At 66.2% G+C, this 55,470-nt stretch carries 57 protein-coding genes, 3 tRNA genes and 1 pseudogene (2 of these 61 only partly in view); 33 read left to right on the plus strand and 28 right to left on the minus strand.

Annotated features, from left to right (window positions below; translation table 11 throughout):
• The 7 genes from D107_RS0105730 to asnB form a co-directional block, all read left to right on the plus strand.
• A protein-coding gene (locus D107_RS0105730) for a hypothetical protein (RefSeq protein ID WP_018880961.1) crosses the window boundary here: on the plus strand, positions 1-96 show its 3' end. Its footprint begins 306 nt before the window's first position; the window shows 96 of its 402 coding nt (coding positions 307-402); its start codon lies off the left edge, out of view; its stop codon occupies positions 94-96.
• A 78-nt stretch (positions 97-174) separates the two neighbouring features.
• Entirely contained in the window at positions 175-1,416 is a 1,242-nt protein-coding gene (locus D107_RS0105735; protein WP_018867657.1) for a Zn-dependent hydrolase, read from the plus strand.
• A 25-nt stretch (positions 1,417-1,441) separates the two neighbouring features.
• On the plus strand, positions 1,442-2,185 hold the full coding sequence (locus D107_RS0105740; protein WP_018867658.1) for a cysteine hydrolase family protein: 744 nt from the start codon (positions 1,442-1,444) through the stop codon (positions 2,183-2,185).
• Positions 2,182-3,648 (plus strand): sodium:solute symporter family protein, encoded by a 1,467-nt coding sequence (locus D107_RS0105745; protein WP_018880962.1) that lies wholly within the window; start codon positions 2,182-2,184, stop codon positions 3,646-3,648. Before D107_RS0105740 ends, D107_RS0105745 begins: the two co-directional genes overlap by 4 nt.
• Positions 3,645-3,767, plus strand: coding sequence for a hypothetical protein (locus D107_RS14235; protein ID WP_018876760.1), 123 nt, complete (start codon positions 3,645-3,647; stop codon positions 3,765-3,767). The genes D107_RS0105745 and D107_RS14235 overlap by 4 nt, the downstream gene beginning before the upstream one ends.
• The gene (locus D107_RS0105755; protein WP_018867661.1) at positions 3,764-4,837 is read left to right on the plus strand and encodes an aspartate carbamoyltransferase; all 1,074 of its coding nucleotides are present in this window, start codon (positions 3,764-3,766) and stop codon (positions 4,835-4,837) included. The genes D107_RS14235 and D107_RS0105755 overlap by 4 nt, the downstream gene beginning before the upstream one ends.
• Before the next feature lie 95 nt (positions 4,838-4,932).
• On the plus strand, positions 4,933-6,951 hold the full coding sequence (gene asnB / locus D107_RS0105760; protein WP_018880963.1) for an asparagine synthase (glutamine-hydrolyzing): 2,019 nt from the start codon (positions 4,933-4,935) through the stop codon (positions 6,949-6,951).
• Between the two features lie 250 nt (positions 6,952-7,201).
• On the opposite strand, the gene glnA is transcribed toward asnB, so the two are convergent.
• Both glnA and D107_RS0105770 read right to left on the minus strand, forming a co-directional pair.
• Complete coding sequence (glnA, locus tag D107_RS0105765; RefSeq protein WP_018867663.1) at positions 7,202-8,611, minus strand: glutamate--ammonia ligase; 1,410 nt, start codon at positions 8,609-8,611, stop codon at positions 7,202-7,204.
• 218 nt (positions 8,612-8,829) lie between these two features.
• The gene (locus tag D107_RS0105770) at positions 8,830-9,996 is read right to left on the minus strand and encodes a cation diffusion facilitator family transporter (RefSeq protein ID WP_018880964.1); all 1,167 of its coding nucleotides are present in this window, start codon (positions 9,994-9,996) and stop codon (positions 8,830-8,832) included.
• 219 nt (positions 9,997-10,215) lie between these two features.
• On the opposite strand from D107_RS0105770, the gene glyQ reads away from it, so the two are divergent.
• The 4 genes from glyQ (at position 10,216) to D107_RS0105790 (ending at position 14,699) form a co-directional block, all read left to right on the plus strand.
• On the plus strand, positions 10,216-11,160 hold the full coding sequence (gene glyQ, locus D107_RS0105775; protein ID WP_018880965.1) for a glycine--tRNA ligase subunit alpha: 945 nt from the start codon (positions 10,216-10,218) through the stop codon (positions 11,158-11,160).
• Positions 11,161-11,221: 61 nt separating this feature from the next.
• A complete protein-coding gene (gene glyS / locus D107_RS0105780; protein ID WP_018880966.1) occupies positions 11,222-13,303 on the plus strand; it encodes a glycine--tRNA ligase subunit beta in 2,082 nt (693 codons plus the stop codon).
• A gap of 9 nt (positions 13,304-13,312) precedes the next feature.
• Complete coding sequence (locus tag D107_RS0105785; protein ID WP_018876755.1) at positions 13,313-14,068, plus strand: 1-acyl-sn-glycerol-3-phosphate acyltransferase; 756 nt, start codon at positions 13,313-13,315, stop codon at positions 14,066-14,068.
• Positions 14,058-14,699 (plus strand): hypothetical protein, encoded by a 642-nt coding sequence (locus D107_RS0105790; protein ID WP_018880967.1) that lies wholly within the window; start codon positions 14,058-14,060, stop codon positions 14,697-14,699. The genes D107_RS0105785 and D107_RS0105790 overlap by 11 nt, the downstream gene beginning before the upstream one ends.
• A gap of 154 nt (positions 14,700-14,853) precedes the next feature.
• On the opposite strand, the gene D107_RS0105795 is transcribed toward D107_RS0105790, so the two are convergent.
• The 7 genes from D107_RS0105795 to D107_RS0105825 all read right to left on the minus strand — a co-directional run bounded on the left by D107_RS0105795 (position 14,854) and on the right by D107_RS0105825 (position 21,937).
• Positions 14,854-15,594, minus strand: a complete 741-nt coding sequence (locus D107_RS0105795; protein ID WP_018880968.1) for a ThiF family adenylyltransferase — start codon at positions 15,592-15,594, stop codon at positions 14,854-14,856.
• Positions 15,591-16,373, minus strand: a complete 783-nt coding sequence (locus D107_RS0105800) for a TatD family hydrolase (protein WP_018876752.1) — start codon at positions 16,371-16,373, stop codon at positions 15,591-15,593. The genes D107_RS0105795 and D107_RS0105800 overlap by 4 nt, the downstream gene beginning before the upstream one ends.
• A 14-nt stretch (positions 16,374-16,387) precedes the next feature.
• Entirely contained in the window at positions 16,388-17,422 is a 1,035-nt protein-coding gene (locus D107_RS0105805; protein ID WP_018867671.1) for an NADP(H)-dependent aldo-keto reductase, read from the minus strand.
• A gap of 17 nt (positions 17,423-17,439) precedes the next feature.
• Complete coding sequence (locus D107_RS0105810; protein ID WP_018880969.1) at positions 17,440-18,570, minus strand: FIST C-terminal domain-containing protein; 1,131 nt, start codon at positions 18,568-18,570, stop codon at positions 17,440-17,442.
• Positions 18,567-19,025: a hypothetical protein gene (locus D107_RS0105815; RefSeq protein ID WP_018880970.1), complete on the minus strand. Its 459-nt coding sequence runs from the start codon at positions 19,023-19,025 to the stop codon at positions 18,567-18,569. The genes D107_RS0105810 and D107_RS0105815 overlap by 4 nt, the downstream gene beginning before the upstream one ends.
• A gap of 134 nt (positions 19,026-19,159) precedes the next feature.
• Positions 19,160-20,050, minus strand: coding sequence for a phosphoribulokinase (locus D107_RS0105820; RefSeq protein WP_018880971.1), 891 nt, complete (start codon positions 20,048-20,050; stop codon positions 19,160-19,162).
• Positions 20,051-20,098: 48 nt separating this feature from the next.
• Positions 20,099-21,937 (minus strand): SLC13 family permease, encoded by a 1,839-nt coding sequence (locus tag D107_RS0105825; RefSeq protein ID WP_018878800.1) that lies wholly within the window; start codon positions 21,935-21,937, stop codon positions 20,099-20,101.
• Between the two features lie 254 nt (positions 21,938-22,191).
• On the opposite strand from D107_RS0105825, the gene D107_RS0105830 reads away from it, so the two are divergent.
• On the plus strand, positions 22,192-23,052 hold the full coding sequence (locus tag D107_RS0105830) for a universal stress protein (protein ID WP_018867676.1): 861 nt from the start codon (positions 22,192-22,194) through the stop codon (positions 23,050-23,052).
• A gap of 21 nt (positions 23,053-23,073) precedes the next feature.
• On the opposite strand, the gene trmB is transcribed toward D107_RS0105830, so the two are convergent.
• From trmB to thiS, 3 genes are read right to left on the minus strand one after another with little or no spacing between them, the layout of a single operon-like run.
• Positions 23,074-23,802: a tRNA (guanosine(46)-N7)-methyltransferase TrmB gene (gene trmB / locus D107_RS0105835; protein WP_018867677.1), complete on the minus strand. Its 729-nt coding sequence runs from the start codon at positions 23,800-23,802 to the stop codon at positions 23,074-23,076.
• 2 nt (positions 23,803-23,804) lie between these two features.
• Complete coding sequence (locus tag D107_RS0105840) at positions 23,805-24,611, minus strand: thiazole synthase (protein ID WP_018867678.1); 807 nt, start codon at positions 24,609-24,611, stop codon at positions 23,805-23,807.
• Positions 24,612-24,654: 43 nt separating this feature from the next.
• Positions 24,655-24,861, minus strand: a complete 207-nt coding sequence (gene thiS, locus D107_RS0105845; RefSeq protein WP_018867679.1) for a sulfur carrier protein ThiS — start codon at positions 24,859-24,861, stop codon at positions 24,655-24,657.
• Between the two features lie 66 nt (positions 24,862-24,927).
• Between thiS and D107_RS0105850 the strand changes: the two genes are divergently transcribed.
• From D107_RS0105850 to D107_RS0105860, 3 genes are all read left to right on the plus strand, one after another.
• Positions 24,928-25,001 (plus strand) — tRNA-Gly (locus tag D107_RS0105850).
• A 103-nt stretch (positions 25,002-25,104) separates the two neighbouring features.
• Positions 25,105-25,542, plus strand: coding sequence for a Fur family transcriptional regulator (locus tag D107_RS0105855; RefSeq protein ID WP_018876747.1), 438 nt, complete (start codon positions 25,105-25,107; stop codon positions 25,540-25,542).
• Positions 25,543-25,605: 63 nt separating this feature from the next.
• Positions 25,606-25,681, plus strand: a tRNA-Thr gene (locus D107_RS0105860).
• A 32-nt stretch (positions 25,682-25,713) separates the two neighbouring features.
• On the opposite strand, the gene D107_RS0105865 is transcribed toward D107_RS0105860, so the two are convergent.
• Entirely contained in the window at positions 25,714-27,000 is a 1,287-nt protein-coding gene (locus D107_RS0105865; protein ID WP_018880972.1) for a DEAD/DEAH box helicase, read from the minus strand.
• 114 nt (positions 27,001-27,114) lie between these two features.
• Between D107_RS0105865 and trxA the strand changes: the two genes are divergently transcribed.
• Both trxA and rho read left to right on the plus strand, forming a co-directional pair.
• Positions 27,115-27,441 carry a thioredoxin TrxA gene (gene trxA / locus D107_RS0105870; RefSeq protein WP_018867682.1) on the plus strand — a complete coding sequence of 109 codons (327 nt, stop codon included), beginning with the start codon at positions 27,115-27,117 and terminating at the stop codon, positions 27,439-27,441.
• 189 nt (positions 27,442-27,630) lie between these two features.
• On the plus strand, positions 27,631-28,890 hold the full coding sequence (rho, locus tag D107_RS0105875) for a transcription termination factor Rho (RefSeq protein ID WP_018880973.1): 1,260 nt from the start codon (positions 27,631-27,633) through the stop codon (positions 28,888-28,890).
• Between the two features lie 478 nt (positions 28,891-29,368).
• On the opposite strand, the gene D107_RS0105880 is transcribed toward rho, so the two are convergent.
• The 5 genes from D107_RS0105880 to rph all read right to left on the minus strand — a co-directional run bounded on the left by D107_RS0105880 (position 29,369) and on the right by rph (position 32,695).
• On the minus strand, positions 29,369-29,617 hold the full coding sequence (locus D107_RS0105880) for a transcriptional antiterminator, Rof (protein ID WP_018867684.1): 249 nt from the start codon (positions 29,615-29,617) through the stop codon (positions 29,369-29,371).
• On the minus strand, positions 29,614-29,808 hold the full coding sequence (locus tag D107_RS0105885; RefSeq protein WP_026280493.1) for a CPXCG motif-containing cysteine-rich protein: 195 nt from the start codon (positions 29,806-29,808) through the stop codon (positions 29,614-29,616). Before D107_RS0105885 ends, D107_RS0105880 begins: the two co-directional genes overlap by 4 nt.
• Positions 29,808-31,076, minus strand: coding sequence for a radical SAM family heme chaperone HemW (hemW, locus tag D107_RS0105890; RefSeq protein ID WP_018880974.1), 1,269 nt, complete (start codon positions 31,074-31,076; stop codon positions 29,808-29,810). Before hemW ends, D107_RS0105885 begins: the two co-directional genes overlap by 1 nt.
• Positions 31,077-31,352: 276 nt before the next feature.
• Complete coding sequence (gene rdgB, locus D107_RS0105895; protein ID WP_018880975.1) at positions 31,353-31,973, minus strand: RdgB/HAM1 family non-canonical purine NTP pyrophosphatase; 621 nt, start codon at positions 31,971-31,973, stop codon at positions 31,353-31,355.
• Between the two features lie 2 nt (positions 31,974-31,975).
• A complete protein-coding gene (gene rph / locus D107_RS0105900) occupies positions 31,976-32,695 on the minus strand; it encodes a ribonuclease PH (RefSeq protein ID WP_026280346.1) in 720 nt (239 codons plus the stop codon).
• An 84-nt stretch (positions 32,696-32,779) separates the two neighbouring features.
• Between rph and D107_RS0105905 the strand changes: the two genes are divergently transcribed.
• From D107_RS0105905 to D107_RS0105925, 5 genes are all read left to right on the plus strand, one after another.
• Entirely contained in the window at positions 32,780-33,643 is an 864-nt protein-coding gene (locus tag D107_RS0105905; protein WP_018880976.1) for a YicC/YloC family endoribonuclease, read from the plus strand.
• 3 nt (positions 33,644-33,646) lie between these two features.
• Complete coding sequence (locus tag D107_RS0105910) at positions 33,647-33,868, plus strand: DUF2835 family protein (protein ID WP_018867690.1); 222 nt, start codon at positions 33,647-33,649, stop codon at positions 33,866-33,868.
• An 88-nt stretch (positions 33,869-33,956) separates the two neighbouring features.
• Positions 33,957-34,388 carry an Hsp20/alpha crystallin family protein gene (locus tag D107_RS0105915; RefSeq protein WP_018880977.1) on the plus strand — a complete coding sequence of 144 codons (432 nt, stop codon included), beginning with the start codon at positions 33,957-33,959 and terminating at the stop codon, positions 34,386-34,388.
• Positions 34,389-34,599: 211 nt separating this feature from the next.
• On the plus strand, positions 34,600-35,520 hold the full coding sequence (locus D107_RS0105920; protein ID WP_018876741.1) for a DnaJ C-terminal domain-containing protein: 921 nt from the start codon (positions 34,600-34,602) through the stop codon (positions 35,518-35,520).
• 28 nt (positions 35,521-35,548) lie between these two features.
• Entirely contained in the window at positions 35,549-36,898 is a 1,350-nt protein-coding gene (locus D107_RS0105925) for a DegQ family serine endoprotease (protein WP_018880978.1), read from the plus strand.
• 392 nt (positions 36,899-37,290) lie between these two features.
• On the opposite strand, the gene D107_RS0105935 is transcribed toward D107_RS0105925, so the two are convergent.
• Together D107_RS0105935 and moaD are read right to left on the minus strand one after the other, a co-directional pair.
• The gene (locus D107_RS0105935) at positions 37,291-37,728 is read right to left on the minus strand and encodes a molybdenum cofactor biosynthesis protein MoaE (RefSeq protein ID WP_018866571.1); all 438 of its coding nucleotides are present in this window, start codon (positions 37,726-37,728) and stop codon (positions 37,291-37,293) included.
• A gap of 1 nt (position 37,729) precedes the next feature.
• Positions 37,730-37,963, minus strand: a complete 234-nt coding sequence (moaD, locus tag D107_RS0105940; protein ID WP_018876739.1) for a molybdopterin converting factor subunit 1 — start codon at positions 37,961-37,963, stop codon at positions 37,730-37,732.
• 45 nt (positions 37,964-38,008) lie between these two features.
• Between moaD and moaC the strand changes: the two genes are divergently transcribed.
• From moaC to D107_RS0105965, 5 genes are all read left to right on the plus strand, one after another.
• Entirely contained in the window at positions 38,009-38,497 is a 489-nt protein-coding gene (moaC, locus tag D107_RS0105945; RefSeq protein ID WP_017940559.1) for a cyclic pyranopterin monophosphate synthase MoaC, read from the plus strand.
• Positions 38,494-40,674, plus strand: coding sequence for an AsmA family protein (locus D107_RS0105950; RefSeq protein WP_018880980.1), 2,181 nt, complete (start codon positions 38,494-38,496; stop codon positions 40,672-40,674). Before moaC ends, D107_RS0105950 begins: the two co-directional genes overlap by 4 nt.
• A gap of 51 nt (positions 40,675-40,725) precedes the next feature.
• A complete protein-coding gene (mutY, locus tag D107_RS0105955; RefSeq protein WP_018880981.1) occupies positions 40,726-41,784 on the plus strand; it encodes an A/G-specific adenine glycosylase in 1,059 nt (352 codons plus the stop codon).
• Positions 41,768-42,043, plus strand: coding sequence for an oxidative damage protection protein (locus tag D107_RS0105960; protein ID WP_018866575.1), 276 nt, complete (start codon positions 41,768-41,770; stop codon positions 42,041-42,043). The genes mutY and D107_RS0105960 overlap by 17 nt, the downstream gene beginning before the upstream one ends.
• A gap of 101 nt (positions 42,044-42,144) precedes the next feature.
• Positions 42,145-42,220: transfer RNA gene (locus D107_RS0105965), tRNA-Phe, on the plus strand.
• A 130-nt stretch (positions 42,221-42,350) separates the two neighbouring features.
• Here the strand turns inward: D107_RS0105965 and D107_RS0105970 are convergent.
• Entirely contained in the window at positions 42,351-42,611 is a 261-nt protein-coding gene (locus D107_RS0105970) for a helix-turn-helix domain-containing protein (RefSeq protein WP_018863440.1), read from the minus strand.
• A 1-nt stretch (position 42,612) separates the two neighbouring features.
• Positions 42,613-42,894, minus strand: a complete 282-nt coding sequence (locus tag D107_RS0105975; protein ID WP_026280343.1) for a type II toxin-antitoxin system mRNA interferase toxin, RelE/StbE family — start codon at positions 42,892-42,894, stop codon at positions 42,613-42,615.
• A gap of 365 nt (positions 42,895-43,259) precedes the next feature.
• Between D107_RS0105975 and D107_RS0105980 the strand changes: the two genes are divergently transcribed.
• From D107_RS0105980 to def, 3 genes are all read left to right on the plus strand, one after another.
• Positions 43,260-43,859 carry a type IV toxin-antitoxin system AbiEi family antitoxin domain-containing protein gene (locus D107_RS0105980; RefSeq protein ID WP_018876727.1) on the plus strand — a complete coding sequence of 200 codons (600 nt, stop codon included), beginning with the start codon at positions 43,260-43,262 and terminating at the stop codon, positions 43,857-43,859.
• A gap of 376 nt (positions 43,860-44,235) precedes the next feature.
• A complete protein-coding gene (locus tag D107_RS0105985; protein WP_255349389.1) occupies positions 44,236-45,036 on the plus strand; it encodes a nucleotidyl transferase AbiEii/AbiGii toxin family protein in 801 nt (266 codons plus the stop codon).
• Positions 45,037-45,101: 65 nt separating this feature from the next.
• Positions 45,102-45,653: a peptide deformylase gene (def, locus tag D107_RS0105990; protein WP_026280750.1), complete on the plus strand. Its 552-nt coding sequence runs from the start codon at positions 45,102-45,104 to the stop codon at positions 45,651-45,653.
• Positions 45,654-45,754: 101 nt separating this feature from the next.
• On the opposite strand, the gene D107_RS0105995 is transcribed toward def, so the two are convergent.
• Both D107_RS0105995 and D107_RS0106000 read right to left on the minus strand, forming a co-directional pair.
• Positions 45,755-46,018, minus strand: a complete 264-nt coding sequence (locus D107_RS0105995) for a Txe/YoeB family addiction module toxin (RefSeq protein WP_018866579.1) — start codon at positions 46,016-46,018, stop codon at positions 45,755-45,757.
• Positions 46,011-46,271 carry a type II toxin-antitoxin system Phd/YefM family antitoxin gene (locus D107_RS0106000; protein ID WP_018866580.1) on the minus strand — a complete coding sequence of 87 codons (261 nt, stop codon included), beginning with the start codon at positions 46,269-46,271 and terminating at the stop codon, positions 46,011-46,013. The genes D107_RS0105995 and D107_RS0106000 overlap by 8 nt, the downstream gene beginning before the upstream one ends.
• Positions 46,272-46,447: 176 nt before the next feature.
• On the opposite strand from D107_RS0106000, the pseudogene D107_RS13665 reads away from it, so the two are divergent.
• A pseudogene (locus D107_RS13665) lies at positions 46,448-46,540 on the plus strand (peptide deformylase); the annotation flags it as partial.
• A gap of 3 nt (positions 46,541-46,543) precedes the next feature.
• Here D107_RS13665 and D107_RS0106005 read toward each other — a convergent pair.
• The 4 genes from D107_RS0106005 to D107_RS0106020 all read right to left on the minus strand — a co-directional run bounded on the left by D107_RS0106005 (position 46,544) and on the right by D107_RS0106020 (position 52,087).
• Positions 46,544-46,963 carry an SRPBCC family protein gene (locus tag D107_RS0106005; RefSeq protein ID WP_018876723.1) on the minus strand — a complete coding sequence of 140 codons (420 nt, stop codon included), beginning with the start codon at positions 46,961-46,963 and terminating at the stop codon, positions 46,544-46,546.
• 57 nt (positions 46,964-47,020) lie between these two features.
• A complete protein-coding gene (locus D107_RS0106010; protein WP_018880985.1) occupies positions 47,021-47,341 on the minus strand; it encodes a hypothetical protein in 321 nt (106 codons plus the stop codon).
• Positions 47,342-47,718: 377 nt separating this feature from the next.
• A complete protein-coding gene (locus tag D107_RS14095) occupies positions 47,719-48,207 on the minus strand; it encodes a J domain-containing protein (protein WP_081619361.1) in 489 nt (162 codons plus the stop codon).
• A gap of 94 nt (positions 48,208-48,301) precedes the next feature.
• On the minus strand, positions 48,302-52,087 hold the full coding sequence (locus D107_RS0106020; RefSeq protein WP_018880987.1) for a restriction endonuclease subunit S: 3,786 nt from the start codon (positions 52,085-52,087) through the stop codon (positions 48,302-48,304).
• 520 nt (positions 52,088-52,607) lie between these two features.
• On the opposite strand from D107_RS0106020, the gene D107_RS0106025 reads away from it, so the two are divergent.
• Together D107_RS0106025 and D107_RS0106030 are read left to right on the plus strand one after the other, a co-directional pair.
• A complete protein-coding gene (locus tag D107_RS0106025; RefSeq protein WP_081619362.1) occupies positions 52,608-53,024 on the plus strand; it encodes a (deoxy)nucleoside triphosphate pyrophosphohydrolase in 417 nt (138 codons plus the stop codon).
• A protein-coding gene (locus tag D107_RS0106030; protein ID WP_018880989.1) for a DUF3427 domain-containing protein crosses the window boundary here: on the plus strand, positions 53,021-55,470 show its 5' portion. The gene runs 751 nt beyond the window's last position; the window shows 2,450 of its 3,201 coding nt (coding positions 1-2,450); it begins with the start codon at positions 53,021-53,023; its stop codon lies off the right edge, out of view. The genes D107_RS0106025 and D107_RS0106030 overlap by 4 nt, the downstream gene beginning before the upstream one ends.

A 55,470-nucleotide genomic window follows, 5' to 3' on the forward strand; every position in this document is an offset into this window, starting at 1 on the left:
CACAGCCTGGCCCGCGCCTTCGGCTTCTTCGCGGTGGGCGCGATCGTCTTCCTGGTCCTGATCGGGGCCATCCTGCGCGGGCGTCCGCGCGACTGATTCACCCGGTCCGTCCTGCCGATACGCTCGAGGCCCCGCCCTCGCGTAGCAGGGACGGACCCGTTTCCGGAGGGTTCCATGACGGATCTCAAGATCAACATGCAGCGCCTGCAACAGGACATCAACGACCTGGGCCAGATCGGCCGCGATGCCGACCGCGGCCTGCATCGCCGCGCCTTCAGCGAGGGCGACCGCGCCGGGCGCGAGTGGTTTCGCGGTCGCCTGGAGGCCGCCGGCCTGGACGTCTGGCAGGACGGTGCCGCCAACCTGCATGGTCGGCTGGACTATGACGGCAAGCGCCCGGTGGTCGCCATGGGCTCGCACCTGGACACGGTGCCCGGGGGCGGCCCGCTGGACGGGGCGCTGGGCGTGCTGATCGGGCTGGAGGTGCTGCGCACGGCCAAGGAGAACGCGGTCGATCTGCAGTACCCGCTGGAGGTGATCGACTTCACCGACGAAGAGGGTCGTTTCGGTGGCATGTTCGGCTCCCAGGCGATGGCCGGCAAGCTGACCCCGGAGAGTATCAGCCATGCCCGGGATCTCGAGGGCGTGACCCTGGTCGAGGCCATGGCCAACTGGGGCCTGAATGCCGACGACGCCCTGAGCGCACGGCGCGACCCGCACACCCTGCATGCCTTCATCGAGACGCATATCGAGCAGGGGCCGGTACTCGACCGGCGCGGCCTGAGCGTGGGCGTGGTCGAGGCGATTACCGGGTTGTTCAAGTGGGAGGTGCGCCTGAAGGGGCAGCCGAACCATGCCGGCACCACGCCGATGGACATGCGCATCGATGCCTTCCAGGGCCTGGCCGAGTTCGGCGGCGAGATCGATCGCCTGCTGGAGGAGCACGGCAGCCCGAATTCGCGTGCCACCATCGGGCGCGTAGAGCTCTCGCCCGGGGCGCCGAACACGGTGCCCGGGGTGGCGACCTTCTCCTTCGAGGTGCGCGATACCGACGAAAAGGTGCTGACCGCGCTGGCGCATGCGGCCCGTCGCACCCTGTCGAGCCTGGCCCGTCGGCGTGATCTGATGTTCGAGTTCGACGTGCTCTCCGAGATCGACCCGGTGCGCTGCGATCCCGGCATTGTGCAGACCATCGAGGCGCAGGCCGAGCGCATGGGTCTGGAGTACATCACCATGCCCAGTGGCGCGGCCCACGACACCCAGAGCATGAGCCGGATCACCCGTACCGGCATGATCTTCGTGCCGAGCCTCCAGGGGCGTAGCCATTCCGCCGCGGAATGGACAAACTGGGAGGACATCGAGATCGGCGCCAACGTGGCCCTGCAAAGTGCCCTGGCGCTGGCGGCCCGGCAATAAACCCCGACGAAAGGAAACGCCCGGAATGGCCGACAACAACAACGTCTCCCGCCTGACCGACTACGACTCCCTGGACCCGCTTCGCGAGCAGTACCAGGAGAGCCTGATCACCACGCCGGTCCTGCGTCAGGAGCTGCGGGAGCACCACGTCGCGCTGCTGTGTATCGACCTCCAGTACCTGGATGCCGCGCGGGGCCACGGCGTGTTCGCGGATTCCGCCGAATCCGGTGTGCCGCTGGAGGCGCAGGAGTACTACTTCAACCGCCTCGAGCAGACCGTGCTGCCCAATGTGCGCCGCCTGCAGGACGCCTTTCGCGAAGAGGGGCTGGAGGTGATCCACACCCGCATCCGCTCGCTGACCCGCGACGGCCGCGACCGCAGCCCGGGCCACAAGCGCCTGAACCTGCACGCGGCTCCCGGCTCCAAGGACGCCGAGTTCGTCGAGCAGGTGGCCCCGGTGGGGGACGAGATCGTGCTGGACAAGACCGCCAGCGGGGTCTTCAACTCCACCAACCTGCACTACATCCTGCGCAACCTGAACATCTCCGCCTTGTTCATCGTGGGCGTGTACTCCAACGAGTGCGTCTCCACCGCCGTGCGGGATGCCTGTGACCTGGGCTTTTATGTCACCCTGATGGACGACGCCACGGCCACGGTGACGCCGGAGATGCAGAAGGCCACGATCACCACCATCAAGGACCGCTACGCCCGGGTGATGACCACTGACGAGGCGATCCGCGAGATCAAGAAGGTGCAGGAGGCCTCGTGACCGGTCTCGACGACCCCATCCTCCCGACCTCCATTGCCTGGGGGCTGCTGGCGGCGTTCAGCGTCCTCTGGGTGGTGCTGGGCTGGTGGCTGGGTCGTCGCAACAAGACCGCCGAGGACCACATGCTGGCGGGCCGCAATGTCGGCCTGGCGCTCGCCACCGCGACCGCGATGGCCACCTGGGTCACCGCCAATACCACGATGACTGCCCCGCAACTGGCGCTGCAGCTTGGTGTCTGGGGCATGCTCGGGTATTCGCTGGGTGCGCTGGGCCTGATCCTGTTCGCGCCGCTGGCGCGACGCATCCGCGAGCTGATGCCGCGCGGCTTCACCTCCGGGGACTTCATCCGCCTGCGCTTCGGCACCTTCACCTGGCGCGTGTTCCTGGTGGTCTCGCTGATCTACGCCTTTGGCTGGCTGGTCTCGATGGCGATGGCCGGCGGGGTGCTGATCAATGCCCTGGCCGGGATCGACTATCGCGTGGGCATGACCGTGATCCTGACCGTCTGCGTGATCTACACCCTGCTGGGCGGTCTGCGCGCGGTCATCGGGACCGACTTCATCCAGACGGTCATCATTGTCGCGGGCGCGGCGTTCATCGCCTGGCTGACCATCGACAAGGTCGGCTTCGAGGCGATCCACTTCAACCTGATGGAAGAGCGCCCGGAACTGCTGAGCCTGCTGTTCCCGGCCGCGATCATGTTCCTGTTCAACAACCTGCTGTTCGGCGTGGGCGAGATCTTCCACTCCAACGTCTGGTGGTCGCGCGCCTTCGCCTTCGGCCGCAACGTGGGCTTCCGCGCCTACCTGTTCGGTGGCCTGCTGTGGCTGCCGGTCCCGATCGTCGCCGGCTTCATCGCGCTGGCCACGCCGGCACTGGGGATCAACGTCCCCGCGGCGGACATGGTCGGGCCGCTGGTGGCCGCCGAGGTGCTGGGTCTCACCGGGGCGATCGTGGTGTTCATCGTGGTCTTCGCCGCGCTGGCCTCCAGTCTCGATTCGCTGCTGGCGGCCACGTCCGACCTGGTGACCCGCGACATCTATCGCGGCCACATCCGTCCGCGAGCCAGCGAGCAGCACCAGTTCCGCGCGACCAAGGTAATCGTGGTGCTGCTGGGTCTGCTGACCTGGCTGGCGGCCAGCTATCGCGGCGAGGTCCCGATCGTCGGCTCCCTGGCGGAGCTGCTGTACTTCACCGGGGCCTTCGTGGCCTCCGCGATCTGGCCGATCGTCGCCGGCCTGTACTGGAAGCAGGCGAACCCGCAGGGCGCCGCCTGGTCGATGATACTGGGGTCCGGTATCGGACTGGCCAGCTATTTCCTGATCGGGTTCTACGTCGCGGCCCTGGTAGGCGCGGCGGTCTCCCTGGCGGTGATGGTGCTGGCCACCTGGTTGGCCCCGCGCCCGTTCGACTGGGACCGCCTGGCCCGTGAAGACACTCATGCGATGGGGAGTCCCGCATGACGATCTCGACCACCGCCCTCTCCATCATCGTCGTGATCGCCACGCTGGTGGCGACCCTGACCCCGATCCTGTTGATCGCCCTGTTTATCCGCGACTGGAAAAAAGGACGCCTCTGGTGAACTACACCGAAGATCCCCTGCACGTGCTCCACCCGAAAGACGGCGCCGCCGGTACCGACCGGCCGCGGGCGTTGCTGGATGCGGTGGAGGAAGACCCGGATCCGCTGCTGAAGCTGGCCGCCGCACACGTGGTCTCCAGCCAGCAGTTCAACCGCGAGGAACTGCTGCAGCTGTTCCGGCTGGCCGCGCAGTACGAGACCACGCCTGCCCTGATGCACCTGCCACTGGCGGGCAAGATCCTGATCAGCGCGTTCTACGAGCCGTCCACCCGCACGCGGTTGTCGTTCGAGAGCGCCTGGCACCGGCTTGGCGGCGCGGTGATGTCGATCACCGACCCCAAGAGCACCGGCATCGCCAAGGGCGAGTCGCTGGCGGACATCGCCGAGATGTTCAACAACTACGGCGACGTGCTGGTGCTGCGCTCCTCCGATGGCGAGGCCGCGCACAACATGCTGGAGAACCTGCGCATCCCGCTGGTCAACGCCGGCAACGGCATCGACGAGCACCCGACCCAGGCGCTGGCGGACGTCTACACCCTGGCCAAGTGGCGCCCGGAGCTGTTTACCGGCCCGGTCGCCCCGGAGGACCGCATCAAGGTCGGCATCATCGGGGTGCCCTCGCGCATGCGTACGGTGCGCTCGCTGCTGCGCCTGCTGAGCCTGTTCCCCGAGGCGATCGAAGAGGTCGTGATCATCTCGCGCGAGGACGAGAACTTCGATCCCGGCCAGCGCGAGGAACTGGCGGAGGCCGGCCTGAACCTGCGCGTGGTGCACGAGCTGGACCCGGTGCTGCCGGAGCTGGACGTGGTGTACATCAACGCCATCGCCTGGGTGGGCGATACCTTCGAGTCCATGGGTGAGGGCCTGAAGCTGGACCGCAACTCCCCGCTGAAAAAGGGCGCGATCATCATGCACCCGCTGGCGCGCGGTGCGGAGCTGTCGACGGACCTCGATGACACCCCGCACAACTGGTACTTCGCCCAGGCGCGCGGGGCGGTGTTCGTGCGCATGGCGCTGCTGACCAGCGTGGTCCGCCGTATCAGCGCGGTCATGGACACCCCGGAAGACTGAACCTCGTAGTGAACTGAACCGCGAGTGGCGTGGCGCGCCGGAACGGACCGGGCCGCGCCCCGCTCGCACCGAACGGATAACCAAGGAGACATGCCATGTGTGGCATCGCCGGAATCTTTCACGCCGACCCGGACCGCAAGGTCGACCCGCAGACCCTGGTCAACATGGCCGCGATCCAGTATCACCGCGGTCCTGACGGCTTTGGCTACAAGACGCAGGACGACCGTGGTGTGGGATTCTCCCACGCGCGGTTGTCGATCATCGACCTCGACGAGAACCGCGGGCGCCAGCCGTTCTGCATGACCAACGGCGAGATTATGACCGCGGTTAACGGCGAGCTGTACGACTACAAGCGCATCCGCACCGATCTCACCTCGCGCGGGGTGAAGTTCCGCACCAAGAGCGATTCCGAGATGGTGATGCACCTGTACCAGCGCGAGGGGCTGGAGGACGCGGTGAAGCACTTTCGCGGGGAGTTCGCGATCTCGCTGTATGACCGCAAGCACGACCGGCTGATCCTGATCCGCGACCGCTTCGGCATCAAGCCGCTGTACTTCACCGAGGCCAACGGCAGTTTCGTGTTCGGCTCCGAACTGAAGGTGCTGTTCGCCAACCCCGATGTGCCGCGCCAGTTCTCCGATGATGGCCTGTACCACCAGCTGATGCAGACCATGGTGCCCGGCACCACCGCCTTCGAGGGCATCCAGCAGGTCAAGCCGGGCCACATGGTCATCGTCGAGCGCGCCCACGGCAAGCTGAAGATCCGCCAGGAGAAGTACTGGGACATGGACTTCCCGCTGGCCTCCGAGCGCCCGCCCGAGAGCGAGACCGACGAGAACTACTGGATCGAGGGCGTGCGCGAGAAGCTGATGGAGGCCGTCCAGCTGCGCCTGGAGGCCGACGTGCCGGTGGCCTGCTACCTCTCCGGCGGGATCGACTCCTGCATCACCCTGGGGCTGGCCTCGGCCAGCCAGCAGTCGCCGGTCAAGGCCTTCACCATCGGCTTCGACAACGACGACTACGACGAGACCGCGATCGCCCGCGAGATGGCCGAGAGTGTCGGCGCCGATCAGGACATCATGACCCTGAACGCCGACCACCTCTACGACAACTTCGAAGAGGCGCTGTGGCACGCCGAGCGCACCATCTACAACACCCTCGGCGTGGCCAAGCTCCTGATGAGCCGCCACGTGAACAAGGCCGGCTACAAGGTGGTGGTCACCGGCGAGGGCTCGGACGAGCTGTTCGGCGGCTACCCGGCGTTCCGCCGCGACATGTTCCTGCACGGGCTGGATACCCTGCCGGAGGCCGACCGTCAGGCCTGGCAGCAGATGCTGAACGAGTCCAACGAGCTGGTCTCCGGCGCGATGCTGGCCGAGGACGAGGTGGATGACCCCGAGTTCACCCGAATGATGGGCTTCACCCCGTCCTGCCTGCAGCCGTGGCTGGCCGCGTCTGACCACGTGCCGGGCCTGCTGCATCCGAAGCGCCGCGAGCGCATGCAGGGCTACCAGCCGGGCAAGGCGATCGCCGATGCCCTGGACAACGACATGCTGGAAGGCCGGCACCCGCTGGACAAGGCCCAGTACGTCTGGATCAAGACCATGCTGGAAGGCCAGATCCTGACCTGGGGCGGCGACCGCATGGACATGGCCAACTCGATGGAGGCGCGCCCGCCGTTCCTCGATCACCACCTGGCCGAGTTCGCCGCCCACCTGCCGCCGACCATGCGCATCAAGGGCCCGACCGAGAAGTACGTGCTGCGCGAATCGATGAAGGGCCTGCTGCCGAAGGTGCTCTACGAGCGCGAGAAGTTCGCGTTCATGGCCCCGCCGGCGCATACCGATCCGGTCAAGTGGGCGGCGATGAAGGCCCTGGCCGATCGCTACCTCGCGCCGGAGAAGGTCGAGGAGGCCGGTCTGCTGGATCCGGAGGGCGTGCGCCAAGTGTTCGAGCTGCACGAGTCCGAGGACACCCCGGCCGCGACCCAGGTCCAGCTGGACGCGGTGATCAACCACATGATCGGGGTGCAGGTGCTGTACGAGAAGTTCGTGGCCACCGACATCCCGGCGCTGGCACAGCAGAAGGCCGAGGAGTTCGGCTGGCACGCCTGATTGCCGATGAACGGTCAGAGGCCCGGGAGAGTCCTTCCGGTGCCACACGAGAAGGCCCCGCGGATCGACCATCCGCGGGGCCTTTCATTTGTGCTGCCCGAAATGCCCGATCCGGCATCGCCGGCGGTGATGACGAACGGGGCTTGGCCCGCCGGTCCCCGTGGAACCCCCCAGACACAAAAAAGCCGCCGGCCCCGGAGGGCGCGGCGGCGGATGGCCTCGCGGCCCCGAGGGGCCGGAAGCGGACGCCTTACAGGCTGTAGTACATGTCGAACTCGATCGGATGGGTGGTCATGCGCATCTGCGTGACGTCTTCCATCTTCAGGTCGATGTAGGCATCGATCATGTCGTCGGTGAACACGCCACCCTGGGTCAGGAACTCGCGGTCCTGGTTCAGGGCTTCCAGCGCCTGGTCCAGCGAATGGCAGACCTGCGGGATGCCCTTTTCCTCTTCCGGCGGCAGGTCGTAGAGGTTCTTGTCCATCGCGTCGCCGGGGTGGATCTTGTTCTGGATGCCGTCCAGGCCGGCCATCAGCATCGCGGCGAAGGCCAGGTAGGGGTTGGCGGTGGAGTCCGGGAAGCGCAGCTCGATCCGGCGCGCCTTCGGGTTCATCACGAACGGGATGCGCAGCGAGGCCGAGCGGTTACGGGCGGAGTAGGCCAGCATGACCGGCGCCTCGAAGCCCGGCACCAGACGCTTGTAGCTGTTGGTGGACGGGTTGGTGAAGGCATTCAGCGCGCGGGCGTGCTTGATGATGCCGCCGATGTAGTACAGCGCGGTCTCGGACAGGCCGCCGTAGAGGTCACCGGAGAACAGGTTCTTGCCGTCCTTGGACAGCGACTGGTGCACGTGCATGCCGGAGCCGTTGTCGCCGACGATCGGTTTGGGCATGAAGGTCGCGGTCTTGCCGTGGATGTGGGCCACGTTCTGCACCACGTACTTCAGGATCTGCACCTCGTCGGCCTTCTGCGTCAGGGTCGCCGGGCCCACGCCGATCTCGCACTGGCCGGCGGTGGCCACCTCGTGGTGGTGCACCTCGGTCTCCAGACCCATCTCGGTCATCACTTCGCACATGGTGGAGCGGATGTCGTGCAGGCTGTCGACCGGCGGGACCGGGAAGTAGCCGCCCTTCACGCCCGGGCGGTGCCCGATGTTGCCGTCCTCGTAGACGCGCTCGGAGTTCCAGGACGCCTCCTGGGAGTCCACGCGGCAGTAGGAACCGGACAGGCTGGTACCCCACTTCACGTCGTCAAAGATGAAGAACTCGTTCTCCGGACCGAACAGCGCGGTGTCCGCGATGCCGGTGCTCTGCAGGTAGGCCTCGGCGCGGCGCGCCAGGGAGCGCGGGCAGCGGTCGTAGCCCTGCATGGTGGCCGGCTCGACCACGTCGCAGCGGATGTTCATGGTCATGTCTTCGAAGAACGGGTCGATCACGGCCGACTCGGCGTCCGGCATCAGGATCATGTCGGACTCGTTGATCCCCTTCCAGCCGGAGATCGAGGAGCCGTCGAACATCTTGCCTTCCTCGAAGGTCTCTTCGTCGATGTCGTGGGCCGGCATGGTCACATGCTGTTCCTTGCCCTTGGAGTCGGTAAAGCGGAAGTCGACAAAGCGCACTTCCTTTTCCTTGATCTGGTTCAGCACGTCGGCTGCGGACATGGGGATCTCCTTGGTCTTCACTTGAGTCTTCGATTTTGGCCGGCCGGCCTGTTGGCCCCTGCACGGCTTCGTGGGTCATTATGCAGGCATCATGCCATCCGGCCCGATTCGGCCCGGGCGCGCGAAAAACGGGCACCCCGGGTGCCGCGCCGCCTCCCTTCTGCACCATCATGGTGCCGTATATGCACAAAGATGGTGCTTGCCGGGGTGTGCCGCACCTAATGAGTGCACGGACGATAGAGTAGCGTGACCTCGCCCAGCATGTCGCCCACCTGCGGGTGGGCGTGCAGCCGGTCAGCCAGGGCCCGGGCCCGCGCCTCCAGGTCCGGAGCAGCGGTTGCCCCGTCAAGGCGCAAGGTCAGCGTCATGTGCACCCGGCCGCCCAGGTAGTGCAGGGACAGGTGCTCCACCGCGTCCAGCTCCGGGGTGTCGGCCCAGGCCTCGCGCAGGGCCTCTACCAGAACCGGCCGTAACGGCAGCGTCGAACTGCGTGCCTGCTCCGCGTCATTCTCCGGGTCCACGTGCACCGTGATGTCGTTGACCCGGTCATGCTCGTCGGTCACCGAATGGAACACCGCATCGGCGATCCGATGCCCCTCGGAGACCGAGATCATCGGCGCGACCTGGATGTGCACATCGGCCACCACGTCGCTGCCGTGGCGCCGGGTGCGCAGCATGTGCGCATCCTTCACCCCGGGCACGTCCAGGATGGTGCGGTGAATGCGATCCACCTTTTCCGGCTCCAGCGCGGTGTCGATCAGCTCCGCCGCGGCGCGCACGATCAGGCGCCCGGCGATATGCAGGATGAACAGCGCCACGATCAGCGCCGCCAGGGCGTCCGCCCACGGGAAGCCGGCCACTGCCGCGCCCACGCCGGCCAGTACGAACAGCGACGAGATCGCATCCGTGCGGTGGTGCCAGGCATTGGCATCCAGCATCCGCGAGCGCAGGCGCTTCGCCACTCGATGGGTGTACTGGTACAGGCCCTCCTTCGCGACCAGGGTCAGCGCGGCAAAGAAGATGGCCATATTGGCGGGACCGGTCATGGCCTCGGGGTCGACCAGCCGGCTGCCGGCTGCCCAGGCGATCCCCAGCCCCGCGGCTGCCAGAAAGACCCCGACGATCACCGTTGCGAGGGTCTCGATGCGGGCATGGCCGTACGGGTGGTCCTGGTCGGGGGACGCCGCAGCCTTGCGCGCCGCGAACAGCACGACACCGTCGGTGATGAGGTCCGACAGCGTATGCACGCCGTCCGCGACCAGCGCCTGCGAGTTCAGAAGCCAGCCGCTGAGTAGCTGCGCGACGGCCAGAAAGCTGTTCACGGTCGCGCCCACCAGCGTCACTCGGCGGGTGTCGCGGTAGCGCTGACCGTTCTCCGCGGTCACCGTCGGCTCCGAATTGGCGTGCGGCTCGCTCAGGGCGGTTCTCCGAACCGGATCAAGCCTCCAGTATGGGCGCCTTCCCGGCTGGCGCAAAACCGACTGCCGCCACAGGGAAAGCGCCGACTCGCGCGGGCGTCTCCGCGTTTCGCGCTGACGCTGACGGTGGCCGAGGCTGGAGCCCGGCCGATATACTGTCCGCTTTGCCCTGACCCGGGATCCCGCATGGCGCACGAACGCACCCCGTCCAGCAGCAGCCCCACCTTCCAGGACCTGATCCGTCGCTTGCAGGACTACTGGAACGATCACGGCTGCGTGGTCCTGCAGCCCTACGACATGGAGATGGGCGCCGGTACCTTTCACCCGGCGACCTTCCTGCGCTCCATCGGTCCCGAGCCGTGGCGCGCCGCCTATGTGCAGCCCAGCCGGCGCCCGACCGATGGTCGCTATGGCGACAACCCCAACCGCCTGCAGCACTACTACCAGTTCCAGGTGCTGCTGAAGCCGTCGCCGCCGGACATCCAGGACCTCTATCTCGGTTCGCTGGAGGCGCTGGGTTTCGATCCGCTGACCCACGACATCCGCTTCGTCGAGGACAACTGGGAATCCCCGACCCTCGGCGCCTGGGGGCTGGGCTGGGAGGTCTGGCTGAACGGCATGGAGGTCACCCAGTTCACCTATTTCCAGCAGGTGGGCGGGCTCGACTGCCACCCGGTCTCCGGCGAGATCACCTACGGGCTGGAGCGTCTGGCGATGTACCTGCAGGGGGTGGAGAGCGTCTACGACCTGGTGTGGACCATCGGCCCGGACGGGCGCGCGGTCACCTACGGCGACGTCTATCACCAGAACGAGGTGGAGCAGTCCACCTACAACTTCGAGCACGCTGACCGCGACGCCCTGTTTGCCGCCTTTGATCAGCATGCGAACGAGAGCGACCGCATGATCGAGCTGGGCCTGCCGCTGCCGGCCTACGAACAGATGCTGCGTGCCTCGCACAGCTTCAACCTGCTGGATGCCCGCGGCGCGATCTCGGTCACCGAGCGCCAGCGCTACATCCTGCGTGTGCGCGAACTGTCGCGAAACGTCGCGCAGAAGTACTACGAGTCGCGCGAGGCCCTGGGCTTCCCGCTGTGCGCCGACGACGATACGAACAAGCCCGACGCCGCCTGAACCTATTTTCCGGACCGCGTGCCCTTGCGCGCGGTCGTGATGGACCCGAACTGGACTCGACATGGCTGAAGCCCGTGAACTGCTGATCGAACTGGGCACCGAGGAGCTGCCCCCCGCCGCCCTGCCGCGCCTGCGTGATGCCCTGGCCGATGGTCTGGCCAACCGGCTGAGCGAGGCCGGGCTGGCGCCGGGCGCGCCCGAGGTCTTCGCCACCCCGCGCCGGCTGGCGGTGCTGTTCCCGGACGTCCCGGGGCAGCAGCCGGACCAGCTCCAGGAGCGTCGCGGACCGGCCGTGGCCGCCGCCTTCGATGATGCCGGCGAGCCGACGAAAGCGGTGCTGGGCTTTGCCCGCTCCTGCGGCGTGGAGGTCGAGCGTCTGGAGCGCGAGACCACCGACAAGGGCGAGTACCTGGTCTTCCGCCAGATGCAGCCGGGCCGCGCCCTCGGCGAGCTGCTGCCGGAGATGCTGGAGGCCGCGCTCGAAGCCCTGCCCACGCCCAAGCGCATGCGCTGGGGCAGCAGCCGCACCGAGTTCGTGCGCCCCGCGCACTGGCTGGTGGTCCTGCACGGGACCGAGGTGCTGGAGATGACGGTGCTGGAACAGACCGCCGGGCGGGCCACGCATGGTCACCGCTTCCACCAGCCCGGCGCGCTGGAGCTGAAGCGCGGCAACGACTACGCCGAGCGGCTGCGCAGCCCCGGCTTTGTCGAGCCGTCGTTCGAGGCGCGGCGCGAAAACATCCTGGCCCAGGTGCACGAACAGGCCAAGGCCCTGGGCGGGCGCGCACTGGTGGATGCCGACCTGCTGGACGAGGTGACCGCACTGGTAGAGTGGCCGGTGGCCCTGACCGGCGGCTTCGACCCGCGTTTCCTGGATGTCCCGCAGGAGGCGTTGATCTCCACCATGCAGGACAACCAGAAATACTTCCCGGTGGTCGACGAGGCCGGGCGCATGCAGCCGCACTTCATCGTGATCAGCAATATCGAGTCGCGCGACCCGCACGCGGTGCGCGACGGTAACGAGCGCGTGCTGCGCCCGCGCTTCGCCGATGCCGAGTTCTTCTGGCAGCAGGACCGCAAGAAGCGTCTGGAGGAACGGCTGGATGCGCTGGACTCCGTGGTGTTCGAGAAGCGCCTGGGCACGCTGCGCGACAAGTCCGTGCGGCTGGAGGCCCTGATGCAGCGCCTGGCCGGCCTGATGGGGCTGGATGCCGGGCTGGCCGCGCGCGCCGCGCGCCTGGCCAAGTGCGATCTGGTGACCCAGATGGTCTTCGAGTTCACCGAACTGCAGGGCACGATGGGCCGCTACTACGCCCTGCACGACCGCGAGGACGAATCCGTCGCGGCTGCAATCGAACAGCACTACTGGCCGCGCCAGTCCGGTTCGGAACTGCCGGATGTCCCGCTGGCCCAGGCCCTGGCGCTGGCGGACCGGCTGGATACGCTGGTCGGGATCTTCGCGATCGGCAAGCAGCCCACCGGCACCAAGGACCCGTTCGCCCTGCGCCGCGCCGCGCTGGGGCTGGTGCGCATCCTGGTCGAGCGCGAACTGCCGCTGGCCCTGACCCCGCTGCTGCAGGCCGCGGCCGAGCCGATCCGCGAACGGGTGCCGGAGGCCGACCAGGCGGTGGAACCGGTCCGCGAATACATCCTGGAGCGCCTGCGCGGCTACCTGCTGGAGCAGGGTCAGGCACACGAGACCATCGAGGCGGTGGCCGCGGTCGCGCCCGATACCCCGCTGGACTTCGTCCGCCGCGTGCGCGCGGTCAGCCTGTTCCGCGAGCGCCCGGAGGCCGAGGCCCTGGCTGCGGCGAACAAGCGCATCCACAACCTGCTGCGCAAGGCCGGGGAGGAGGCCGAGGCCGACCTCGACCCCGAGGCCCTCGCGCTGGACGAGGAGCGCCAGCTCTACCAGGGCCTGCAGGCGGTGCGTCCCGGCGTCGAGCAGGCGGTGGCCGATGGTGACTACCTGCACGCCCTGGGCGAGCTGGCGGGCCTGCGCGATCGCGTCGATACCTTTTTCGACCAGGTGATGGTGATGGCCGAAGATGCCGCCGAGCGGCGCAACCGTCTGGCTCTGCTGCGTGAACTGCGCCGCGCGTTCGAGACCGTGGCCGACATCGGCCGCCTGGCCACGGGATAGCGCCGCCGCATGCTGCCCCTGATCCGCGGTCTGCTGTTCCAGCTCGGGTTCATCGGCTCGATGCTGGTCTTCGGCGTGCTGGTGCCACCGCTGATCTGGCCGTTCTCGCGCCGCATCCGCTACCGGGTGCTGACGCAGTGGGGGCGCTTCAATGTCTGGTGGCTGCGGGTGACCTGTGGCGTGGACTACCGGGTGCGCGGCGCCGAACACATCGATGCGTCGCGCCCGCATGTGGTGCTGTCCAAGCATCAGTCGGCCTGGGAGACCGTCGCCTTCGTCGCGATCTTCCCGATGCAGACCTGGGTGCTCAAGCGCGAGCTGATGCGCATCCCGGTCTTTGGCTGGACGCTGGCGATGATCGATCCGGTGCCAATCGACCGCGAAGGCGGGCGCCAGGCGCTGGAGAATCTGGTCACCGAGGGCCGGCAGCGCCTCGACGCGGGCCGCTGGGTGATCGTGTTCCCCGAGGGCACGCGCGTGGCCCCGGGCGAACACGGGCGCTACCGCCAGGGCGGCGCGATGCTGGCCGCGCGCACCGGTTACCCGGTGCTGCCGGTGGCGCTCAACAGTGGCAGCTTCTGGCCGAAGAAAGGCATCCGCCGCTACCCCGGCACCATCGAGGTGGTGATCGGCCCGCCGATCGAGACCGCCGGGCGCAAGCCGGTGGAGGTGCTGGCCGAGGCCGAAGAATGGATCGAGACCACCATGGCCGGGATCGAGCCGCGTCCCGCCCGTCCGTCATCGGAGCCCGCACATGGCGAATGAACCCGTGATCAGCGCGCCGCTGGTCGAACTGCGTGACCGGACCATTTACCGCATCGGGGATGGTTCGCCGGCGGTCTGGCTGATCGACGACCTCGAGCTGGGCGGGATCCTGGTCAACGCGCCGGCGTATTCGGAACCCCTGTTGGCGGCGATCCGGGCCATCACCAGGCCCGCCTACCTGTTCCTGCCCAGCCGCCATGGGGCACAGGACCTGGAGGCCTGGCGGGCGGCTGGCCTCGAGACCCTGGCGTTCGAGGCGGAGGCCCCGGCGATCCGCGCGGCCGGCGGCGAGATCGATATCGCCTTCAACCGCAAGCAGCGCCTTTCGCGCACCATCGATTTCCTGCCGATGGCCGGGGTGACCGAGGGCACCTGTGCCCTGCGCCTGAAGAACCTGCCGGGAGTCGTGTTCTTTGGCCCGGCGCTGGCACCCGGGGCGGATGGCTGGCCCACGCTGACCCAGAATCCGGAGGACCATTCCTTCGAGGCGCGCCTGTTCGGCGCCCTGGGCGTGAAGGACCTGAAGTTTGCCTACGCCTTCTGTGATCGCTTCGACCCGGCGAGCACGCAGTATGGCCCGGACGCCGACCAGCACATCCAGGCCCGCATCGAGGCGGTATTCGACGAATAGCATCTTCGTAGGGGTTGGGTTGTCTTGGCCTGTAGGAGGCCAGCCCTCTGGCCGATGAGGTCGGGCCGCGCCGTATCGCTCAGGGGGCTGAGCTCCCACAGGGCAGGACGGAACCTGTGGCTGCAGGGGTCACGGAGCGAGCCGTGTATGGCGGTCAGGCGCGGGCGATCAGGCTCTGGATTACGTGGCCGGCGGCGGTCAGGCCGAAGATCGCGGGCAGGTAGGAGATCGTGCCGTTGACCGAACGCGGCCGGCCGCCGTCCCCCACCGGGCGGTGTTCGGTGCCCTTGCGCGGCTGTTCGATGGAGAACACCACGGGGTAGTCGAGATGCGCGCCCAGGCGCCGCAGGCGCTTGCGCATCTGGCGCGCGAGCGGGCACACGCGCGTCCCCGCCAGCGGCCCCACGCGCACGGCGGTGGGGTCGATGCGCCCGCCGGCCCCCATGCTCGAGATCACGCCCTGCCCGCGCGCCTGGGCCGTCGCGACCAGCGCGGCCTTGCAGACGATGGAGTCGATCGCGTCGAGCACGAAGTCGGCATCCTCCGGGACCAGGTCGCCGACGGTATCGGGCTGGAGGAAGTCGTGGCGGATCGTGAGCTCGATGTCGGGATCGATGTCGTGGATGCGGTTCGCCATGATCTCGGTCTTGGGTCGGTCCACGGTGGAGCGCAGCGCGACCAGCTGGCGATTCAGGTTGGAGGCGCCCACCACGTCGTGATCCGCCAGGGTCATGCGACCGACGCCGGCGCGGGCGATGGCCTCGGCGGCGTAGCTGCCGACCCCGCCGAGACCGGCGATGAACACATGCCGGTCCCGCAGGCCGGCCGCAACCTCGTGCCCCAGCAGCAGGTCGGTCCGTTCGGTGTAGGGATTGTGGGGGGCGGCGGGACTCATGCGTCGGGACCGGTCGGAAGCCGGAGGACCCGGCGTGCGTTTTGTGACGTAATTATAGCCATCTCTTCGGGATCCATGTCCCGCAGGGCCGCGAGCCGGCGATTGACCTCGGCCGTCATCGCCGGTTCGTTGCGCTCACCCTGATGTCCGGCCAGGGGCTGATCGGGTGCATCGGTCTCCACCACCAGGGTCTCCAGCGCCGCGTCGCGCACCACGCGGTGCAGCTTCTTCGCCCGCTCGAAGGTCACCGGGCCGCCGATGCCCAGGCAGAAGCCCAGGTCGGCCGCCTGGCGGGCCTGCTGCGGGCTTCCGATGAACGCATGCAGGATGCCGGTCAGGCCTGGTTGCTGGCGCAGGCCCTTCAGCACCGCGTCCAGCGCGCGCCGGCTGTGGATAATCACCGGCAGGTCGCGTTCGCGCGCGATGGCCAGCTGCCGCGTGTAGAACCGCCACTGGCGGTCCCAGTCGAGACCCTCCTGATAGCCGTCCAGCCCGATCTCGCCGACCGCAATGGTCTCGGGGTGCGTGTCCAGCCAGGCCTCCAGCGCGTCGAGGTCCGCGTCCGCATGGTCCTGCAGGAAGATCGGGTGCAGGCCGTAGGCGACATGCAGGCCCGCGTGCTGGCGGTACAGGGCCTCCAGGTCCGGCCAGCGTGCCCGCGTAACGCCGGGCAGGACCAGCTCCTGAACCCCGGCGGCGCGGGCGCGGTCCAGCACGGCCGGGCGATCCGGATCGAACGCGTCCAGGTCCAGGTGGACATGCGTATCGATCAGGTTCATGGGGGGTGGCTGGCCTACGGACAGGGGTAGGTATAGCGGTCGTGGATGGCCTCGATGGCCTCCAGCACGGCGTCGGACAGGGTGATGTCCACGGTCGCGATGTTCTCGCGCAGCTGCTCCATGGTGGTCGCCCCGATCAGGTTGCTGGTCACGAAGGGCTGCTGGTTGACGAAGGCCAGCGCCAGCTGGGACGGGGTCAGGCCATGTTCGTGCGCCAGACGTGCGTACTCCGCGGTGGCGGCCAGGCCGGATTCGTTGCTGTAGCGCTGGAAGCGCTCGAACAGCGTCAGGCGTGCCCCCGCAGGCTTTGCCCCGTCCAGGTACTTGCCGGAGAGCATGCCGAAGGCCAGCGGCGAGTAGGCCAGCAGGCCGGCATCCTCGCGGATGGCCATCTCGGCCAGCCCGGCCTCGAAGCTGCGGTTGAGGAGGTTGTAGGGGTTCTGGATGGAGACGATGCGCTCGGACAGGCCACGGTCATGGGCGCGGATCCACTCCATGAAGCCCCACGGGGTCTCATTCGAGATGCCGATGGTGCGCACGCGGCCGCTCTCGACCACCGCCTTCAGTGCCGCCGCGGTCTCCTCGATCGGGGTCGCGGCATCATCCGGCTTGTGGGCGTAGCCGAGCTGGCCGAAGAAGTTGGTGGCGCGCGCCGGCCAGTGGACCTGGTACAGATCCAGGTAGTCGGTCTGCAGGCGCCGGAGGCTGTCGTTCAGGGCCTGCTCGATGTGTTCGCGATTCAGCTGCGGACCGCCGCGCAGGTAGTCGATCATGCCGGGGCCGGCGACCTTGCTGGCCAACACCACCTGATCGCGGTTGCCGCGCTTGGCCAGCCAGTTGCCGATGTAGCTCTCGGTCAGGCCCTGGGTCTCCGCGCGCGGCGGGACCGGGTACATCTCGGCGGCATCGATCAGGTTTACGCCCTGGTCGAGGGCGTAGTCCAGCTGCTCGTGGGCCTCGGCCTCGGTGTTCTGCTCGCCCCAGGTCATGGTGCCCAGGCCAATCAGGCTGACCTCGATCTCGGTGCGTCCCAGTTTGCGGTATTGCATGCGGTCCCCTTGGCGGTTCAGGTGAACAGGGTCAGGACCCCGGTATAGCCGTACAGGCGGTTGGCGAAGATCTCGCCGTTGGCGAAGAAGCCGACCAGGGGCACGTCGCCCAGGTGTTTCTGCACGATGCCCAGTTCCGTGCCTTCCTGGGCGAACTGGTGGCGCCCGCGCCCCACGCAGGAGACATAGATCGCGCCGCGAATCCCGTTGGGCGCCTGGGCGCGGATCTGCTCCAGCATGCGCTCGAGGTCCTCGATGGCCGCCTGGCCGTCGCGGCGCACGAACAGGATCTGCGAGCCCGGCTCGAGCATCTCGCCGACGGCCAGCACCTGCTGGTCCAGGTCGATCCCGATGATGTTGCGCACGCGGTAGTCGCCGGTGTCCGACCCCGGGATCGGAAAGCCCACCAGGATGTAGCCCAGCGCCCGCTCCAGGTCGCGCGACAGCACATCGCCGATGATGCCCTTGAACGCCGGCAGGGCCTGCTGGCCGTCCAGGCGCACGATAATATTGCGCCAGGTCTCGGTCAGCTCGTGCTGGCCCGGGAGTGGCGTGCAGCCCTGGCTGTGGCGTGCGGCGATCGCGACATCGTCGCGCAGCGCCAGCCCGGTGATGCCGGAGGCGGCGACGCCGTCGGCGATCTGCACCACGCCGTCGTCCCCGGAGTTGACGCCGCCGGTCGCGAACCAGGCGGTGCGCTCGCCGATCTCGGTCAGGATGCCCTCCAGCCCTTCCATGCGCGGGTCGGCGTTGAGGATCAGCCGGCCCGGGGTCTGCGGGTCGAGGAACCCGTCGAGTTCCTTCACGAGCTCGTCGAAGCCGCGCACCGGGTGATAGATCACGCGGACGCTGGAGGCCGGAAACTCGCCGATCATCAGGGTCGCGCCGGTCTGTTCGTAGAGCTCGTCGTGCGGGCCGATCACGGCCATGGCCATGCCGCCGACAAAGTGATCCACCCCCAGCCCCTCGCGCAGGTGTTTCAGCAGGGTGCGGGCGTGGCGGCTGAGCGCGTCGGACAGGTAGATGAAACCGACCCGCACCTGATCCCCGGTGCGCGGCGGCTGTTCGCCCAGCTCGGCGATCAGGGCGTCGGCCAGGGCCCGGGGTTCCTCGCCGCGGGCGGTGGCACTGCGAAAGGCATTGGTCATAAACCGAGTTGCTCCAGCATGCTGAGGGCCTCGTTGTCGTCGACCGGCAGGCCGGGGTGCGCGTCCAGGCCGCCGTCTTCGGTGAAGACCAGACGGGCGTGGTGGCGGGTGTCCAGTTCTTCCAGGAACCAGGCGATCTCCGAGGGATGCACCGCGTGTTCCCCGCGCTGCAGGTGGCGCACGAGGATGGCGTCCTCGCGCACATCGAGAAACAGGGGCTGCGGCAGCTCCAGTGGCAGGATATGGGTCTGCACCAGCCACTCCACGGGGCTCGGCCGCCGCCGTGGCAGCGGGCGGCTGTCGATGCGGAAGTGCCCGCCGCCGCCCGGCTGCTTCAGGAGCTCCTCCAGCCAGTCGCCGGTGAAGCCCTGGTGAACGATCAGCGAGCGACCGGTGTAGCGGCCGCGAAAGCGCTCCATCTGCTGGGCCGGCCGCGGCCCGAAGAGTCCGAACACGCCTACTCCGTCCTGTCCGTTAAAGCCTGAATCCTAGCGGAATGGCGGGCCCGAAACGAAAAAAGCCCCGCCGGAGCGGGGCTGGGGAACTTCCCGGGAGCCGGGGAGACGCCGGGCGGGCGCCTCCCGGCAAATCAGCCGCGACGCGACAGCATGTCGTGGATGATCGGGCCGAGGATGACCTCCATCGCGAAGCTCATCTTGCCGCCCGGGACCACCAGGGTCTTGGGGTTGGACATGAAGGAGTCCGGGATCATGTTCAGCAGGTAGGGGAAGTCGATGCCGAACTTCGCCGGGTCCTTGAAGCTGATCACCACCATGGACTCGTCCGGGGTCGGGACCGCGCGGGCGATGAACGGGTTGGAGGTGTCCACGGTCGGCACGCGCTGGAAGTTGATGTCGGTGTAGCCGAACTGCGGGGTGATGTAGTTCACGTAGTCCGGCATGCGGCGCAGGATCGTGTCCACGATGGCCTCGGCGGAATAGCCGCGCTCGGCGTTGTCGCGGAAGATCTTCTGGATCCACTCGAGGTTCACGATCGGCACCACGCCGATGCCCAGGTCCACGTGCTGCGCGGCGTTCACGTCACCGTCGACCACCAGGCCGTGCAGGCCTTCGTAGAACATCAGGTCGGTGCCCGGCTGGATCTCTTCCCAGGGGGTGAACTCGCCCGGGCCCAGGTGGGTGCCGAGGCGCTCGTTGTGCTGCGCGGCTTCCTCGTCGGAGTGCAGGTAGTAGCGCTTCTCGCCCTGACCGGTCTCGCCGTAGGTCTTGAACAGGCCCTCGATGCGGTCGAACAGGTTGGCCTCCGGGCCGAAGTGCGAGAAGTGGTGGTTGCCGTCGTCCGCGGCCTTCTGCATGGCCTCCTTCATCGCCTTGCGGTCATAGCGATGGAAGCTGTCGCCCTCGATCACGACCGGGTTGATCTGCTCGCGACGGAAGATCGACTCGAAGGAGCGCTTGACGGTGGAGGTGCCGGCACCCGAGGAACCGGTCACCGCAATCACGGGATGCTTCTGGGACATGGGATTTCTCCTTGCAAACGGGTTGCACAAAGGTCGTTGAAAGAAAGCCTAGAAAATCAGATTGAGCATGAACATGGCGACCACGGCGAACAGGATGGTCATGATGCCGCCCGCTTTCATGTAGTCCTTCACCCGGTAACCGCCGGGGCCCATGATCAGGGCGTTCACCTGGTGGGTCGGGATCAGGAAGGAATTCGAGGTCGCGATGGCGACGGTCAGCGCGAATACGCGCGGGTCGGCGTCCATGCCCGCGGCCTGCGCCGCGATCGCGAAGTTGATGGCCAGCGGCACCAGCAGCACGGTCGCGCCCACATTGGACATGACCAGGGTGAAGAACGTGGCCAGGGCAAAGATCGTCGCCTGCAGCACCCAGGGCGGTACGGTCCCCAGCATCTCCAGCGTGTTCTGTGCGATCCATGCCGCGGTACCGGTGTTCTCCACCGCCATCCCCAGCGGGATCAGCGAGGCGAGCAGGAAGACCGTCTTCCAGCTGACCGCGCGATAGGCGCTGTCGAGACTGATCACGCCGGTCAGGATCATGCCCAGCGCGCCGGTCAGCAGGGCCACCGACAGCATCAGGTCGGTGAACACGATCAGGCCCACGGTCAGCGCCAGGAAGAACAGGGCATGCGGCACCTTGGACGGGCGCAGTTCTTCGTGCGGGTAGTCCGAGGTGATCACCACGAAGTCGCGATCCTGCTCCAGGCGGGCCAGGGATTCCCAGGTGCAGTGCACCACCAGGATGTCGCCCGGCTCCAGCGGGATGTCGCGCAGGCCCTCGCCATAGGTCTCGTTACCGCGCTGGATGCGCATCACCGACAGCCCGTAGGTCTGGCGCATGGCCAGCTCGGTCACGGTCTTGCCGGCGAGGTTCGAGCCCGGCGCGATCGCCACCTCGGCGACCCCGGAGCGCCCACTGTCCAGGGCGTTGGCGAACACGTCCAGATTGGTCGAGGGGCGCTTGCGCGTGCCCTCGCACAGCTTCTCCATGCGCGCGGGGCTGGCCAGCACCGCCAGATGCGAGTTGGCCTGGATCTCGTAGCCGGTCCACGGCGCCATGCGCAGCTCGTCGCGGACGTAGGTCCCGACGATCGCGATGCCGGTCTCGCGTTCGATCTCGGCCACCGTGCGCCCGACCATCGGGTCGTTTTCCGGGACGAACAGCTCGTGGATCTCGTAGGACAGGCCGTACACGCGCTGGAAGTAGTCCTGCGCGTTCTCGCGCTGCGCCGACTTGGTCTTGACCGAGGGCAGGACGAAACGCCCCAGCAGTACGAAGTAGACGATCGCCGTGGCCAGCAGGGCCAGGCCGATCGGGGTCACGTCGAACAGCTGGAACGGCTCCATGTCGGAGGGCAGCAGGTCGTTCAGCAGGATCAGCGGGCTGGAGCCGACCAGGGTGATGGTGCCGCCCACGATCGCCGCGAAGCCCATCGGCATCAGCAGGCGCGACAGCGGGATGTTCAGGCGGTTGGAGATGCGGCTCATCACCGGCATGAACAGCGCGGCGGCGCCGATGTTCTGCATGAAGCTGGAGATCACGCCGACCGTGCCGGAGACCGTCGGGATGATGCTCTTCTCCGTGGTGCCGCCCACCCGCATGATGAACGCCGCGACCTTGTGCATCACGCCGGTCTTGTCCAGGCCGGCACCGATGATCATCACCGCAATGATCGAGATCACCGCGTTGGAGGCAAAGCCGCTGAACAGTTCCTCCTGACCGACCAGCATCCCGAGGCCCGGCACCAGCGTCAGCAGGCCCAGCAGCACCATCACCGAGATGGCCGCGAGGTCCACCCGGATGATTTCGGAAACAAACAGGAAGATCGTGAACGCGAGCAGCGCGAGCACCACGATCATCTCGGTGGTCAGCGTAAGGTTTTCCATGTTCCAGTCGTGTCCTGAAGACCCGCGCCGGACGGCGCGTGGCCGGAAGCCGAAGGGGACGCGCGCCGGGCGCGGGCGCCGAGGCGGGTCGGAGGAAACGGGTTCCGCCTTTCCCTTGAAAGCGCGGGATTATTTCATCCCGCGGGCACGGACGCAAAAAACGCGCCGTGGATGGCTGCGCCATGGCACTCGCCGTGCTGGCGTTTGCCGGCATGTCGGTTATGCTGAGCAAAAAGTCCAGGTGGAGACCCCGTATGTCCGAATCCGATGCCCCGCTGTGCCGTTTCGAGACCATTGTCCTGGCGACGGATGGTTCCGAATTCAGCGTAGCCGCCGAGAATGTGGCGCTGGACCTGGCGCAGCGCTGCGGCGCGCGCCTGGTGGTCGCCCGCATCATTCCCACGGACACCCAGCACGACGCCCTGTCGCCGCCGCGCAGCCACGAGGCGAGCGTGGCCGGCCAGGCCGATCTGGATGCGCTGGAGAAGCGCGCCCGCGAGGCGGGCATCGACGCCTCGATGATCCTGCGCCACGGGGTCGACCGGCATCAGGAGATCGTCGCCATTGCCGAGGAGTACAAGGCCGGCCTGATCGTGATCGGCCGGCGTGACCGGGGCGATCTGTCACGCCTGATGGTGGGCGACGCCACGCGCAAGGTAATCGGTCTGGCGCCCTGCAACGTGATGGTCGTCCCGCGCGGTGCCGAGGCCCCGCACCGCGGGCTGCTGGTCGGGACCGACGGCTCCGACCTGGGCGACCAGGCGGTACGGGCCGCGATCGAGCTGGCGGGTTACTGCGACCTGCCCCTGACGATCGCCACGGTGGCGGTACCGGGCCAGAGCGACGAGCGCCGCCAGGAGGGCGTGGAGGCGGTTCAGCGCCTGCAGGGCGAGGCGCGCGAGCAGGGCCGGAAGGCGGATGCCACCACCGAGGAAGGCCGGCCGGAGCTCGCGCTGGTGGAGATCGCCCGGCGCGACCAGCGCGACCTGATCGTGCTCGGCAGCCATGGCCGCACCGGCCTCAAGCGCCTGCTGATGGGTAGTGTCTCCGAGCGCGTGATCGGCGGGGCCGAGTGCCCGGTGCTGGTGGTCAAGAACGCCTCAGGGAAACCCTGAAATCAGTGTTTCCCTGAGGCCTCAGGCGGGTTCGTTCGTCCGCCGGTAGAGCAGATCGGCGACCTGATGGCCGCGGCCGACCCCGCGGCGCTCGAACTTCGTCACCGGGCGTTCCGGTGGCCGACCCGGGGCCGGAACCGGGCCGTCTGGCGCGAACCACGGCGCGCATTCCTGCATCACCGCGATCATGTGCTCGGCGTACTCGGCCCAGTCGGTGGCCAGGTGCAGCCGCCCGCCCGGCCGGATACGCGTCGCCAGATGGCGCACGAAGGCCGGTTGGATCAGGCGCCGCTTGTGGTGGCGCTTCTTGTGCCAGGGGTCGGGGAAGAACACCTGTACGCAGTCCAGGCTGCCCGGCGCCAGATAGTGCTCCAGCAGTTCCACCGCATCGGCGTCGCTGACGCGCACATTGGTCAGCCCGCGCTGTTCCACCTCGCGCAGCAGATGCCCGACTCCGGGCCGGTGCACCTCGGTGCCGATGAAGTCACGTTCCGGCTGCTGTTCCGCCTGCTCGGCCAGGCTCTCGCCGTCGCCGAAGCCGATCTCCAGCGTGACCGGTGCCGTGCGCCCGAACACCTCTGCCAGATCCAGCGGCGCGGCAGGCTCCGGGAGCTGCAGGCCGAAGCGCGGCAGCAGTTCGTCCAGCGCGCGCTGCTGGCCCGGCGTCAGCCGGCCCTCGCGGCGCACGAAACTGCGTATGCGCCGGTAGAACGGTCTGCCGTCGGAAGCGGAATCGATCGTTTCGTCCATGTTCAGCTGAAGAACAGGCCGGTCTGCGGCGAGGAGGCCGAGGCGTAGCGGCGTGGCGCCATGCGCCCGGCAAGGAAGGCCTGGCGCCCGCCGATGATCGCGTGGCGCATGGCCGAGGCCATCATCACCGGGTTGTCGGCGGCGGCGATGGCGGTGTTCATCAGGACGCCGTCACAGCCCAGCTCCATCGCGATGGCGGCATCCGATGCGGTACCGACGCCGGCATCCACCAGCACGGGGACCGTGGCGTTTTCGACGATCTCGCGGATGTTGTAGCGGTTCTGGATGCCCAGTCCGGAGCCGATCGGCGCGGCCAGCGGCATGATCGCCAGGCAGCCGATCTCTTCCAGGCGCTTCGCCAGCAGCGGGTCGTCGGTGGTGTAGACCATTACGTCGAAGCCCTCGGCGACCAGGGTCTCGGCGGCCTTTACGGTCTCGAAGACGTCCGGGTACAGGGTCTTCTCGTCGCCCAGCACCTCCAGTTTCACCAGGTTGTGCCCGTCCAGCAGCTCGCGTGCCAGGCGGCAGGTGCGGACCGCGTCCTCGGCGGTAAAGCAGCCGGCCGTGTTCGGCAGCAGCGTGTAGCGCTCCGGCGAGATCACGTCCAGCAGGTTGGGTTCGTCCGGATTCTGGCCGATGTTGGTGCGGCGGATGGCGACGGTCACGATCTCCGCGCCGCTGGCCTCGATGGCATCGCGGGTCTGGTCCAGGTCGCGATACTTGCCGGTGCCCACCAGCAGGCGGGAGGTGAACTCGCGCGAGCCCACGCGGAAGAGATCGTCGGCAGACGCGGCGGCCGGTTCGGTCATGGTAATTCCTTCGTTGAAAGTAGTTACGGACGGGGGCTCGGACTCATCCGCCCCCAATCGCCTGCACGATCTCCACGCGATCGCCGGGATACAGCGGGTGCGCGGCGTGTTCGCTGCGCGGCACCAGCTCCTCGTTGACCTCCACTGCCAGGCGCCGGCCACCGAGGCCGCGTGCCTCGATCAGCGTGGCCAGCGTGGCCTCGCGATCGTCGGGGAGCTCGAAGGGTTCGCCGTTCAGCTGGATCTGCATGGTTCTTCGTCCGGCGTTCAGGGCCGTTGAGCCGGAGGCCGACAAGGCCTACAATCGCCGGCTCAAGCGGGTGTAGTTCAATGGTAGAACGGGAGCTTCCCAAGCTCTTAATGTGGGTTCGATTCCCATCACCCGCTCCATCTTTTCGTATTCTATCAGGCTTCCCGGCCGTATCGATCGCCTTGACCTGTCTCAGGGGCGGGATATGGACTTGCTCCAGAGCCCTGTTATATCTTCGGAATCATGAACATCGACTCCCACAATCCGGATCTGCTGTCGGTCGAAGCGGCGCGCGAGCTCCTGCGCGAACATGCGATTTCCCCGACCGAGCAGCGCGTCGAGATTGCCCGCGTGATGTTCGCCCGCCATCAGCACCTCAGCGCCGAGCAGATCCTCGCGCAGTTGGTGCGGCATTCCTCGCGGGTCTCCAAGGCCACGGTCTACAACACCCTGAACCTGTTCGCCGAGAAGGGCCTGGTACGCGAGGTCCTGATCGACCCCGCGAAGCTGTTCTACGACTCCAACCTGAATCCGCACCACCACCTGTTCCATACCGATACCGGGGAACTGGAAGACGTGGACCCGGCGCGGATCGACATCTCCGACCTGCCCCCGCTGCCGGAAGGCAAGGAACTGCAGGGTGTGGATGTCGTCATTCGTGTGGGCAGCCGGCGCTCCTGAATCCGGTCGTCCGGCCCCGCCGGATTGTGGTCGATCCCGGCCCCCGCTATCATGTCGCGCTTCGCCGGTGTAGCTCAGTTGGTAGAGCAATCGATTCGTAATCGATAGGTCGGAGGTTCGACTCCTCTCGCCGGCACCATTTTCCCCTGCGCCCGGTGCGGCGCGTCTGCGTCAGTTTCGGCCGCCGCGCTGCGGGCGACCGCCGCCGGAGCGCGGGCCACCCCGGCCACCTCCGCGCCGATCGTCGCGCGGCTTGCGCGGACGCGGCTTCGGTTTCACGGCATCCTGGAACAGTCGCTCGGGGTCGACGCTCGCGGTGGGGATGCGCTCGCCCAGATAGCTCTCGATGTCCGGCAGGTAGAAGGCCGAGTCCTCGCAGCCGAAGCTGATCGCGTCGCCCTCGGCGCCGGCGCGGGCCGTGCGCCCGATGCGGTGCACGTAATCCTCGCCGGACTGCGGCAGGTCAAAGTTGAAGACGTGACTGACCGCGGGGATGTGCAGCCCGCGCGCGGCGACATCGGTGGCCACCAGAAAGCGGTACTCCCCGGAGGCGAACTGTTCCAGCAGGGTCTGGCGCTTGCGCTGTGGCACGTCCCCCGACAGCAGGGCGGCCTTCTGCTCGTTCGCGTTCAGCCAGTCGCAGACCTTCTCGGCGCCATGCTTGGTGTTCACGAACACGATCGCGCGCTCGGGCTCCAGGTCACGCGCGAGCCCCAGCAGCAGCGGGATCTTCTCGTCGTTGGCCGGGTAGTAGATCACCTGGCGCACGCGGTCCGCGGTCAGGGTCTCGGCCTCGACCTGGACCTTCTCCGGGTTGTTCATGTGCTCGAAGGCCAGCTCCATCACGCGGTAGGACAGCGTGGCCGAGAACAGCATGGACAGGCGCTCGCCGGGGGGTGCGCAGCGGCGCATCAGGAAGCGCACATCCTTGATAAAGCCGAGATCGAACATGCGGTCGGCCTCGTCCAGCACCACCACTTCGGTGTATTTGAGGCCGAAGACCTTCTGTTTGAAGTAGTCGATGATGCGCCCCGGTGTCCCGATCAGGATGTCCGCCCCGGCCTCGAGCTGCTCGCGCTGCGTGTCGTAGCCGGTGCCGCCGTAGGCCAGGGCCAGCTTCAGCCCCGTCTCCGCGCCCAGCGACTCGGCATCCTTGTGGATCTGGATGGCCAGTTCGCGGGTCGGCGCCAGGATCAGGGCGCGCACGTCCGTGGGGCGGCGGTTCGGCGAGGGCGCCTGGCGCAGCAGCCGGTTGAAGGTCGCGATCAGGAAGGCCGCGGTCTTGCCGGTCCCGGTCTGCGCCTGGCCGGCGACGTCGCGCCCGGCCAGGGCGATCGGCAATGTCTGCGCCTGGATCGGGGTGCAGGTCTCGAAACCGGTGGCGCGGATGCCCGCCTGGACGGGTTCGGGCAGATCGAGCTGGTCGAAGCGGGGCGTGTCCTGGGCGGTTTCGGTCATCGGGTTCCTCGGGTGCTGCCTGTTACTTGAACTGTCCGGCGCTGATCGTCGATAGTAAGGCCGAGCAGCCGGCGGTGCGGGCTGTTCCCCCAACCCAAGTCATGAGGGCTCGGAGTGAGCGACAAAATTGTTTACACATCGGACGCCGGTTTCGACGAGGACGTCCTGAAGGCCGACCAGCCCGTCCTGGTGGACTACTGGGCCGAGTGGTGCGGTCCCTGCAAGATGATCGCGCCCATTCTGGACGAAATCGCCGAAGAATACGCCGGCAAGGTCAAGGTCGCCAAGCTGAACATCGACGAGAACCCGTCCACGCCGCCGAAGTTTGGCATCCGCGGGATCCCGACGCTCATGCTGTTCAAGGGCGGCGATGTCGAGGCCACCAAGGTCGGTGCCCTGTCCAAGTCGCAGCTGACCGCGTTCCTGGACCAGCACCTGTAATATCCGCGCCTGGCGGTCCGCCGCCAGGCCCAGCAGGCGCATGGCTTCGCCGGGCTTGCCCCGCGCCGCCGCCTCGCTTACCATCGAACGAGTTCGAGTGGCCGCCAGGCCATTCCCTGCCTCCTTCCAGTCAATCCGTGCGGCCACCCCCGGTCGCCGATCATCCACGTTGAATACAGCACCCCACGCATGAATCTGACCGAATTGAAGCGGATGTCCGCTGCCGATCTCGTGGCCTTCGCCGAAGAAAAGGGCATCGAGAACATGTCCCGCGCGCGCAAGCAGGAGATCATCTTTGCCCTGCTCAAGGCCCACGCCAAGAGCGGCGAGGCCATCTACGGCGACGGCGTCCTCGAGATCCTCTCGGACGGCTTCGGCTTTCTGCGCAGCGCCGACAGCTCCTACCAGGCCGGCCCGGACGACGTCTACGTCTCGCCCAGCCAGATCCGCCGCTTCGGCCTGCGCACCGGGGACACCATCTCCGGCAAGATCCGCCCGCCCAAGGACAACGAACGCTACTTCGCGCTGCTGAAGGTCTCGGAGATCAACTTCGAGCCGCCGGAGAACGCCAAGCACAAGGTGTTGTTCGAGAACCTGACCCCCCTGCATGCCAACGAGCGCATGCGCATGGAGCGCGGGAACGGGTCCACCGAGGACATCACCGCCCGCGTGATCGACATCGTCGCGCCCTTCGGCAAGGGCCAGCGCGGTCTGATCGTCTCCCCGCCCAAGGCGGGCAAAACGCTGATGCTGCAGAACATCGCGCAAAGCATCGCGGCCAACTACCCCGAGTGCTACCTGATCGTGCTGCTGATCGACGAGCGCCCGGAGGAGGTCACCGAGATGGACCGCATGGTCCAGGGCGAGGTCGTCTCCTCCACCTTCGACGAGCCGGCCCAGCGCCATGTGCAGGTCGCCGAGATGGTGATCGAGAAGGCCAAGCGGCTGGTCGAGCACAAGCGCGACGTGGTCATCCTGCTGGACTCCATCACCCGCCTGGCCCGTGCCTACAACACCGTGGCGCCGAGCTCCGGCAAGGTGCTGACCGGCGGTGTCGACGCCAACGCCCTGCACCGCCCGAAGCGCTTCTTCGGGGCCGCGCGCAACGTGGAAGAGGGCGGCAGCCTGACCATCCTCGCCACCGCCCTGGTCGAGACCGGCTCCAAGATGGACGAGGTGATCTACGAGGAGTTCAAGGGTACCGGCAACATGGAGATCCACCTGGAGCGTCGCATCGCCGAGAAGCGCATCTACCCGGCGATCAACGTGAACCGCTCCGGCACCCGTCGCGAGGAACTGCTGACCGCGCCGGACGAGCTGCAAAAGCTCTGGATCCTGCGCAAGTTCCTGCACGGCATGGACGACATCGAGGCCATGGAATTCCTGCTCGGCCGCATGCAGTCGTCCAAGACCAATTCCGAATTCTTCGACCAGATGAAGCGCAGCTAGGGAAACACTGATTAATGTGCCCGCTCGCGCTCGAGTCGCTTGTGCGTGCGAACAAGGCGCGGTGACTGCCGTGCAGTCACTCTGCACAAGGGAGCCGCAACGCCGTGCGCGCGCAAAAGCGGCCGAGCCCCTGCTTTCAATGATTTGTGGGGTTGGCACCCCAGGTTCCCCGATCCTGCGTTGCGGCCCTTGCCGGTAGAACCACTACCGGCTACGCACCGCGCCTTGTCTCGGAAAACCTGGGGTGCCAACGCGAGCGGGCACATTAATCAGTGTTTCCCACGCTGCGACCCGCCATGGCCGCCTCTGCCTCGAAAGGCAAGGGCGGTTTACAGGAAGGTTCGAAGAACAGAAGGTTTCAGGGATATCCGGGCAGGGCCGAGGCCTCATGGGTCGGCCCATCGTCGGAGGCTGTTACAGGCCCATTTTGATCCGTTCTTCCCGTCTTTATGCCTTCCTGTAGGTTGCCTTTTGGTGTTCAGCCCGAGACGGGTTCGAAGCTGATCAGGCGGTCCAGGCGCCACCACTGCCGGCGGCCCGCGGTGTCGCGCAGGATCAGGTATTCGGCACCGCGCCGGGTGCGCAGGTCCAGCGGGCGCACGATCGCGATCCGGTCCATCTCGCCGCGCCGCCAGTGCGTGCGCAGAAACTGCCCGCGCACGATCGCCAGCTCTAGCTCGGAGTAGCGCTCGCAGGCAATCGGGGTATAGGGCGGCGCTTCGCTCACTCGCCCTCCCGTCGGGCCTCGATGCGCGGGACCTCCTCGTCGCCGGCATCCTCGCGGCGGAACACGATCGGGGCACAACACACCGCGCAGTCCTCGATCCACTCGCGGTCGTTACTGACCATGTCCACCGTGGTCTCGCCGGGCTCGCCGCACCAGGGGCAGGCAAAACCGACAAACTCGACGGGACGCATCATCGACCCTCCTCCCGGCCTGCGGGCCAGGCGATCGGCGTGGCAACCGAGTCCTGCGGCGTCCCTTCCGGAAGAAAACGTTCCAGCACGTTGTTGAGAAACGCCAGGCCCCGTTCCGTGGCCTGCAGCCGTTCCGGATCCGCGACCAGCAGCCCGTCCGCGCGCAGTTCCGAAAGTGCGGGTTCCAGCATCGCCAGTGGCAGGCCGCAGCGCGCCTCGAAGCTCGCGGCCGGCACGCCCTCCACCAGCCGCAGCGCGTTCAGCAGGAACTCGAAAGGCCGCTCCGCCGTGTCTACGGCCTGATCCTTGTGCGTCTGCGGCGCGGCCAGCCAGGCCTCGGGCTGGCGCGGCTTCATGCGGCGCAGGATCGCGCCCTGATGGACCTGCGTCAGCTTGCCGTGGGCCCCGGCCCCGATGCCGAGGTAATCGCCGAAGGTCCAGTAGTTGCGGTTGTGCCGACATTCCTGCCCCGGACGTGCATAGGCGGATACCTCGTATCGAGTATAGCCAGCCGCCGCCAGATGGGACTGGCCGCGGGCAAACAATTCCTCGATCGTCGCATCCTCCGGCAGCTCGGGCGGGCGCGCCGCGAACAGGGTGTTCGGTTCCAGGGTCAGTTGATACCAGGAGATATGTCCCGGGTCCTGCTCGATCGCCGCCTGCAGATCCGCGATCCCGGCCGCGACCGACTGCCCCGGCAGACCGAACATCAGGTCCAGGTTGATGGCCTCGAAGCCGGCGGCACGGGCATGCTCCACCGCGCTCAGGGCCTCCGCCGCACCGTGGATGCGCCCCAGGCGCGCGAGCATCGCGTCGTCGAAGCTCTGGATGCCCAGCGACAGCCGGTTGACCCCCGCCTCGCGGTAGCCGCGGAAGTAGGCGCGGTCGGCGGTCCCGGGGTTGGCCTCCAGCGTTACCTCGCAGTCCGGTCGCAGCGGCAGCCGGGCGCGCAGGCCGGAAAGCAGAGCATCCAGCGCCTCCGGCGGGAACAGGCTGGGGGTGCCGCCGCCAATGAAGACGCTCTCCAGCCGCCGGCCCCAGATATCCGGCAGCTGGCCTTCCAGGTCGCGCAGCAGCGCGTCCACGTAGTCATCGAAGGGCGGCTCGCCGCGCGGCTCGTGCGAGTTGAAGTCGCAGTACGGGCACTTGCGCACGCACCAGGGCAGGTGCACATACAGCGCCAGGGGCGGCGGATGGGTCAGCGCGGCAGTCATGTGCGAAGCATAGGCGAGGGGGCGGGTGGCGTCGAAAGGACCCAGTCCCGCCATTGCGGCCTTGCGCGCCGGTGGTCCCCTGCCGACCGCCACAGCGCTGCGCGCCTCGCGATGACGGGGACAGGAAGCACAGTCATCGCGAGCGCCGCAGGCGCGTGGTGATCTCCCCGGCCTGGCCCCGACGCGGGTCCGAACATGCGCCGGGGTGTCGTCGGGAGGTTGCCACGGCCCCTGTGGAGCCTCGCAACGACGGGAAGTCCCCGTCATCACGAGGCGCGCAGCGCCGTGGCGATCTCTCCGGGTGGCCCCGGTGCCGGACGGCGTGGGTTGTCAGGCCGGCGGGTTGCCCATGCGCTCGCGCAGGGCGCCCCCGAGTTCTTGCAGGGCCTGACCGCGATGGCTCAGGCGGTTCTTGGTCTCCGAGGGCAGCTCGGCCGAGGTGCAGCCCTCCTGAGGCACGAAGAACAGGGGGTCGTAGCCAAAGCCCTCGGCGCCGCTGGCCTGTTCCGCGATGCGCCCGGGCCACACCCCCTGGGCGATGATCGGCGCCGGATCCTCGGCATGCTCCAGGTACACCACGACCGCGCGGAACCGTGCGCCGCGCTGTTCCGGCGGGACGCCGGCCAGTGCCTCCAGCAGCTTGGCGTTATTGGCCGCATCGTCGCCATCGGGGCCGGCATAGCGCGCGGAGTAGATCCCCGGCTGGCCGTGCAGGGCATCGACCTCCAGCCCGGAGTCGTCGGCGATCGCCGGCAGTCCGGTGTGGCGGGCGGCGTTGCGCGCCTTGAGGATCGCGTTCTCCACGAACGTCAGGCCGGTCTCGTCGGCCTCGGGCACGGCGTGTTCGGACTGTGCCTCGACCGCCAGCCCCAGCGGTTCCAGCAGGGCGCGGATCTCGCGCAGCTTGCCGGGGTTGCCGGTGGCCAGGACGACGCGGCGCGGATCGCCCATGATCAGCCCTCGGCCAGCACGGCGCGCTGGGCCTCGCAGATCTCCTGGATGCCCTTCTCACCCAGGTCCAGCATCTGGTCCAGCTCGTCGCGGCGGAAGGCGTGGCCCTCGGCTGTGCCCTGGATCTCGATCACGCCCCCGGCCTCGTTCATCACCAGGTTCAGGTCGGTCTCGGCCTGCGAGTCCTCATCGTAGTCGAGGTCGAGTACCGGTTCACCGCCGCAGATGCCCACCGAGATCGCGGCGACCTGGCCGTGCAGCGGATCCTTGCGGATCAGCCCCTGTTCACGCGCCTTGCGGATGGCGTCGTACAGGGCGACGTAGGCCCCGCTGATGGAGGCGGTGCGGGTGCCACCATCGGCCTGGATCACGTCGCAGTCGACGATGATCTGGCGCTCGCCCATGGCCTCCAGGTCCACCACCGCGCGCAGCGAGCGGCCGATCAGGCGCTGGATCTCCATGGTGCGGCCACCCAGCTTGCCGCGCGCGGCCTCGCGCACCATGCGGTCATGGGTGGAGCGCGGCAGCATGCTGTATTCGGCGGTGACCCAGCCGCGGCCCTTGTTCTTCAGCCACGGTGGCACGCGCGACTCCACCGTGGCGTTGCACAGCACGCGGGTATCGCCAAACTCCACCAGTACGGAACCCTCCGCGTGGCGGGTGAAATGGCGGGTAAAACGCACGGGGCGCATCGCGTCGGCTGTTCGGCCACTGGGTCGCATGCTGTGATCCTTGCTAGATTTGAGTGGGGCGCAGTATACGGGCCGCCACCGCCACACGCAGCAGGGATCACCATGGAGGGACGCATGATCACCAGTATGACCGGATTCTCCCGGCACGCGATGAGCCTGGACGCGGGCGTGTTCGACTGGGAGCTGAAGAGCGTCAACCACCGCTATCTCGAGCTGCGTATCCATCTTCCCGATCACCTGCGTTCGCTGGAGGCCGAGGTGCGCAGCCGCCTGAAGGCCCGCCTGGCGCGCGGCAAGGTGGATGCGGTCCTGCGCGACCGTGGCCAGGCCGACAACGCCCCGGAAGCCTTCGATCACGAGCGCGTCCGGGCGCTGATCGGGGCCTGCGCCTCCATCGAGCGCATGATGCCGAACCCGGCGCCGGTCTCGCCGCTGGACGTCCTGCGCTGGCCGGGTGTGCTCCAGGGCAACGCCGATGTCGGCGAGAGCCTCGCGCAGCCCCTGCTGGCGGGCTTCGACGACGCGCTGGAGGCCCTGGTCACGATGCGCACGACCGAGGGCGCGGTCCTGGCCGACGGCATGCGCTCGCGCCTGGACGCACTCGCCGAGCACGCCCGGGCGATTCGCGCGCGGCGCCAGCCGATGCTGGACGAGCAACGCAGCCGGATCCTTGCGCGCATCCACGAGCTGGACGTGAATCTGGATCCGAAGCGTCTGGAGCAGGAGGTCGCCCTGCTGGCCCAGCGCATGGACATCGCCGAGGAGCTGGACCGCATCGACGGCCATGTGGCGGCCGTGCACGAGGTCCTGGAACAGGGCGGCCCCAGCGGGCGGCGGCTCGACTTCCTGATGCAGGAGTTCAACCGCGAGGCCAACACCATCTCGTCGAAGTCGCATGACCTGGAGATCACCCGCGCCACCGTGGAGATGAAGGTCCTGATCGAGCAGCTGCGCGAGCAGGTGCAGAACCTGGAATAGCCCATGCGCCGGTTTCGCCTGCGTCTGGCCATCTCGCGCCAGGAAATGGAGGACTACTACACGGGTCGCGCCGCAGTGGTCTTCGCCCAGGCCGACAGCGGCGAGAGCGTGCAATTCCCCGCCCGGCTGCTACGCAGCCACCTGGATCAGCGCGGGGTACACGGCGTGTTCGAGCTGGTCACCGACGACGATTACAAGCTGCGCGAGTTTCGCCGTCTCGCGTAACGGGTTTGCCCCCAGGCCCTTGAAAACGCGGGATGTGTCCCTACGTCTATGGGTGAGTCAGATGACACCCGCACAAGGAGGGAACGCCATGACCATGACCCGTTACGAACCGTTCAGCCTGCTCGGCCAACTGTCGCGCGAACTCGGTCGCATGCCGGACATGCCCGGCACCGAGGACTCCGCCGCGACCTCCGACTGGGCCCCCGCGGTGGATATCCGCGAAGAGACCGATGCCTACGTGCTGCATGCCGATATCCCCGGGGTGGACCCGAAGGATATCGAGCTGCACATGGAGAACGGCGTGCTGACCCTGCGCGGCGAACGCAAGCACGACAGCGAAGAGGAGAAGAACGGCTACAAGCGCATCGAACGCGTGCGTGGCACCTTCTTCCGCCGCTTCTCGCTGCCGGATACAGCCGACGCCGACAACATCTCCGCGCGCAGCGAGAATGGCGTGCTGGAGGTGCGCATTCCGAAGCAGGCCCGCGTGCAGCCGCGCCGGATCCAGATCGAGAGCTGATCCGGCTCCACCGGCCCGGCAGGATATCCCTGACCGGGCGCAACATGGGCGCTGCCCCGGGGGTTCCCGTGGTGGCGCCCGGTTTTTTAGGCCCCGAGGAGGCGCGGTTTCGTGTCTCCCTGGGTGACAGCCGCATCCCGGCTATCATGATCGCCATGACCGCAGGCGGGATCCGGGTGTCACCCGAGGACGCAATCGTTCGAGGAACGCAATGGAATACAAGGACTACTACAAGATCCTCGGTGTGAGCCGCGACGCCAGCCAGGACGAGATCAAGAAGGCCTACCGCAAGCTGGCGCGCAAGTACCATCCGGATGTCAGCAAGGACCCGGACGCCGAGACCCGCATCAAGGAGGTCAACGAGGCCTACGAGGCCCTGGGCGATCCGGAAAAGCGCAAGGCCTACGACCAGCTCGGTTCCAACTGGCGCCAGGGTCAGGACTTCCGCCCGCCGCCCGGCTGGGACGGCTGGACCCAGCACGGCGGGGCCCGCGGGGGCGCCGGAGCCGGGGCCGACTTCGGCGGCTTCTCGGACTTCTTCGACTCCATCTTTGGTGGCGGCGGCATGGGCGGTGGTCGCCGCCGTGCGGGCGGGGCCGGCTTCAACATGCGCGGGGCCGACCGCGAGGGCCGGGTGGAGATCACTCTGGACCAGGCGCTCAAGGGCACCGAGGTGTCGGTCAACGATGCCGAGGGCCGGGTCCAGCGCGTGCGCATCCCCGCCGGGGCCCGGGACGGCTCGCGCCTGCGCGTGCGCGGCCAGGGCGACCCGGGGGTCGGCAGTGGCGGCGCCGGCGACCTGCTGCTGGAGATCCGGGTCAAGCCGGACAGCCGCTACACCCTGGACGGCCGCAATCTCTACCGCGAGATCCCGATCACGCCCTGGGAGGCCGCGCTGGGCGCGACCATCGAGGTCCCCACGCCGCATGGCTGGGTCAATCTGAAGGTTCCGGCCGGCTCGCAGTCGGGCAAGCAGATGCGCCTGAAGGGCAAGGGCCTGCCGGGCAAGCCGCCGGGGGATCTCTACCTGAAGCTGATGGTGCAGGTGCCGCCGGAGGAAGAGGCCGGCGACTGGTACCGCAAGATGGCCGAGAAGTCGTCCTTCGCCCCGCGCGCCAACCTGGCGCCCTGATAACCGGAACCCCGTTCGAGGAGCGCCCATGCGTCGGCTTGTTCCCCTCCTGATCCTGGCCCTGACCCTGTTCGGGGCCGCACCGGCCACCGCCCAGCTACCGGCCGCGGTGGATGGCCAGCCGCTGCCATCGCTGGCACCGATGCTCGAGCGGACCATCCCCGGCGTGGTCAATATCGCCACCCGCGCCCGCGTGGTGGAATCGGTCAGCCCGCTGTTCGACGATCCTTTCTTCCGCCGTTTCTTCGATGTCCCCGAGCGTTCGCGTGAACGCGAGCGCCAGGGCCTGGGCTCCGGGGTCATCGTGGATGCGGGGGCCGGCACCATCCTGACCAACAGCCACGTGATCGCCCGCGCCGACACCATCCTGGTCACGCTCTTTGATGGCCGTCAGTACGAGGCCGAGGTGGTGGGCACCGACCCAGCCACCGATGTCGCCGTGATCCGCATCGACGCGGAGGACCTGCAGGCGATCCCGCTGGCCGACTCCGACGCCCTGCGCGTGGGCGACTTCGTGGTCGCCATCGGCAACCCCTTCGGCCTCGGTCAGACCGTAACCAGCGGCATCGTCAGCGCCCTGGGCCGCAGCGGCCTGGGTGGCGCCGGCTTCGAGGACTTCATCCAGACCGATGCCTCCATCAACCCGGGCAACTCCGGCGGGGCGCTGGTCAACCTGCGCGGCGAACTGGTCGGCATCAACACCGCCATCCTCGCGCGGGGCGGCGGCAACATCGGCATCGGCTTCGCGATTCCCGCCAACATGGCCAGCCAGATCCAGGAGCACCTGCTGGCCGAAGGTCGGGTCGAGCGAGGCGCGCTGGGCGTGGAGATGCAGGACCTCACCCCGGCGCTGGCCCAGGCCTTCGGTCTGGATCTCTCGCAGGGCGCCGTGATCACCCGCGTGGTGCGCGGCTCGGCCGCCGAGCGCGCCGGCCTGGCCCACGGCGACATCGTCCTGCGGGTGGACGGCCAGACGGTGCGCAGCGCGAGCGACCTGCGCAACCGCCTGGGCCTGCTGCGCGCCGGGTCCGAGGTGGATCTGGACATCCTGCGCGACGGGACGGAACGGCAGATCGTCGCGCGACTGGATCGCCCGGAAGAGCGGCGCATCGAGGGGGCGGCCATCCACCCGCGGCTCGACGGCGTACGCCTGTCCGAGACCACAGGAAACGACGGTCGCAGCCGCGTGGCGGTCATCGCGGTGGAGCCCGGCTCCGCCGGGGCGCGGGCCGGCCTGCGCCCCGGCGACGTGCTGCTGGCGATCAACCGCCAGCGCATCGAGCGCCTGGCCGACCTGCCGCAGCAACTGGCCGCCCACCAGACCCTGGAACTGCAGCTGCGCCGCGGCAACCAGACCCTCTACCTCACCCTGCGCTGATCCGGTCGCACCGGCGAGCCAGGGCCCCACCCTGCAGGAGGCCAGCCCTCTGGCCGATTGGGTGTTGGACAGGCTCCATCGGCCAGAGGGCTGGCCTCCTACGGTTCCGGGGTTCTGGGCGCGAAGCCCCCGCCCGCGTCCGGCTTTGGCAGGAGCATTCGCGGGCAAGCCCGCTCCCACAAGAATGCTTCCATCGCGCAACCCCCATGTCTCGTCATCCCGGCTCTCCGCTCCGCCGCGGCCGGGTTGACGAGGGTGTAGGGACGTATGCGGGCGGGAATCCCGAGGCCCTGGCCCACCCCTGTAGGAGCCTGCTTGCAGGCGAAGCCCCTGCCAAAGCCGGACACGGGCAGGGGCATTCGCCTGCAAGCAGGCTCCTGCAGGGGTGGGGTTCAGAAGCCTGGGGTGTTTTTCTCCACCCAGCGCTGGGTGCCGTCGGTGAGGGTTTCGCGCTTCCAGAACGGGGCCTCGTGCTTCAGGCGTTCCAGGATGTCGCTGCAGGCGTCGCGGGCGGCCACGCGGTGGGCCGACCAGGTCGCCACCAGCACCAGGGCGTCGCCGGGGCGCACGTCGCCCACGCGGTGGGCCACATGGCAGCCCAGCAGCGGCCAGCGCGCCTCGGCCTCGGCGACGATGCGTTCCAGCTCGCGCTCGGTCATCCCCGGGTAGTGCTCCAGGAACAGCCCGGTCACGTCCTCGTCCTCGTTGAAGTCGCGCATGCGGCCGACGAACACGCTGGCGGCGCCACGCGCGTTCGCGGGGATGGCCGTCTCGGCCTGCCGGACGATCTCCCAGGGGTCGAAGTCGTCGGTGTGGATCTCGACCGCCACCCTAGCCCCCGGTTACCGGCGGAAAATAGGCGACCTCGTCCCCGTCGCGCACCGGCGTCTCCAGGCTGGCCTGTTCCTGATTGACCGCGGCCATCAGGCGCTCCGGCGGGGCCTCCTGGTGGAGGTGCTGCCACAGCCCGCCAACGGTCGTTTCGCCGGCGGGCAGTTCCGCCTCTTCGTTCGGGCGGCCCAGTTCCTCGCGCAGACGCGCGAAATAGTGAACGTGTACGGTCATTCCGGCCCCTGTAAACATGGCTGCGAGTCAAGCATTATAGCGATCATGAACGAATTCACTCACTTCGATGCCGAAGGCCATGCGCACATGGTCGATGTCGGCGAAAAGTCCGTCACCCACCGCGTGGCGATCGCCGAGGGGCGCATCCATATGCAGCCGGATACCCTGCAGCGCATCCGCGAAGGCCGCCATGCGAAAGGGGACGTCCTCGGCATTGCCCGGGTGGCTGGCATCATGGGGGCCAAGAAGACCGGCGACCTGATCCCGCTGTGCCACCCGATCGGCCTGACCCGGGTGGCCCTGGAGCTGGAGACGGAAGACACCGCCGTGCGCGTACAGGCCACCTGCGAGGTGCACGCGCAGACTGGCGTGGAGATGGAGGCGCTGACCGCCGTGTCCACCGCGCTGCTGACGGTCTATGACATGTGCAAGGCCGTGGATCGCGGCATGCAAATTGATGGTGTTCGCCTGCTGGAGAAACGCGGGGGCCGCAGTGGCACCTGGCGGGCCGAACCGAAAGGAGATTCCGAATGAAATGGATCAAGCGCCTGCTGGGCCTGATTGCCGTCCTGATCCTGCTGGCCATCATCGTGGCCGCGTACCTGCTGGTCACCTTCGATGCCAATGACTACAAGGAGCGCATCGAGGCCGAGGTGCAGGAGGCCACCGGCCGTGAACTGACCCTGTCCGGGCCGATCGGTCTGACCCTGTTCCCCAGCCTCGGGCTGCGCCTGGAAGAGGTGCGCTTCGGCAACGCCGAGGGCTTCGGCGACGAGCCGTTCGCCGAGGTCGATGTGGTGGATGTCGCGGTCGCGGTAATGCCACTGCTGCGCCGCGAGCTGGAGGTTCAGCGCGTGGAGGCCGACGGTGTGCGCCTGAACCTGGCGCGCGACGAACAGGGCCGCAACAACTGGGACGACCTGCTGGATCACGCCGGCGCCGCCCGCGACGAGGCCGTGGGCGCGGATGACGACGAGCGCACCGAGACCGAGACCCGTCTGGCCCTGCAGCGCATCGACGTGGCCGGGATCTCCCTGACCAACGCCCGCGTGCACTGGGATGACCGCGAGTCCGGCATGCAGGCGACCCTGGAGCCGTTCGAGCTGCAGGTCGGGCGCTTCCGCCCGGGTATCGAGACGCGCCTTGATCTGGAGGCGGTCGTGCGTGCCGAGGGCGGCGACCTGGCCGAACCGGTGGAGCTAGCCCTTGATCTGGGCGGGTTGATGAACGTCGACCTGCTCAATGAGCGCTATTCCGTGCGCCGTCTGAACGCGACCCTGGGCCTGGATGGCGGTGGCCTGCCGCGCGCCGTCGGCATGACGCTGGAGAGCGACGTGGGGCTGGAGATGGCCGACGCCATGACCCTGCGCTTCGAACGCCTGACGCTGGGGGTTTCCGATCTGCGTCTGACCGGGTTCGCCGAGCTGTCCGATCTGGATGGCGAAGTGCCGCAGGTGCGCACCGAGATGCGTACCAACACCGTCAACCTGAAGGACGTGCTGACCGACCTGGGCCTGGAGGCGCCGCAGACCAACGACCCCGACGCGCTGGCGCGCGTCGCGTTCGATTTCTCGGCCAGCGGCAGCTTCCAGGCCCTGGAGATGTCCCCGTTCCTGGTGACCGTGGACGACACCATGCTGAGCGGCTCCGCCGGCTGGGATGGCCGCGGTGAGCGCCCGAAGATCACCTTCGATGTCTCCGGCGAACGCCTGAACCTCGACCGCTACCTGCCGCCGGAGGTGGAAGAGGCGCGTACCGACAACGGCAACGGCGAACGCGATGCCGACGAGGACCTCGCCATCGAACTGCCGCTGGAGGCGCTGCGCAGCGTCGACGTGGACGGCCGCGCTGCGCTGGACCGCCTGGACGTGATGGGCATGGTCCTGCGCAACATCGAACTGCAGATCCGGGGCGAGGCGGGCGACTGGAACATCGAGCCGCTGAACGCCGCCGCCTACGACGGCGAGCTGACCAGCCGCCTGCGCCTGGACGCCCGCCACGATGCCCCGCGCTACGAACTGGCCGCCGACCTGCAGGGCCTGGATATCGGCGCCCTGCTGGAGGACTTCCAGGGCGACGACGCGCGGTTGATGGGTACCGGCAACCTGGAGCTGGACATCAGCACCCGCGGCGAGCTCCTGAGCGAGCTGAAAGGGGCCCTGAACGGCTCCGGCAACATGCGCTTCGAGGACGGCGCGGTGCGCGGTATCAACGTGGCCCAGATCATCCGCCGCGCCGAGGCGCGGCTGCGCGGCGAACAGCTGGAAGAGGACGAGCCCAACCAGACCGACTTCAGCGAGCTCGCCGGCAGCTTCACCATTCGCGACGGCGTGGTCCGCAACGACGACCTCGCCGCCAGCTCGCCCCTGCTGCGGGTGCGCGGCGAAGGCCAGGCCGACCTGAACGACGACAGCCTCGACTACCGCGTGAACACGACAGTGGTAGGCACGCTGGAAGGCCAGGGCGGCCGTGAACTGGACGACCTGCGCGGCGTGACCCTGCCCATCCGCATCAGCGGGACCTTCACCGACCCGAGCTTCCGTCTCGACCTGGAGGACGCCCTGCGCGGTCGCTACGAGGACGAGGCCCGCGAGCGGGTGCGCGAGGAAGAGGAACGCGTCCGCGAACGCCTGGACGAGGAAGAAGAGCGCGCCCGCGAGCGCATCGAACGGGAGTCCGACCGGCTCCTGGACCGCTTCCGCAGTCGCTGATCACCGCCGGTACCCGCCTCCCGGGCGGGCGCCGCCAGGCCCGGCCCATCCATGAACGCCTTCGCCGAGCGACTGCTGGCCTGGTTCGACCGCCACGGCCGCCAGGATCTGCCGTGGCAGCACCCGCGCACGCCGTATCGGGTGTGGGTCTCCGAGATCATGCTGCAGCAGACCCGGGTGGAGACCGTCGTCCCCTACTTCCTCCGCTTCATGGAGCGCTTCCCCGACGTGCAAAGCCTCGCGGCGGCGCCGCAGGATGCCGTGCTGCACCAGTGGTCGGGGCTTGGCTACTACGCCCGCGCGCGCAATCTGCACCGCGCCGCGCAGGTGGTGGTCGCGGAGCACGGGGGTGTCTTCCCCGCTCGCCGCGAGGGCCTGGAGGCGTTGCCCGGGATCGGCCGCTCCACCGCCGCCGCGATCATCGCCCAGGCGCATGATGTGCCCGAGGCCATCCTGGACGGCAATGCCAAGCGCGTGCTCGCGCGCCACGCCGCGATCCACGGCTGGCCCGGCAGCCCGGCCGTGCAGCGCGAGCTGTGGGCCGAGGCCGAGGCGCGCACCCCGACTACGCGCTGTGCCGACTACACCCAGGCCATCATGGACCTGGGCGCCCTGCTCTGTACCCGCAGCCGGCCCGACTGCGACGCCTGCCCCGTCCATCAGGACTGTGGTGCCGCGCAGCAGGGCCTGACCGCTACGCTGCCCTCGCCCCGGCCACGCCGCGACCTGCCCACCCGCACCCGCTGGGCCGCTTGCCTGCGCGCGCCCGAGGGCATCGCCCTGGTGCAGCGCGGGCAGGACGGCATATGGGGCGGGCTCTACAGCCTGCCCGAGGCCGAAACCCCCGAAGCCCTGGAGGACTGGGTGCTGGCCCAGTGGCCCGGCGCCGCGCCGGCCGCCACCGATCACGGTCTGCAGCACAGCTTCAGCCACTACCGCCTGGATCTGCGCATCCGCCCCTTCGACCTCCCGGCTGGCGCGTGTGGGATCATGGAAGGCGACAGGGTGATTTGGTATAAACCCGGCACATCACGGGCGGTCGGCATCCCGGCCCCCATCCAGCGTTATCTGCACGACGACAAGGATCCCGGCAATGGCACGAACCGTTAACTGCGTAAAACTCGGGCAAGAGGCCGAAGGCCTGGACTTCCCGCCCTATCCCGGCGAGATGGGCAAGAAGATCTACCTGAACGTGTCCAAGGAAGCCTGGCAGGCCTGGCTGAGCCACCAGACCATGCTGATCAACGAATACCGCCTGACCCCGGTCGATCCCAAGGCGCGCAAGTTCCTGGAAGAGGAAATGGAAAAGTTCCTGTTCGGCGAAGGCTCCGAGAAGCCGGAAGGCTTCGTCGACCCGAACGCCTCCTGATCCGGGCTTTTCAGCGGCGACCGGCCCGGCATGCTTGACGTGGCGGCGCCGGGCCGCTTTAATACCGCCCTTCGTCCGCAGGACGAATCCCCCCGCAGTATGGCCGGGTAGCTCAGTTGGTAGAGCAGGGGATTGAAAATCCCCGTGTCGGCGGTTCGATTCCGTCCCCGGCCACCATTATCTTTCCCGTAGCACCATCCTACCCATCAATTAGCGTTGGCCGTGTCTGCGTATGGGCCGCCCGAGCTTCGTCGCGTCTGCGACCTGGTGCCCTGCTGACTTTGCGTGTTCCCGAATGGCTTGATGGCTATGCGGCCGATTCATGCTCGACATCCCAGCCAGGGAATACGAGTACGGCGGGGTGGCAGCGCAATGCCCTTGCCAGGACCTTGGCGCGATCAACACCGAGACGTACACGGTCATTCTCGATGGCCGAAATGGTCGACTGGGGGATGCCGGAGGCATTCGCCAGATCGTTCTGGCTCATTTCCTGAAGCTCACGCAGGATCCGGACCGATTCGCCAACGGAAACCTCAACCCTCTTCTTAGCCTTGCGATAATCACTCATGTCACGCCCTCCCGTAATCGTGGGGAGTTACCTTCTCGACTTCAACGAGCACCTTGTCTTTCTCCACCCGGTAAATGACGCGGTACTGGATATTCAGTCGAGACGATCGGAAGCCTTTCCACTTGCCGGACAAGGCTTCGTCGTTGAAGCCCCGAATATGCCGCAACCCCTGCGGACCGGAGATGGTGACGATGTCCTTCCACTTCTCGTACCGCTTCTGAACTTCTGGAGGGGCGGCCGCCAGGCTCTTTTCTACCCTCTTGTGTTCAAAGATCTCCCACATACCAAATAGAGTATGCATACTGAATATGGTATATCAAGGTCGGGCTCCTGACGCGGGCGCCGAGTACGGCTAGGCGGCTGCCAGAAAGATGGGTGTCTTCCTCATCGCACAGCCGATAACCCCATCGGGGCAACGTCCTGTTTCAGCGTTCCTCTCCGGCAGGTATCCCCGTACCAACGTCAGCCTCGGCTTCGTGGCACCATCCTTCCCATGAGCGTCCGCCGTATCCTGCCCGTGGATACCGTGATCTGCGTCGTATCTGCGACGCCGCACCGTATCCGTCGCTCGCGGTCGTGGACAATCAGGGTGTTTCTTTTTGTCGGTAGTGATTGACTTCTACCGGCATAACGGAACAGCATGCCGGCATGGGCAATAGCGCAGAAGCCATCCTCGATCTCGCGCGCAAACGCGGACTGATCCGGTCGCGCGACCTGGAACCACTGGGCCTGCCAAGAGTTGCGCTGACGCGTCTCGTCCGTCAGGGCATGCTCGCGCGGGTTGCGCGCGGCCTCTATGCGCTGCCGGACCGTCCTGTCTCGGAACACACCGCGCTGGCCGAGACCGCGCGCAAGCATCCGCGAGCGGTGGTGTGCCTGCTCTCGGCATTGCGTTTCCATAATCTCACCACCCAGTCGCCATTCGAGGTCTGGCTTGCCATCCCCAACAAGGCCCGCGCTCCCCGGATCGACTACCCGGCCCTGCGTATTGTCCGCTTTTCCGATCCTCTTCTTGCCGAAGGCGTCGAGGAATACTTGATCGAAGGGGTTCCGGTGCGCGTCACCGGTATTGCCAGGACGGTCGCGGACTGTTTCAAGTACCGCAACAAGATTGGCCTGGATGTCGCTCTGGAGGCCCTGCGCGAGGCCTGGAGTGAGAAGCGGGTGCGCATGGACGAACTCTGGCAGTTTGCCAGGCTGTGCCGGGTCGGCAATGTCATGCGCCCTTATCTGGAGAGCCTGACGTGAGTCCCAAAAACCCCGCCGCCTCGGTGCGTGCCCGACTGCTCGAAAACGCCCGAAACCACAAGCAGGACTACAACCTCGTACCAGGGAAACCCTGGTCCATGTACACGCTCGCGCTCGAGTCGCTTTTGCGTGCGAACAAGGCGCGGCGACTGCCGTGCAGTCATTCTGCACAAGGGAGCCGCAACGCCGTTCCCGCGCAAAAGCGGCCGAGCCCCTCGGGGTTGGCACCCCAGGTTCCCCGATCCTGCATTACGCCGCTTGCGGGTAGAGCCACTACCGGCTGCGCACCGCGCCTTGTCTCGGAAAACCTGGGACACCAACGCGAGCGTGTACATGGATCAGGGTTTCCCTAACCCGCTATGCCCTTGAACGGTTCCTGTATCGCCTGAGCACCTCCTACCATGCAGACCAGTTCCTGCTCAAGGGCGCTTTGCTGTTCGATCTGTGGTTCGACATCCCGCACCGTCCGACGCGTGATGCCGATCTCCTGGGCTTTGGGTCAGCCGAGCTGCCACATCTTGAGGCTGTGTTTCGGGATGTCTGTTCGGTGGAGCAGGACGATGGAATCCGTTTTCAGGCCGACTCGGTACGCGCGGAGGCGATTCGCAAGGAGGCCAGCTACTCCGGTGTGCGGATCACGTTGATAGGGCTGTTGGACGGTGCGCGCTGTCACACGCAGATCGACGTGGGTTTTGGCGATGCCGTGACACCAGGCCCCGACGCCATCGAGTTCCCGGTGATCTTGCCCGACATGCCTGCCCCCAGGCTTCGCGCCTATCCCCGCTCGACCGTTGTCGCCGAAAAGCTGGAGGCACTGGTGTCGCTCGGCATCGCCAACAGTCGTATGAAGGATTACTTCGATCTCTGGGTCTTGTCGCGTTATGCCGATTTCGAAGGCGAAATTCTGTACCAGGCCATTCACGCGACATTCGAACGCCGCATGACACCGCTGCCGGAAGGTACCCCGTTCGGCCTGAGCGACGACTTCGCACAGGACCGATCGAAGCAGATCCAGTGGCAGGCATTCCTGAAGAAAAACACCCTGGCACATCCCCCGCTTTCCGATGTAGTAACGGATCTGCGAGCGTTCCTGTCGCGTCCGCTGCGCGCGGTCAAACAACGTGCGGTGTTTCGGGAAACCTGGCATGCCGGGCATGGCTGGACGCCTTCCAGCTAACACGCGATTCCATCGCGCATCTCCCGCAGCAGCGGAAGATGCGGCGCCGTGGCACCATCGTTTCCATGAGCATTCGCCGTATTCTGCGCATGGGGCACCCCGATCTGCGTCGCGTCTGCGACCCGGTACCCGACTCGGACTTTGACAGCCCTGGGCTGCACGCCCTGGTGGACGACCTCGTCGATACCATGCACGCCAGCGAAGGCCTCGGCCTGGCTGCTGCCCAGATCGGCGTTCCGCTACGCGTAGCCGTGATCGAGATCCAGCCGGGCAATACCCGCTTCCCCGGTGCCGTGCCGACCGGCCGCTTGGTCCTCGTCAACCCGACCGTGACCGTGCTGGACCCAACCCCGCAACGCTACTGGGAAGGCTGCCTGTCCGTACCCGGGCTGCGCGGGGAGGTTGCCCGGCCGCGCCACATCGCCGTGGACTACTACGAGCCCGACGGCACGCCCCGCCACCTGGAACCCGAAGGGTTCCTCGCCACCGTCTTCCAGCACGAGATCGACCACCTCGATGGCACCCTGTTCATCGACCGCGTCACCGACACCACCCGCCTCGCCTTCCTCGACGAATACCGCGAGTTCCACGCGGCACCCTCGTCAAAGCCCACGTAAGCCCGCCCCTGCTGGCCATCCGAATGGGCCCGACTTCCTCCGGCTACTAGGACGGTACCGTCGATCGCCGATACAGGATGCGTCGGTAGTCGACCTCGCACTTAATAGTGATATCGGCAGGAGATGATCGTGATAGACGAATCCTCCACCGCATACACAAGTCGATTGGTGTCATCAATCCGACGCGACCAGAAACCCGCCAGGTTCTCCTTGAGGGCTTCCGGCTTGCCAATGCCTTCAAATGGAGACCGCCTCACGTCTTCTATCAACTTGTTGATCCGCTTCAGGGTCTTCTTGTCCTGACGTTGCCAGTAGAGGTAGTCAGTCCATGCTTCGTCGGTCCAGCAAAGCAACCGACTACTCATCCCCACCTACCAACGCACGCTCGGTCGCCTTTCCTGCCTTGTATTGCGTAATGGACCTGTTGAGGTGCTCTGCATTGGCAGGGGAACGCAAAAGATGCACCGTTTCCATCAGGCTGTTGTAGTGATCAAGTGACATGACCACTGCATCCTCCGAATCACGGCGCGTAATCACCGTGGTGTCGGCATCGTTGACCACCCCATCCAGTACGGCCTTGAGACCGTTGCGAGCCTCGGTGAATGAAACAATCTTCATGGCGCCTCCTGTACCTTGACTTGTACAAGTATAGGCCGGCCGGCCCACATGTACAACCAACTGTGCAGGTTGTGCTATCGCGTCGCCGAGTGAAATACCGGTTACCTGACAGCCACTCGCCTGACGCTGGTGGACCCCGTGTTCACCGCGCGGGGCGCGAGCCTGCTGCCTCGGGCCACCTCGACGGTACCCTGTTCATCGATCGCGTCACCGAAACTACCCGCCTCGCCTTCCTCGACGAATACCGCGAGTTCCACGCGGAGGCGTAGGCATCACGCCCCGTGGAGGCGCGGCCAGGCGTTGCGCACCACCTCCGCCCCCAGCGCATCCAGCAACGGGTGGGCCGCCAGGCCGAGCAGGCCGTCGGTCAGGGGGTTCTCGTCGCCGCAGCGCACGGCCAGTTCCAGATGCGTGCCGCGCGCGCTCGGGGTTAGCCGATAGCAGCCCTCGCAGGACAAGCCGGCCAGCGCGCGCCAGCCGAGCAGACGTGGCGGGACCGCGACCAGCACCTCCACGTCGAACGTCAGCGGCACCCCGGCCACCCGCACACGCCAGCGGTAGCGCTCGGGCCCGACGCAGGTGATGGACTCGATAGCCTCGCTGTAGGCGGCGAACGCCTCCACCCGGGCCATCAGCTCGAACACCGCCTCCGGAGCGGCGTCGATCTCCATCTCGTGGTGGATCACCGACATCGGCCACCGCTCCAGGTTGCAGGGTCGCCGCCGGTCGGGCCGGCGGCGCAGGCCCGATCAGTCGTGCACGATGATGCGGGAGCCGGCGGCGTCGATATCCACGCGGGAGCTGGAGTAGGCGCAGGCCTGCGCGATGTCCTCCAGTCCCGGCATGTCATTAAGCTTCGCCAGCCGATGCAGCAGGCTGCCGCCTTCACAGTCGCGCGGCATACCGTTCTCGTCCAGCGTGCAGCCAAACTCGCCGCCATTCACCGACCAGTCCATGCCGGCCGGCATCTTCAGCACCACCGGCTCCTCGTGCATCACCTGAAACTTCGCCCGCATCGCGTTCTTGCCGTCCTGCCAGTCGAGTAACGGCATGTTGTCTACGCTGCGCATGCTGTGCCTCCTTCGCGATTCCGCGAGGTTGCAACGGATTCCGTCGGGCCGTTCTCCGCCCCTGTCCTTTGACGCTAGACCCCGTTCCCGAGGCGGTCAAAGGTGACCCCGGAAGCGGATGGGGAAGGGGCTATGCCGTATTTCAGCAACGGCATGGTGGATTGCTTCGGGGAGGGACACCGCAGGGCAAAAGGCAAGGTTTGACCCCCGTGGGCACCCACGAGTTTGTCCATTAGCTCCAAGTAGAACCTCGCTTCATCGACCTTGATCAGGGCATTTTCCTCAGGCTCCATACTCGAAGCACCTAACGCCAGCCATAACCGGACCCCAAAAGCGGAGCGCAGCGTAGCTTTTTGGGGTCCGCGTTTATGGCATTGTTAGGCAATTTTTTGATCCTGAACCCACAGAACGCCACGGCAAGTGACCCCTCGGATTTTACCAAGACTAATAGCTTTCGATAGTTTGCTCTCGAAAACCCAATACTTCTTTCGGTAACGGTCGGCCCTAATTGGCTTACCGAGATATTCGACCTCCTCCTTGGAAAGGCCGAATGCCATTGCCTCCGCTACCGAGTCAGAAGGTGGAGGCGGAGGCGTTTGGGATTGACTATTCTTTTTAACTATTTCTTCCGCAGCCATAAGCTCTTGCTGAGCGATCCATAGATCATGCTCACGACGCTTTTCTTCATTCGACAAAATCTCATAAGAAGCATTTATGATCGCCATGATGCGACCCGCTTCGGAATTTCCAGGGTTTCTATCTGGATGATGTTTTTGAGAGAGCGCTTTATAAGCTGCGCGAATCACCTCAGCAGGTGCGGTTCGAGACACCTTGAGGTTGTCATAGTGCGTGTGAATTTTCTTCATCCTCGTGAATGCCTAACGACCAAGCTCACCGGCGGCGGCTTTTTGCCGTCCGGTGCAGTGCCTTGTTATGCCATTTTCGGTATTCATGCCGCTCTCACAGGTACTTTTTCATCACCGCCTCTTTACGGGCGGGGGCGGTATCGATGACGGCCTGGGCGTCGGCGATCTGTTTTTCAAGGGCCTCGACCTTGATGACGAATTTCTTCTGCTCGGCCAGGGAAGGCACCGGCACCTTGATGTTTTTCATCTTGGTAGGCTTGATATTATTGGTGCCTCCTGACTTTACAGCCAGACTCACCATTCCTTTACGGAACGTTGGTGAGTTCATAATACAGGTCAGATAGTACGGCAATACCGTGGATGAGTCAGGAACAATTCTTACCAGATATGAGGCGTAACAGTAATCCCCTTCGAGATCGAACAGTCCGACCTTGCCAATGTGTTCGAGGCTTCCATTGGAACGAATAAAAAGCAGGTCGCCCTTGTTCAGTCGATACTTGGCGAATTCCTCGGCGCTGATGTCGGCGCACTTCATCGCGCCGTTATCCACCATCCGCCCCTGGATGATCTCGTTCATGCGGAAGATCTTGTAGCCGATACTGGCCTCGTTCATCTTCTCGTTCAGGCCGTATTGGATATTGGTGCTCAGTTTGGCGATTTCGAGGCGCGAGGCGCTGGAGGTGTAGATGGACTCGACACCGGCGTCAATATTGGCTCTGGCCTTCGAGATTGCCGCTGCTGCTGCGGCAATTTCGCTATCCAAATTCCTGCATTCTTTTGCAATTTGTTTCTGCACCTCCATTGGAGGCAAAGGCATTGGCAATTCGTACGCTTCGTTCCGGTTCAGGCCTGGCACACCTACACCACCATGCAAATGCCCTAAGTCCAATCCCTTCAAAATATGAAACAGAAAATATCCATCTATGTCATTTTCCGAAGTCTTTACATAGAAAGTTGTATCGATCGGAAAACAATTCTCAGGTTCCCATACAACTTCACCAGCAGAGCCTTTTCTGCCGATTATTATCGCAGGCCCCTTTACAAGATACTCCGTATGGAATCCCACCCTGCCATTTGAGCCCATGACTGGATACGGCCCGGCAACTCGCTTCTTCTCGGGTAAGGGCTTGCCATATTCGAAGCTGCAAACACTTCCAACCTTCACTTGCGGCCACTTGCTTTCTATGTGAACAGATCTTTTAACCACCAACGACAGCTGCTTTTCAAAAACGACCCGTGAAAAATCCAACATATCCACCAATCGCGCCGGGTTGGTTACCTCGCTCAATTCAGTCGGAATCACTCCAAGCGTCCCGTCGAAATTGGCGGCAATATGGCTGTTGAGCTTGGCAGAGTTGCCGCGAGTAAAACGCATCGGGTTGGCATGGTCCGGGCCGTCGTACAAGGTGGTGATGTGCTTGCCGTTGGCGTCCTCGATGAGCTTGATGCCTTCATCCCCCTTGGCGCTGGACCACTCGTAACCGAGGAACTGCTTGATCTGCTTCGTCCCGGAGGGGCTGCGGATGATCAGCACCGGGATGGCCTGATCCGAGGCAAGGCAGAAGTGATAGAGCTTGTCGCGCTCGATGGACTGGACATAGCCCAGGTAGCGTTTGGCGATTTCCGCTGCCTGTTCGGCCTTGGTCAGGGCCTTGAATTTCTTCTGCTTGCGCAGGTTGACCAGCTCTGTGCTCTTGTCGAACTTGTCGTGGTAGGGCTGAAAATGCTCCTGCTGCTTCCAGCTTCCCTCCGCCTCGCCCCGCAACAGGCTCTGGTAGTCGGCCAGAGGTACATTGATATGAGCGCAATACTGCTCTATCAGGTGGCCGTCCTTGTAGATCACCTGCTTGCGCGGGCTTGCGGCGCAGCCCTTGAACCACTCCTCCAGCCGTTCGCGGTAATGCTCGGCGGTGTCGGGCTGGGTCGGCTTGCGGCGCAGGAACAGGGTGACGGTGTTGGTGCCTGTTTTTCCAAATGTACCGCTGCCGAATTCAGCGATGGCGACGATATCGAAATACTGCAAGAGGATTTCGCGGGCGCGGATGTAGGTGGAGCCGCCGTTGGAGAGGATCGACGAGGGCAGGATGATGGCGGCCACGCCGCCGCTTTTCAGTAACTGCTTGGCCCGCTCGATAAAGAAGGTTTCGATGCTGTTGGCCGTCTCGGCGTCGTTGATGGTGTCGGTGAGCGTATAGGCCTTGCGCTCTTCCTCGGGCAGGGTTTCGAGAAAGCCGCGCACGCTGTAGGGCGGATTGGCGACCAGCAGGTCGAAATGGCCATCGCGGATGTCGGGAAAGGCCTCGTGGCTGTTCACCAGACCGTCGCCGTAGCAGACTTGAATACCCTGCTGGCCGTACATGAAGGCGGAGACCTTGGCGACCTTGGAGAGCCGGTATTCCTTTTCGATGCCGACCATCGACTTGTGGTACTCGGCCGGATTGGCCTGGGGCTTGTGCTGTTCGAGCAGGGGCTGAAGCTGCAAGGCCAGCTCGGTAAGGAAGTGGCCCGCGCCGCAGGCGTAGTCGATGGCCATGGGCGGCGTGGGGGTATCGCGCACCAGGCTCTCCAGCGGTAGGCTCATCAAGATGAAACGGCAGATCGGCATGGGGGTGAAGAATTGCCCCTCGCTCTGCTTGACGCCCTGGTCGAGGAAGCCCTCGAACATGTCACCTAAGAATTGGTTGTGGCCGTTGGGGTTGGTCAGCCGGATGTCCTGCCACATTTGCAGGAGCTTCAGCAGCACGTCGGCGTTCTGGTAAAAGAGCCGTTCGTTGTGGACGTCGATAAAGGAAAAGTCGTTGTTGGTAAAAAACTTCTGCTGGATAAAAAGATTCCACACCGCCCGTTGGGTGGCATCCGGATTCTGGCGGATGAAACGCAGGGCGTTGTTGACGTCGTTCTGGTTGATGTAGGTGATGTCCTCGCCGAGGAACTTGTCCATGCCCGACTGGTAGAGCTGCTGCAGGCGGTCCATCAGATCGAAATGGCTGTCGTAGGCCACGCCTTTCCAGTAAAACTTGAGGTCGTCGGGGTTTTCGATCTCGTCCACCAGTTTGCAGAGAAACAGATTCACCAACTTGTCGAAGGCGTTTTCCCGGCCGGACACGTTGTGCTGGCGCAGGATGGTGGCGAATTCATGGTACTTCTTCTGCTGGTCCGAGGCGGAAATGGCGTGGAGGTCGGCCAAGGAATACTTGTCCTTACCGATCTGGTAGGGCTGGATGTTGTCCTCGAAGATCCCTTTGGTAGTGAAATCGAGCTTGTAGGTGTCGCGCCAAACCGCGAAGCGCTCCTTGACGTCGGTAACGGTGCGGAAGGTCTTGAAGTGCGGATTGGCGACCAGGTACTGATCATTGTCACGGTGGGCGATGATGTGGCTCTGGTAGTTCAGCTCGGCGTTTTCAAAATCCGAGGCATAGAGACAAAGAAACTGGGTTTCGCTGATCTGCTGGGCGTAACTGAATAGCTGGTCGCCGTCTTGCAGAGTCTTGTTCCAGGCCTTTTTGAATTCAGACCCGGCGGTCTTGCACTCGATGATCAGCAGCGGCTTGCCGAAATTGTCTTTGACGAGAATATCGGCGCGGCCACCGCTGGCCCCGCGCCCCAGTTTCCATTTCGGTTCCAGCTCGATGTGTTCCGGTTTGTAGCCCTTTTTCAGCAGGCGGTGGACGCACTCAAAGACGACAAAGTTTTCATTCGCCGAAAAGTTGCAGGTCTGGCGTTCGTTGACGACCAGCCCGTCAGACTCCGGATAATGGATGGTCTGCTTGCTGACATCGACGCTTAAAGCGGTTGCGCCGAGAGCCTTGCTGTAAATGGATTTATTCTTGGCAAAGCCGAGCGACGCCAGCAGCGCGATGAAATTGTCCTGATTTATCATTCAGTCTAGTAATCCAAAGTTGTTTTATCATTCATAGGGCATAACAGTAGATTAGACAGAATCTGTCATATTGGTGATATACAGATTCTGCATATCATCCTAGCGTTCTCCTCTCGGTGGCACACCACCACAGGTAAACCACGCTTTTATCATGGTAGTGTGCGTCGCGTCGAGTGGCAGGCCATCCGCCCCAGTCGGACGAAGTATCTTTGGAGCTTAGTCAAAGTCTTACATCGGCCCGGCGATCCAACATAGGCGGGATGTCGGCCCGGCGATCCAACATAGGCGGGATGCAGGGGCCGACGTTGAAGGCTTGGGGGGGTGGACGGATTCGGAGCGAGCAGTGGAAAGCGGCGGCTCGGGCGTGACAGAGCGCGGTGCTATACAGAATCGGTATATCACCGTTATCGCAGTGTGGTGTGACGACCGGACACACCTCGCGTGGCCCGAGAAACGAGCTTCCGGCGGGAGCTGTGGCGGCGTTCCCTGGTACGATCCGGCCAGGGGGAACCGGGAGCCGGTGTTGGAAACGCTCATGGAAGCGAATGATGCGGTGGTGGTCTGCGGCGTTCTGGAGGATGCGCAGGGGCGGGTCTTTTTGGCGCGTCGCGGGGCCGATCAGGCTTTGGCGGGGTATTGGGAATTTCCCGGTGGCAAGGCGGAGCCGGGCGAGAGCCTGGAGGCCGCGTTGTGCCGCGAATTTCGCGAGGAGCTGGCGCTGGAGCTTCGAGTCGGGGAAGAGATCGGTCGTTCGCCGATTCCGGGTAACGGAAGCCTTGAGCTGGTTGCGCTGCGTGCGTGGACGGATGACGAGAGCCCGGTGCTGGCGGTGCACGATCGCTGGTGCTGGGTGTCGCCGGCGGAGGCGCGCGGGCTCGAGCTGGCGCCTGCGGACATCCCGTTGCTCGAAGCCTTTATTGCCGGACGTTCCGCATGAGCCGGGATAGCGCCGCCAAGTCCCGGTCCGGGGCCGAATGGGTCGGCCTGCATGAACGGCTGGATACGCCGCGGGTACGGCAGGCGCTGGAAGCCCTGGGGCTGGCGGACCACGCCCGCTGGAGCCAGGGGCTGGAGGGTGACGATCTGGCGATGACCCTGGCGGCCGAACTGGCCCAGCGGCTGGCGGAGCGGGCCGGGGAGCTGCGCGAGAAGGGGCATGAGGATTGGACCCGGGCCGTGCAGATCCTGGCGGATGCGCTGGCGGCGGCCGGGCATCCGCTGTCGGGCATTGAGGAGGACCTGCCCCACCCGCCGTTTCGGCAGTTGTTGGAGGTGCGCTCTCCGACCGCCGATCAGGTGGGGCAGCAGGAGACGCCACGGCCGGATGTTCCGCTGGCCCTGTCTAGCCTGCTGACCGGCTCCGATCGTACTCCCAGCCTGGTCACGCAGATCGAGAAGGAGCTGGCCAGTGCGGAGCGGGCCGACTGGCTGGTGTCCTTCATCAAGTGGAGTGGGATTCGCGCCCTGCGCGAGACGCTGAAGCGCTTTACCGAAACCCCGACGGCCGATGGCTCGCCCAGGCTTCGGATTGCGACGACCTCGTACCTCGGGGCTACCGATCTCAAGGCGATCGAGTTTCTGCTGGGCCTGCCGAACACCGAGATTCGGGTCTCGTACGACACCCACCGCACGCGCCTGCATGCCAAGGCTTACCTGTTCCATCGCGACACGGGGTTTGGCAGTGCCTACATCGGTTCGGCGAATGTCTCGCGGGTAGCGATGGATGAGGGGCTGGAGTGGACGGCCAAGGTCAGTGAATACGAGCTGCCGCATATGTGGCGCCAGATCCAGACCTCGTTCGAGGCGCACTGGGCAGACCCGGCGGAGTTCGAACCGCTCACCACGGACGACCTACCCCGCCTGCAACAGGCACTGGAGTCGGAATCCAGCTCGGGGCCTGGGGCGCAGAAAGACGCCACCGCGTTCTTCGACCTGCGGCCGTATGCCTTTCAGCAGGAGATCCTGGAGGACATCCAGCGCGAACGCCGTTCGGGGATCGACCGCCATCTAGTGATCGCGGCCACCGGGACCGGCAAGACCATGATCGCCGCCTTCGACTATCGGCGCTTTGCGCGCGAGCAGGCGGACAAGGGGCGCCCGTCGCTGCTGTTCATCGCCCACCGCGAGGAGATCCTGCGCCAGGCGATGGCGAGCTTCCGGCAAGTGCTGCAAGACCACGAGTTTGGCGATGTGCTGGTGGGCGGGGCCCGTCCGAGTCAGGACCGCCACCTGTTCTGTACGGTGCAGAGCTGGAATGCACGGGACCTCGATCGCCTAGACCCGGCGCATTTCGACTACGTGGTACTGGATGAGGCGCACCACAGTAGCGCCGGGAGCTACCAGCGCATCCTGGACCATGTGCGGCCCAAGTGCCTGCTGGGCCTGACGGCGACCCCGGAGCGCACGGATGCCGAGGATATCCGCAAGCACTTCGGCCAGCGCTACACCCACGAGATCCGCCTGCCGGATGCGATCGAGCGGCGCCTACTGGTGCCGTTCCATTACTTCGGCGTGGCCGACCATGAGTCCGTGGATCTGAGGCGGGTGAGTTGGCGGCGCGGGGGGTATGACGCCGAAGAACTGGAAGGGGTGTTCACCGGCAACCGGGCGCGCGCCGATTGGGTTCGGCAGCAGGCCCATGAGCACGCCACGGACCCCGGCTCGGTCCGAGGCCTGGGTTTTTGCATCAGTCGCGCCCATGCCCGATTCATGGCCGAACATTTCTCGGCCAAGCAGGTGCCCAGCGCGGTGCTGACTGGCGAGAGCTCGGATCACGAGCGGAAGTCGGTACAGCGCGACCTGCGCGAGGGGCGCATCCGCTTCATCTTTACGGTGGACCTCTACAACGAGGGCGTGGACCTGCCGGAGGTGGACACCGTTTTGCTGCTGCGCCCGACCGAGAGCCTGACGGTCTACCTGCAGCAGATGGGCCGCGGCCTGCGCTTGCACGAAGGCAAGCCGCACCTGACCGTGCTGGATTTCGTCGCGCCACAGGATCGGCGTTTTCGTTATGCCGCTCGGTTCCGGGCCCTGAGCGCGCGGCCGGAGAAGCGGGTGGATCACCAGATCCAGGAAGGCTTCCCTTGGTTACCCAGCGGCTGCCTGATCCACCTCGACCGCTTGGCCACCCAGCACGTCCTCGACAACATCCGTGCGCAGATCAACCGCCAGCGACCGCAGCTCGTCCGCGAGCTGAAGGACTGTTTCCGGGAGGACATCGACTCCGCCAGCCTGCCCAAGATGCTGGACTGCCTGCATATGGATGAAGCGGAAGACCTGCTGCGCAAGGACCTGCCCTCCCGGCTGCGCGCGGACTGCGGAGGCGAGTCGACCGAAGCACTGGGACCCTATGCCAGCGGCCTCAAACGCGGGCTGCTGCGCTT

The organism is Thioalkalivibrio sp. ALE30, assembly GCF_000377465.1.
Classification (GTDB): Bacteria; Pseudomonadota; Gammaproteobacteria; order Ectothiorhodospirales; family Ectothiorhodospiraceae; genus Thioalkalivibrio.

Coding starts and splice junctions, on each gene's coding strand:
- D107_RS0105735 (WP_018867657.1), top strand. CDS start 175: ATGACGGATCTCAAGATCAACATGCAGCGCCTGCAACAGGACATCAAC.
- D107_RS0105740 (WP_018867658.1), top strand. CDS start 1,442: ATGGCCGACAACAACAACGTCTCCCGCCTGACCGACTACGACTCCCTG.
- D107_RS14235 (WP_018876760.1), top strand. CDS start 3,645: ATGACGATCTCGACCACCGCCCTCTCCATCATCGTCGTGATCGCCACG.
- asnB (WP_018880963.1), top strand. CDS start 4,933: ATGTGTGGCATCGCCGGAATCTTTCACGCCGACCCGGACCGCAAGGTC.
- glnA (WP_018867663.1), bottom strand. CDS start 8,611: ATGTCCGCAGCCGACGTGCTGAACCAGATCAAGGAAAAGGAAGTGCGC.
- glyQ (WP_018880965.1), top strand. CDS start 10,216: ATGGCGCACGAACGCACCCCGTCCAGCAGCAGCCCCACCTTCCAGGAC.
- glyS (WP_018880966.1), top strand. CDS start 11,222: ATGGCTGAAGCCCGTGAACTGCTGATCGAACTGGGCACCGAGGAGCTG.
- D107_RS0105785 (WP_018876755.1), top strand. CDS start 13,313: ATGCTGCCCCTGATCCGCGGTCTGCTGTTCCAGCTCGGGTTCATCGGC.
- D107_RS0105790 (WP_018880967.1), top strand. CDS start 14,058: ATGGCGAATGAACCCGTGATCAGCGCGCCGCTGGTCGAACTGCGTGAC.
- D107_RS0105795 (WP_018880968.1), bottom strand. CDS start 15,594: ATGAGTCCCGCCGCCCCCCACAATCCCTACACCGAACGGACCGACCTG.
- D107_RS0105800 (WP_018876752.1), bottom strand. CDS start 16,373: ATGAACCTGATCGATACGCATGTCCACCTGGACCTGGACGCGTTCGAT.
- D107_RS0105805 (WP_018867671.1), bottom strand. CDS start 17,422: ATGCAATACCGCAAACTGGGACGCACCGAGATCGAGGTCAGCCTGATT.
- D107_RS0105810 (WP_018880969.1), bottom strand. CDS start 18,570: ATGACCAATGCCTTTCGCAGTGCCACCGCCCGCGGCGAGGAACCCCGG.
- D107_RS0105820 (WP_018880971.1), bottom strand. CDS start 20,050: ATGTCCCAGAAGCATCCCGTGATTGCGGTGACCGGTTCCTCGGGTGCC.
- D107_RS0105825 (WP_018878800.1), bottom strand. CDS start 21,937: ATGGAAAACCTTACGCTGACCACCGAGATGATCGTGGTGCTCGCGCTG.
- D107_RS0105830 (WP_018867676.1), top strand. CDS start 22,192: ATGTCCGAATCCGATGCCCCGCTGTGCCGTTTCGAGACCATTGTCCTG.
- trmB (WP_018867677.1), bottom strand. CDS start 23,802: ATGGACGAAACGATCGATTCCGCTTCCGACGGCAGACCGTTCTACCGG.
- D107_RS0105840 (WP_018867678.1), bottom strand. CDS start 24,611: ATGACCGAACCGGCCGCCGCGTCTGCCGACGATCTCTTCCGCGTGGGC.
- thiS (WP_018867679.1), bottom strand. CDS start 24,861: ATGCAGATCCAGCTGAACGGCGAACCCTTCGAGCTCCCCGACGATCGC.
- D107_RS0105855 (WP_018876747.1), top strand. CDS start 25,105: ATGAACATCGACTCCCACAATCCGGATCTGCTGTCGGTCGAAGCGGCG.
- D107_RS0105865 (WP_018880972.1), bottom strand. CDS start 27,000: ATGACCGAAACCGCCCAGGACACGCCCCGCTTCGACCAGCTCGATCTG.
- rho (WP_018880973.1), top strand. CDS start 27,631: ATGAATCTGACCGAATTGAAGCGGATGTCCGCTGCCGATCTCGTGGCC.
- D107_RS0105885 (WP_026280493.1), bottom strand. CDS start 29,808: ATGCGTCCCGTCGAGTTTGTCGGTTTTGCCTGCCCCTGGTGCGGCGAG.
- hemW (WP_018880974.1), bottom strand. CDS start 31,076: ATGGCGGGACTGGGTCCTTTCGACGCCACCCGCCCCCTCGCCTATGCT.
- rdgB (WP_018880975.1), bottom strand. CDS start 31,973: ATGGGCGATCCGCGCCGCGTCGTCCTGGCCACCGGCAACCCCGGCAAG.
- rph (WP_026280346.1), bottom strand. CDS start 32,695: ATGCGACCCAGTGGCCGAACAGCCGACGCGATGCGCCCCGTGCGTTTT.
- D107_RS0105905 (WP_018880976.1), top strand. CDS start 32,780: ATGATCACCAGTATGACCGGATTCTCCCGGCACGCGATGAGCCTGGAC.
- D107_RS0105910 (WP_018867690.1), top strand. CDS start 33,647: ATGCGCCGGTTTCGCCTGCGTCTGGCCATCTCGCGCCAGGAAATGGAG.
- D107_RS0105915 (WP_018880977.1), top strand. CDS start 33,957: ATGACCATGACCCGTTACGAACCGTTCAGCCTGCTCGGCCAACTGTCG.
- D107_RS0105920 (WP_018876741.1), top strand. CDS start 34,600: ATGGAATACAAGGACTACTACAAGATCCTCGGTGTGAGCCGCGACGCC.
- D107_RS0105925 (WP_018880978.1), top strand. CDS start 35,549: ATGCGTCGGCTTGTTCCCCTCCTGATCCTGGCCCTGACCCTGTTCGGG.
- moaD (WP_018876739.1), bottom strand. CDS start 37,963: ATGACCGTACACGTTCACTATTTCGCGCGTCTGCGCGAGGAACTGGGC.
- moaC (WP_017940559.1), top strand. CDS start 38,009: ATGAACGAATTCACTCACTTCGATGCCGAAGGCCATGCGCACATGGTC.
- D107_RS0105950 (WP_018880980.1), top strand. CDS start 38,494: ATGAAATGGATCAAGCGCCTGCTGGGCCTGATTGCCGTCCTGATCCTG.
- mutY (WP_018880981.1), top strand. CDS start 40,726: ATGAACGCCTTCGCCGAGCGACTGCTGGCCTGGTTCGACCGCCACGGC.
- D107_RS0105960 (WP_018866575.1), top strand. CDS start 41,768: ATGGCACGAACCGTTAACTGCGTAAAACTCGGGCAAGAGGCCGAAGGC.
- D107_RS0105970 (WP_018863440.1), bottom strand. CDS start 42,611: ATGAGTGATTATCGCAAGGCTAAGAAGAGGGTTGAGGTTTCCGTTGGC.
- D107_RS0105975 (WP_026280343.1), bottom strand. CDS start 42,894: ATGTGGGAGATCTTTGAACACAAGAGGGTAGAAAAGAGCCTGGCGGCC.
- D107_RS0105980 (WP_018876727.1), top strand. CDS start 43,260: ATGGGCAATAGCGCAGAAGCCATCCTCGATCTCGCGCGCAAACGCGGA.
- def (WP_026280750.1), top strand. CDS start 45,102: ATGAGCATTCGCCGTATTCTGCGCATGGGGCACCCCGATCTGCGTCGC.
- D107_RS0105995 (WP_018866579.1), bottom strand. CDS start 46,018: ATGAGTAGTCGGTTGCTTTGCTGGACCGACGAAGCATGGACTGACTAC.
- D107_RS0106000 (WP_018866580.1), bottom strand. CDS start 46,271: ATGAAGATTGTTTCATTCACCGAGGCTCGCAACGGTCTCAAGGCCGTA.
- D107_RS0106005 (WP_018876723.1), bottom strand. CDS start 46,963: ATGTCGGTGATCCACCACGAGATGGAGATCGACGCCGCTCCGGAGGCG.
- D107_RS0106010 (WP_018880985.1), bottom strand. CDS start 47,341: ATGCGCAGCGTAGACAACATGCCGTTACTCGACTGGCAGGACGGCAAG.
- D107_RS14095 (WP_081619361.1), bottom strand. CDS start 48,207: ATGAAGAAAATTCACACGCACTATGACAACCTCAAGGTGTCTCGAACC.
- D107_RS0106020 (WP_018880987.1), bottom strand. CDS start 52,087: ATGATAAATCAGGACAATTTCATCGCGCTGCTGGCGTCGCTCGGCTTT.